Origin of the sequence: Streptomyces sp. NBC_00390 (assembly GCF_036057275.1) — a bacterium.
GTDB lineage: Bacteria > Actinomycetota > Actinomycetes > Streptomycetales > Streptomycetaceae > Streptomyces.
Genome location: NZ_CP107945.1, coordinates 8175537 through 8231426, shown reverse-complemented (window position 1 = coordinate 8231426; position 55890 = coordinate 8175537). Strand labels below are relative to the sequence as shown.

Sequence of the window (55890 nt, the reverse complement as noted above, 5' to 3'; positions counted from 1 at the left end):
TTCCTGGGAGGCAGGGCCAAGCCGTTCGAGCTCACCAGGAACCTGGCCGCCGTACTCGGGCTTGAGCTGCTGGTCGGGGAGACCACCTCCCCGCGCAAGGCATGGCAGAACGTGGCGGCACCCATCGACGCCGGTCGGCCGGTCGGCCTTCAGCTCGACAGCTACCACCTGGACTACTTCAGCACCAAGGTGCACTTCGGCGGGCACGTCGTGGCCATGTACGGCTACGACGAACAGGACGCCTACCTGGTGGACACCGACGCGCAAGGCGGAGCCGTCTCGACCAGCCTCGCCGGCCTGGCCAGAGCCAGAGCCGAGCGCGGCCCCATGACCGCCAAGCACCGCTCCTTCACCATCACAGCACCCAGCAACCTGACGTCACCGCAGGACGGGATCATCCCCGCGATCAAGACCTGCGCCGGCGCCTTCCTGAACCCGCCCATCGCCAACCTGGGCCACCGGGGCATCGAGAAGACCGCCAAGCAAGTGCCGAAGTGGCTGCAGCGCAGCGACAATCCGCGGGAGGACCTGCCACGGGCCGCCGTCCTCATGGAGAGGGCCGGCACCGGCGGCGCCCTGTTCCGCAACCTCTACCGGGACTTCCTCGCCGAGTGTGCCCAGCTGATCGACAGCAGCCACCTGCGCACCGGCCACACCCTGTATGCCGAGGCCGCCACCCTCTGGACACAGGTGGCCGCACTCGTCGCGACAGCAGGGGAATCCGGCGACGCGAAGAACCTCGTGCAGGCCGGCTCCATCCTCCACGAGCTCTCGCGCATCGAACGCAATGCGATGCAGGCACTCAGCATGCTCTAGCACTTGCCCGGCCGACCTTGTGACTGCGCTGTGTCCAGGTCGTTGTTCCGGGCATGGGGCGGGGTGATCTGAGTGCGTTGTGGCAAAGGGAGTCCCTGTTCGATGAGCAGGGGCTTCGTCGTGTGCGGGGCATGATCGCGGAGGGGTAGGGGCAGGCAGCGGACGGCTTGTTGTGGATCGAGGAGGGTGCGATGCCGTCGGTGCTGGGGTTGATGGAACAGCGTGAGGCGCGGGCGAGGCAGGATCTGGAGTCCTGGACGGAGGTCCTGGAGCAGGCTCAGGCGGAGGTGGATGCCGCGCGGGAGCGGGTCGAGCGGGCCCGGGTGGGGCGTGAGGAGCTCGTGTCGGTGCTGGCCGGGGAGGGCGCGGTGAATACGCCGGTTTCCGTGCTGTCCGGTGGTGGGATGGCTGCTGCCGTGGGATCGGGCGGCCCCGGCGCGGGGCATGGCGAGCGGCCGCCGGTGTGGCGGTCGGGCATGGGCGAGGAGGTGCTCAGCGGCCTGTACCGGGAGGTGTTCGCCGCGGTGGTGGCTGCTTCGGGGCCGGTGAACGGGGTGGAGCTGACGCGGGCGGTGGGCCGGGAGGCGGAGATCAAGAACGAGGTGGAGAGGATCCGGCACCGTGCCTACGTGCTGGAGAAGCGGGGCTGGCTGGTGCGGGCGAAGGACGGACGGTTCATGCCCGTGCCCGCAGCAGTCGGGCGGGGCGTTTCTCCGGCCAGCGCGGAGCGTCTGCGGCCAGGCGCCGGGACAGCCTGATCACGGCGGCCCACCACACCATCTGGGCGTGGTGGTCGGGGCGGCGTTCGTGGTCGCGGTTGAGGCGGCGTGAGCGGGCCAGCCAGCTCAGCGTGCGCTCCACGACCCACCTGCGGGCCAGGACGACGAATCCGCGTTGTCCGTCGGAGCGGCGCACGACCTCGGTCCGGACTCCGTGGCGGGCGAACGCCTTCGCCAGCGCCGGACCCTGGTAGGCACTGTCGACCCACACCAGTTTCAGCAGCCGGCCCGGCTGGTCCATGAACGTCTCCAGCAGTGCGGGGGCGGCCTTGGAGTCGTGCACATCGGCCGTGGTCACGGTGACCTCCAGGAGCAGGCCCTCGGTGTCGGTCAGGATGTGACGCTTGCGGCCGTCACGTGACTTGCCGCCGTCGTATCCGCGGCTGTCCTCGCCGACGGTCTCGGAGGCGTCCACCGACTGACTGTCGATGACTCCCGCACTGGGCTCGGCGTTGCGGCCCGAGCGTTCCCTCGCCGAACGTCGCAGGCGTTCGTGCAGTTCACGCACATAGCCGTAGGACCGCCAGCGGCGGAAGAAGTCGTAGACCGCCCGCCAGTACGGGAAGTCGACCGGCATGGCCGTCCACTTCACGCCGTTGTCGACCAGGTAGCGCACCGCGTCGAGTATCTCGCGGTGGCAGTACGCCTCCGGACGCCCGCCCCGCTTCAGCAGCCAGGCCGGAACCGGCATCGCCGAGCGGACCTCGGCCCACTCCGCATCCGTCATGTCACTGGGATAGCAGCCTGCCCGCAGCCCCGGAGCGATCGAACCGAACCGGTGCACGTAGCAGTCACACGCAGGGGTGACCGCGGTGGACGCAGGCACAGTGGTACTGCTCAACTGATCGGGCAACGGGCTTCCTTGGTCGTGCTGGTGTCGTAACCGCGTCACTACCAAGGGGCCCGTTCTTTCATGCCCGCGACCGCACCCGTACCTCTGTCCAGATGATCACCCGCGCCGCACGCCTCGAACGAAATCCGGTTAGCCACAACGCACTGAGCGATGCTGAGTGGGAACCGCTGAGGCCGTTCCTGCCGGTGAGCAACGGGCGTTGTGGCCGGTGGCGTGCACGTTTCTTGAGGTAGTAGCCCCGGGACGGTCCTGGCCGCATCATGGCGGTCTGCGCGGACATGTAGAACAGCCAGCGCAGACGGCGGTGGTAGCGCTTGGACCTGTGGTAGTTGCCTGTTCTGCGGCCGGAATCGCGGGGGACAGGGCCAAAGTGCGACGCCTGCAATGGAACCCCTTGGGGTGGGCGTACCTCGGGCGCCCTCTGCGCGTGGGAGCCGCGGGCTGAACCTCCTGGGCACAGCAACGGACCGCCCCAGCCGGGCACCGTCAGTACCCCCTCCCCCGTGGTCAGCGCGTGTATCCGCCTCCCGCCCGCAGAACCTGCGCGGCCCGGGCACATGAGCCGGTCCACTACGACGGAGGGCGGCCGAGAGCCTCGTCAGCGGCGCGGGGCGGCGCGCTTGGGTGGCGCTATGCGGACCCGCTTCTCAACGGGCGCGCTCTCGAGGTCGTCGAGCTGCGCGACGATCGTGCTGCGCAGGTCGTCGTAGTCGTCGAAGGAGTGGTCGTTGAAGAGGGTGTGGCCCGTCCACATCAGGTTGGCGCACACCCGCGCCAGCACCCGGCCGGTCCGGGCGCCCATGCCGACCAGCGCCACCGACCGGATGCTGCCCGGCGCCTTCTTGTTCTGCTGGTGGATCGCCTGAAACGCGGCGGCGCACGCCAGGGCCACGTTCAGGGTCTCGCTGACGTTCTGCGAGGACGTCTCCATCGTCGGCGTCGAGATCAGGAACCTCGGCTTGACCGCCCCGGACGGAACGCACACCGCGCTGCCCACCGGGAGGGCTCCTGCGAACTGGCTGCGGATCGCCCTCTGAACGCGCAGCTGGATGCCCGCGCCGAGATGCCGCTTGATGGCCGCGTCGACCCCGCCGTCCATCCGGCCACGGGAGTTGGTGGGGCTGACCCAGGCGTCGACGTCCTCGTCGAGGATCGAGCCCTTGCGGATCTCAATCTCGGGGGTGTCGGCGAAGGCCGCTCGCCAGGCCTCCACCACTGCGGTGTTGATGTCGGTCAGCACCACACTGAGCGGCGACTGCGCACGGTCTACGGTCATGTTCACTCCGATCGGGAACGGTCACTCAACTGATCGGGACGCTACCGCGCCCCACTGACAGAGCAGCCGCTCGGACCCGCTCCCCCGCGAAGGGAAGGGGGCTGTCAGTGGGCTGACATACGCTCATGGGAACTTCGCCGATCAGGCCTTCCACCAGCCCAGTTCGACCATTCGGAGTCCTCCACCATGAGCGATGCCCATACCCCCGCCACGCCCGACCCGAACGACCCGCTGGCCCTTGCGGAACTGTTCAACGGCGGCGGTGAACCCTGGCTTCCGCTGCTGAAGCCGGTCATCGAGGCGCAGCCGGACGCGGCCGCGTTCATCGGCCCGGGCCGCAGCCCGGAGGTCGTCCCCGTCCGCGAACTGACCTTCCAGGCGCTCAAGCCCAACGCGCCGCACAAGTGGAAGGTCGTCATTTTCGGCCAGAACCCGTACCCGCGGCCGGAGAGCGCCACCGGCATCGCCATGTTCGACAACACCTTCCACGACTGGAAGGACAGCCAGTTCGGCAGGGTTGTCAGCATCCGCTGCATCATCAAGGCAGCGACGATGTGGAAGTACGGCATTCCCAAGAAGACCCCTATAGCCGACATTCGCGCGCTGCTGAAGAAGCAGGACACCGTCCAGCCGCCGGAGTGGTTCCAGGCGATGCTCACGCAGGGCGTGCTGCTGCTGAACGCGGCGCTGACGGCCAACAGCGACGGAGCTATCGGCACCGACCGGCACACCCGGTTCTGGCGGCCGGTCGCCGAGCGGATCGTCGAGGAGATCCTCAAGGCCAAGCAGAACGCCGACGAGGAGGACCGTGGGGTCGTCTTCGCGTGGTGGGGGGCGCACGCGAGAAGTCTGAAGAAGGTCGTTCTCGAGCTCCAGAAGAAGTACCCCGAGGTCGAGGTCCGGCACATCGACCACGCCAACCCCGCAGCGCAGGGCGACATCTTCTGCGACGGCGATCACTTCGGGATGGTGAACGCGGCCCTCGCGTCGCTGGGCGCCGACGAGATCGACTGGCTGCCGAGCACCGGCTGGAACCATCTCGCGGCGGAGACCGGCGGGGCCGACGGCGACGTCGCCGACCGCATGGGCGCGTTCATCGCGTCCACCATGGAACTGCATCAGCTGTACCTCGACCGGCTCTCCAGCGTCAAGGACGAGGGGCTCGTCCTCCCCGCGATCACGGGTGTGTTCGACACCCCGCTCATGGACTTCCGTGAGGCTGTCAGCCCGGTCGCCGCGCTGTTGTCGGGGCTGGGCCGGCACGTCGACCGGTCGCACGAGTTCGGCAAGCGGCGGGCGGACGAGGCGTCCGACGGCCTGTCCGCCGACGCGATCGCCGCCCTCTTCCTCTACACCTGCGAGTCCGGGTTCTACCGGGAGATCAACGCCATCCTGCGCTCCCCGGACCGGTCCAGGCTCGTCCCGTACCTGCCGTATCTGCGGCTGCTGTTCTCGGCGGTGTCGCAACTCCCCGTCCGGACCAAGCCGTTGTGGCGCGGGGTGTCGCTGGACCTGCGTGCGCAGTACCCGCTCGGACGGACCGTGGCCTGGTGGGGCGTGTCCTCGTGCACGTCCGAGCTCGGCGTGGCCAAGGCGTTCCTCGGCAGCCGCGGCAAGCGGACATTGTTCGAGGTGGTCCCCGCCCGGGCCGTGGGCATCCGCGACTTCTCCGCGTTCACCGGCGAGGAGGAGTTCATCCTCCTGCCGGGCACCCAGCTGAAGGTGACGGATGTCAAGGCCGAACGCGGCGGCCTGTGCACCGTGAAGCTGACGGAACTGGAGGAGCAGACCCTGGTGTCCTGACCAGGCGCCGGCCCCGGCCGCCACCTCCGGGTGAGGTGGCGGCCGGCCCGCACCGGCAGTCCGTGCCGGCCGCTCGGGACCGCGGGTCAGGAGAACTCGTCACCGTAGTCGGGCATCTTGAACGTCTTTGACGATCGGCTGCACGGTGTCCCGGCGACGTCTGTCCTCACCGGCCCCGTTCTCAGCCCAGACAGTCGAAGATCTCGTCCCAGAACGCAGATTCGTTCACATACAGATCCTGGCCGATCATGCGCTCGCGCAGATCGGTGACGGCGGCCGCGCGTACGGCGTCGTCGGCCGATTCGAGGGCGTTGCTCGACTCGGCGATCAGCCCGAGGAGCACGGCCAGCAGGGGGAGGGAATCGGCGGCCGGTCCCTGCCACCCATCCCCGTGGTCCCATCCGTTGGGGTCGTAGTGGGTGATGCCACCGTCCGCGGCGTCGAGCATCAGGTGCTGGTCGCCCCAGATGGCGACGGTGAAGCAGAAGTTCTCGGGCGGGGAGTCATCGTCGGGGTAGCGGCGCCCGTAGATCTCGTCGGCATCGAACGGTTCCAGCCCGTCCTCGTCCCGCAAGTGCCTCGTGTCGATTCCCACGACGTCGAGGTGGACGGCGGGAAAGCCGACCGTGAGCAGGAACTCCCTCGACCGGGCATCGGTCAGCTCGGCCGGCAGACCGGCCTCGTCCGGTCGCCAGAGCGAGCCTTCGCCCAGTCGTTCCTCCAGCCACACCGCGTCCGGTATCAGCGGAGTGTCGTTGCTCTTCACTGCGTGGCCCCCATGAGTTCCGTGTCATTCGGTCATTGCCGGCCCCCAGTCAATCGTCAGTCGGCAGCTCTCGCGTCCCGGAAACCGCAGACGCCGGCCGTGACTTCGTATCGACCACGGCTGTGTTGACTGCGATGTCGACGCGCGAGAGGCGGGCGTCCCCGGCCCGGTCGGGCTGCATCCCCGTGCGGATCTCGAAGAGGCCGGGGCCGCGGCCGTCTATCAGGACCCCGGCGCTCTTCTGCCGCACCTGGACAGCAGCCAGCTCGGGGAGTTCGAACGCCGCACCTGACGCATCGCCTCGACGGAGAGGCGCGGCCCGCAGTCGGGGCCTGGTACCTGCATGCTCATCCTGCTGGGCCGACTGCCCGGATCCCGAGGATGTCCGGGTCGGCCCACGAGCGGCCGACCCGGACATCGGGCTCAGGCGAGGTCGAACCGATCGAGGTTCATCACCTTGTCCCACGCGGCCACGAAGTCATGCACGAGCTTCTCTTGTGCGTCCTCGCACGCGTAGACCTCCGAGACGGCTCGGAGTTGGGAGTGGGAACCGAAGACGAGGTCGACGGCGGTGGCAGTCCACTTGACGTCACCCGTGGCGCGGTCCCGGCCTTCGTACACGTTCTCAGCCGATTCGGATGCCTTCCACTCCGTGCCCTGGTCGAGCAAGTTGACGAAGAAGTCGTTGGTCAATGTCTCGGGCCGACGGGTGAAGACGCCATGGGCGGACTTCCCGACGTTGGCGTTCAGGGCCCGCATGCCGCCGATCAGAACCGTCATCTCGGGAGCGGTCAGCGTCAACAGGTTGGCCCGGTCCAGAAGGAGAGTCTCCGCCGCCACCTTCTCCCCTGCGCGGAGGTAGTTGCGGAAACCGTCTGCGCTCGGTTCGAGCACGGCGAACGACTCCACGTCGGTCTGCTCCTGCGAGGCGTCCGTGCGTCCCGGCACGAACGGGACGGTGATGTCGTGCCCGGCTCTTCTCGCCGCCTGCTCGACGGCCGCGCACCCGCCCAGGACGATCAGGTCGGCGAGCGAAATCTTCTTCCCGCCGGACTGCGCGAGGTTGAAGTCCTTCCGGATCTTCTCGAAGGTCTGCAACACGTCGCCCAGTCCGGACAAGTCGTTGACCTCCCAGCCCTTTTGCGGCGCGAGGCGGATCCGCGCCCCGTTGGCCCCGCCACGCATGTCGGTGCCGCGGAAGGTTGCCGCCGACGCCCAAGCGGTGGAGACCAGCTGGGAGATGGACAGCCCCGAGGCGAGGATCGTGTCCTTGAGGGCAGCAATGTCCTCGTCGGTGACCAGTTCGTGGTCGACCTCGGGGACGGGGTCCTGCCACAGCTGCGGCTCGGGAACCCACGGGCCGAGGTAGCGTGCAGCGGGGCCCATGTCGCGGTGCAACAGCTTGTACCACGCCTTGGCGAACGCTTCCGCGAGCTCGTCAGGATTCTCATGGAAGCGCTTCACGATCGGCCCATAGATCGGATCCACCTTCAGCGCAAGGTCCGTCGTCAGCATCATGGGGGCGTGCCTCTTCGACGGATCGTGAGCATCAGGCACAGTGCCCTGGGCCGAGGGATCCTTGGGGGTCCACTGCTTCGCGCCGGCGGGGCTCGTCGTCAGTTCCCAGTCGTACGAGAACAGGTTGTCCAGGTACCCGTGGTCCCACTTCGTGGGGTCGTTGGTCCATGCGCCTTCCAGCCCGCTGGTGATCGTGTCGGCGCCCTTGCCGCTGCCGGAGGTGTTTCTCCAGCCGATGCCCTGCGCTTCGACGGGGCAGGCCTCGGGCTCCGGGCCGACGTACTGGGGATCGACTGCACCATGGCACTTCCCGAACGTATGGCCGCCGATGATGAGCGCAGCAGTCTCCTCGTCGTTCATCGCCATACGTCGGAATGTCTCGCGAATGTCCCTGGCAGCGGCCAGCGGATCCGGGTTGCCGTTGGGCCCCTCCGGATTCACGTAGATCAGGCCCATCTGCACGGCACCGAAGGGACCGGTGAGTTCCCTGTCGCCGCTGTAGCGCTCATCTCCGAGCCATGTGTCCTCGGGCCCCCAGAAGATCTCCTCGGGTTCCCAGATGTCCTCGCGGCCGAAGCCGAACCCGAACGTCTTGAATCCCATCGATTCCATGGCACAGTTGCCGGCGAAGACCAGAAGGTCGGCCCAGGAGATTTTCCTCCCGTATTTCTGCTTGACCGGCCAGAGCAAGCGGCGTGCCTTGTCGAGGCTCGCGTTGTCCGGCCAACTGTTGAGGGGGGCGAAGCGCTGAGCTCCGCTGCCGCCACCGCCCCGGCCGTCGGCAATTCGGTACGTCCCTGCGGCGTGCCAACTCATCCGGATGAAGAGCGGCCCGTAGTGGCCGTAGTCGGCAGGCCACCAGTCCTGCGACGTCGTCATCACCTCGAAGACGTCCCGCTTCAGCGCGTCGACGTCGAGGGTCGCGAACTCTTCCGCGTAGTTGAAGTCCTCGCCCATCGGATTGGACAGGGACGAGTGCTGGTGGAGAACCTGAAGGTCCAGCTGGTTCGGCCACCAGTCCCGGTTCGTCCTGGGGCGGGTCGGCGCGGGGGCCGGGGAGGGGATTACTGGGTTCTCGCTTTCGCTGCCGGACACGTCCGTCCCTCTTCCTGTCTCGGTGTTTCCTTGTGCTGTCTGACTGCTCTAGACGTTGTTTGCTCTGCTGGTGTCGAGCACTGCGACCCGCGCTCGTCGCGCGCCGTGGAGCCCGTCTGCTGGAAACGCCTGACCAGGCCCCCGGGAGTGAATGCAGGGCCGGCGGCCGGCGAATGTCTGCCCTCACGAGCGACGCCGATGACGGAGCCTGTGTGGGCGTCCGTATGGTCGCGCACCGCGGACCGCACCGCTAAGAGAACACGCAGAGCAATCCCGCGTAACAAGCGCTCAAAATCCAAAGGCGTTTGTGGGCTCAGCAGGATGGCCCCATGATCGATGACGGTCCCGGCTCCTGAGGCACACAAGAAAGGGTGACGCATTTCCGATCATCACGATCACCCGTTTACATGGGAAACGGAAACGAACAATTATATGCGGGTCTGCCCCAGAAGGCCCAGCCGCCCAGGAATGGACAGAGTCCAGATCTGGAGGATCGCCTGATCCGCTTCCCGTCAGAGCCTGGTCCCCACCGGTAATCTGCGGGTGTCCACCGAGCCCGAACAGGTGAGCCGATATGAGTGACCTGCTGGAGCGACTGCGAGGGCGTGGCTGGCGGATGACCTCCCAGCGGCGTGTCGTTGCGGAGGTCCTCGACGGTGACCACGTGCATCTCACGGCCGACGAGGTGCACGCCCGCGCGGCACAGCGGCTGCCCGAGATCTCCCGGGCTACCGTCTACAACGCCCTGGGCGAGCTGGTCTCCCTCGGCGAGGTCATGGAGGTCTCCACCGACGGCCGCGCCAAGCGTTACGACCCCAACGCGCACCGTCCGCACCAGCACATGGTGTGCTCCCGCTGCGGCACCATCCGCGACGTCCACCCGACCGGCAATCCACTGGCCGACCTCCCGGCGGAGGAACGGTTCGGCTTCACCGTGTCCGACGTCGAGGTCACCTACCGCGGACTGTGCCCCTCCTGCACCCCGGGGCTGTCGTCCTTGTGATCTTGGCCGGTGGATCATGGTTCGCGTCATCACGTTGCGGCCCGCACCACGCCAAGCTCCGCTCGGTACGCGGTAGTGCCTGCAGCGCTCCGGCCACCGCGACTCGGCCGAGTTGAGACGACCGGGCTTCGGGAGGCGGTGGCCGGCTCAAGGCGATAGACAGGAGGGCGAGGACCTTACCCGGGCGACCGGCCTGATGCGGCCCAGACCGAGCTCGGGGTGATGTGGCAGCACAGGGAGGCCGAAGAGGCTGCATCCGCGGGTCCGCGAGCCGGACGTCCGCACGCGGGAATGCCCGCCCGCCAGGTAGGACGGCTCGTGCGGCGGCGTCGGGAGAACCATGGCACGTGATCAACCGCAACCTCCGAACATCGGCGACCTGCATCGCTTCCTGGACGACCAGCTCGACCAGATCTCCGCGCAGCTCCATGGGCTGGCCCGGACCAGAGACCGGTTGGAGGCGCTGCTGGACGCGGTCATGGCAGTCAGCCGGGAATTGGAGCTGCCGGTGGTGCTGGACCGGATCGTCACGGCCGCCATGGATCTGGTCCAGGCCCGCTACGGTGCGCTGGGCGTCCTCGATGAGCAGGGCACGGGCCTGGCTCACTTCATCCCCGTGGGGCTGAGCGAGCAGGAACGGGCCGCCCTGGGCAGCGTCGAGTTTCCACACGGACGGGGCCTGCTCGGGGCGCTGATCCACCGCCCTGAACCGCTCCGGGTCCAGGAGATTTCCTCCCATCCGCATTCCGCAGGGTTCCCGCCGGGTCACCCGCCGATGCGCAGCCTTCTCGGGGTGGCGATCAGCGTCCGGGGCGAGGTCTATGGGGACCTGTACCTGGCCGACCGGCGTGACGGGGAGCCATTTGACGCGTACGACGAGGGCATCGTCGTCGCACTCGCCGGGGCCGCCGGAGTGGCCATCGAAAACGCGCGCTTGTTCGAGCATGTCCGCACGCGCAGCGAGCAGTTCCAGCGTCTGCTGCTGCCGACCCTGTCCGACCTGCGACCATACGAGGGCGCCGCCATCTACCGGCCGGCGACCACCCCGGCACAGGTCGGCGGTGACTGGTACGACGCCTTTCTGCTCCCGGACCGGACGTGTGCAGCGGTCATCGGCGACGTCGGCGGCCACGACCTGAGAGCTGCGGCGGCCATGGCCCAGACCCGCAACATGCTGCGCGCCCTGCTTTACGACCGCCGCACCCCGCCCAGCGAGGTCCTCACACAGCTCGACCACACCCTGCACGCCATCACCAACAACCCCGTCACCACCGCCTGCCTGGCCCGCATCGAACCCGCAGGCTCCACCTGGACCCTGCACTGGAGCACCGCAGGCCACCTCCCGCCCCTGCTCATCACCCCCGGCCGGGACCCGGAGTACCTGCATGCCGAGCCCGGGATCCCCCTCGGAGTGGACGTCGACCAACCCCGCCCTGACCACACCCGCCCACTCCCCGCCGGCTCCACCGTGGTCTTCTTCACCGACGGACTGATCGAGCACCCCGACCATCCCATCGACACCAGCCTCGACGCGCTCGCCCGAACCGCGGCCGCCCACGGCGACCTGCCCCTGAACGACCTCTGCCAGGCCCTTGTCGACCACCACCCCAGCGACGGCCACGACGACATGGCCGTCCTCGCCCTGCGCACACCCCTGCCGACGTAGCGCGCGCCGCCCGGCCGGAGGGTGGGTTCGCCGCTCGTTGACGGCACCTACCCCCGGGCCGGATTTCCGCCCCACCCTGCATGAGAGGGAATTTCCTCGCCCTTCATCAGGAAGGAGTCGGCGGCAAGCTGCGCGTGGTCGCCGATCGTGGTGCCGTAGTGGACGAACGCGCCTACGCCGAGCGTCACGCCCCGGCCGATCCCGGCGTGGTCGGACTTGAAGGCGCCGTCTTCCTGCGAGTGGGACTGGATGACGCTCGCGGCGTTGAGTGTGCATCCGTCCCCGATGCTGACAAGGGTCCGCTCGATCAGCGCGCAGCCGTCGTCGAAGACCTGACGGCCGATCCTGGCGCCCAGCAGCCTCCAGACCAGGCCCTTGAACGGGGTGCCGTTGAAGAGCTGCATGTAGCGGTGTGAGGTCAGTTTCCAGAAGCGTTCATGTCGCCAGAAGGAAGGGTCGTAGATCGAGCAGTACAGCGGCTTCAGTGGCCGGAATCCCGTGACGGCCCGTTCGATCAGCGTGAAGTAGACGACGGTGAACGTGAGAGTGAGCAGGCTTGCCAGTGCAAGCGCCGGCACGCCATGCACGTGGTAGAGGTCGACTGCGGCCACGGCGATCAGGGCGAGTACGAAGAAGTGGAACCACCGCGCCAGCATGTGCATGCTCGCGGTGACTGCGTTGTGCCTGTTCTTGGCAGCGAGACGGCGTCGCAGCTCGTCGCCGGTCGCCAGGTGGTCGAACTGCTGGTCACGCAGCACGGTGCGCGGGATCTCGAAGCTGGGTGAGCCCAGCAGGCCAACGCCTTCGCGCACCGGCCCGTCGATGGGGACCAAGACCTTTGTCGCGAGCAGACAGTTGTCGCCCGTCCGTCCGCGTGAGGGATAGGCGATGTTGTTGCCGAGGAAGTTGCGCGGCCCGATCGAGGCCCGGGAAAAGCGGAAGGAGGTGCTGGAGAAGTCGGCGTTGATGATCGACAGACCGTCGGCAACCATGGTTCCGCTGGAGACCGTGCTCAGGTAGGGGGTGTCGTGCTTGACCATCGTGCCGAAGTTCGAACCGGTCTGCTCGACGCGGCACAGGTCGTACCCCAGCCAGCGCAGGTAGTGGACGATCGCGGAGCTGTCCCCGAAGAGCGTGGTGAAGAACCTGATGTTGGTCATCCGCATGATCGCCCGGTGCATGCCGTAGTGGAAGCCGTACAGCGGATAGATCCTGTCGGGCTTGATCGCCAGACTGAGCAGCCGCGGCACCGTGCTCACCGCGAGCAGGCCCAGGAGCGTTCCCCCGAAGAAGGCCACCAGGGAAGCGATCAGCGTCTCGATGTAGAACGCGCGGCTCGTGAAGACGGGCGGGTCTGTGGACGGCAGTAGGTGCAGCTGCGGCATCGCGGTGAGCACGAAGCTGCCGCCGGCCACCGCCAGCGGCAGATACACCAGCAGTATGGCCATCAGCTGCCCCAGGCCGTAGAGGGCTCTGCGCACAGAGCCGCACGCAGCGGGCTCGACGGCCCGGTAGTCGGTTTCCGCCCGCTGCGCCGGTGAGCCGTGCCAGGACTCACCGGCCGGCACGGCCTGCCCAGGGTGCAGGGAGGAGGCGTGGCCCAGTTGGGCGTCGTCGCCCATCGACGTCTCGATGTCGAGGACGGTCTGCTCGCTGACGGTCACACCCGCGCCCAAAGTGACCGGGCCCGTCTCGATCCAGCCGTCGTGCGCCCGGTAGCAGGACAGGAGCACGTCCTTGCGTATGAGCGTGCCGTCGCCGACGGAGAGCAGGTCGGCGCAGACGGGAACGGTACGGGAAAGGATGGTGACGCCTTTTCCGATGCACGCGCCGAGGGCCCTCAGGTACAGCACGTACAGCGGTGAACCGGTGAGCAGGCGGGCCGGGCTGCTGCGGATCAGGGACTTGACGCACCAAAAACGCAGGTAGGCGAGACCCCACAGGGGAATCCGCCGTTGGGTGAAACGGCCGATGAGTATCCACTTCGCGGCGACGGGAAGGGCGCACAGACCGCAGAAGACCGCTGCACCGAACAGGACCGCCCGCAGGTAGAGGCCGGCTGTCCCGGAGCCGGTCAGGATCCATTGGTAGCCGAGGATGGCGGCCACGGCGCCGAGGCAGGAAAAGCCGAGGAAGGCCAGCAGCTGGGCCGCCCCGCACAGCACGTACTGCCATGTGCCGGACGGCGACCCGGACGACACCTCGGACGGTGCGTCGGTCTGCGCCCGGAGGGGCGAGGAAGTCAGCGCATGCGCCTGCGAGGAGGCCCGGGACTGGACCGCGGCAGGGGCCGAGGAGGAAGTGATGTCCGCGAGCGCGGCAGCCAGGCTCCGGATCGTGGAGTGCCGGTAGATGTCCTTCATCGACACCGTGGGCAGGTCGTCCCGCTTACGCACCCGGGCACAGAAATGGGCCATCACCATGGAATCGGCACCCAGATCGGTGAAGAAATCGCCGTCGACCGACACCTGCTCGGTCCGCATCACACCGGCCAGCACCTGGGCCAACATCATCTCGGTGCCGGCCGCTGCCGCCTGCATGCCCGCAGCCGTGGCGTCCTCAGCGCCATTGCCCATCACGACAGCTCCCCCAGGGCGTTCCGGCCGGCACCTGCCCATGCGGCCCACGCGCGGCGGCCCCGCCCTGGAACAGCAGCCGGGGCACGCCACCCGAAAGTCACAAGATCATGAACTCTGGTTCGGCCACGATCGCCGGTAAGCGTGCGAAATCGGTACGGGGCTGCCGGCGCGGACGGCTTGCCGGAGCTGAGCCGTGTCCCCATGGTCACCACACTTCAGGAGAAACGCTCGCTTCAGCCATCCGGCAGATGTCCGGACCACCCCCGCCGACTGGCGGGGTGTCTTCGACCATCGATGCCAGTGCAACGGAGCGGTGGGTCCGTCGTTGCACAGATCCTCGTTCGAGGATGGCGACGTTTCCGGCATGCTCCTGCGGCGCGATGTTCAGCGGCGGCCAGGCATCAGCTGCCGGCGAGCTGTCATGTGACCAGAGCGGACCCCCTGCGCTCCAACGGACCACTGCCGGCTCTGTCATTGAGAGTGATTCGGTCGAGCCGGACGTTCCAGCGGCCACCGCGCGGTGTGAAGGAGACCGCGGACAGGGGTGGCACATCGAGATGCCAGAAGGCTCTTGCCGGCGCGGACAGCGCAAGGACGAGCAAGGCCCGGACCACGGCTGGTTCTGTGATGGCCAAGGCGCGGCCCGTGTCGGGCGGCAAGCTGCTCAGCCAGTTGGCCGTTCGCCGGCAGAGGTGACGTACGGACTCGCCGCCGTGTGGCGCGGAATCCGGGTCGGTGAGCCAGGCGCTGAGCCCGTAGGGATCGGTGGCGGCGACTTCGCCGACCGTGCGGCCGCGCCACTCGCCGTAGTCGAAGTCGCGCAGCGCGGGCTCGAGTGTTGCCTCCATGCCGAGGGCGTCAGCCATCTGAGCGCAGGGGAAGGAAGGAGCCCGGAGGGTCAGCGAGTACGGACGGAGCGCTGCTCCGGCGGAGCATGCCTCACGCAGGCCGCGCTCGCTCAGGCGACCGTCGCCGAAGGCGGCACCCCCGGCCGTCGCACACAGCAATGTCAGGTGGACCTTCATACGACTGTCCTCCTTCCTGGCCCGGCATGACGCCGGATGGTGTGGCTGCCGCCGCTTGGGTCTCGGGACCGACGTGCGCTGCGACCAGGCCCAGCATCGCCGGACCTCGGGCCGGGTCGAGACCGTTCATCTTCCGTCGACGACGTGGCGAAGCAGGAGTCCGTCCCGGCCGCCGGTGCGGCCCCGGACACGCAGCCGGTGATACGTCGCGCGTCACTACTCCAGGGTTGGGGAAGTTGCCGGTAGCCAACATCCGGCAGGTGTCCGGAACGCCCCCGCCGACTGGCTGGCACAGCCTCGCCGCCCGGCCGGATTCGGTCTCGGGCACCCGCTGGACGTCCCTCGGCGTGGTACGAAGCGGACAGTGGTCCGATGACGAGTGAAGCATGCGTGATCCGGGTGACGGTGGACGCCGACGAGGCCCTGATCCGTACGGGCTTTCAGCACAGCCCGACGCGGCGGACGAGGACATCGACGTCGTTGCGGCGGTTCCCGGCGGCCAGGTGGTCCGGACGGCACGGGAGATACGTCCCGAGGTCGTGCTGCTGGGCGTCCGGACAACGGACGTCGACGGACTCGCCGTCCTCCTCATCGCCGGAGGGAGGTGGGCAGCTACGTCCAGGCGCCCTGCTCGTCGAACCCCGCCGCCCGCGACGGTGCGCATGTCCCACGAGGGCGGCGCCATCCGTGTCACGGTCACCAATACCGCAACGACACGGTCCCGTCTTCCTCTGCCCAGCGCGCACTCCGGCCTGGTCGGCCTGCATCAGCGCGCCGCGCTCCTCGGCGGCACTGCCACCTCCGTGCCGACGGCTGACGGCGGACGGCCGACGGCGGGTACGAACTTCGCCTGCCCGACACCGGCTGCGACCGTGCGGCACGGGCTGGGCCAGCCTGTCGGCGGGGGTGGCTCCGGACATCTGCCGGATGGTTGAAGGGAGCAGCTTTCTCAATCCTGGAGTAGTGACCCACGACGTATCACCGGCCGTGCAGTCCGGGACCGCACCGGCGGCCGGGACAGACTCCTACTTCGCCACGTCGTCGACGGGACGGCTGATCGGTCTCGACCTGGCCCGAGGTCTGGCGATCCTGGGCATGTACGCAGCGCACGTCGGCCCCGAGCCGTCGGAGGGCGGGGCGCTGGGCTTCGTGATGGAGCTGGCGCGTGGACGGTCCGCTGCCCTGTTCGCTCTGCTGGCGGGGTTCAGTCTGATTCTCCTCACCGGCTGGCCCCAGCCGCGGACCGGGCGCGCGGGTCGGCAGGCGATGGGCAGGGTGCTGATCCGCTCCGTCGTTCTGGTTGCCGTGGGATACGCCCTGGTCGCTCTTGACACCGATGTCGACGTGATTCTTGCCGCCTACGGGCTGCTCTTCGTCCTCGCGCTGCCGCTGTACCGGCTGCGGGCCGCCACCCTGGCCGTCATCGCCGCGGCGATGACGCTCGTCCTGCCCCAGGTGCTGTATCTGATCCGGATCGCGGTGGAGGACGGGAACTGGGCGGATGCCGTCATCGACTACGATCCGCTGGCCCGGGTCACCGACACGGACGGTGTCATCGAGCTGTTCATCACCGGCCCGTACCCGGTGCTGACCTGGCTGCCTTTCATCATCGCCGGAATGGCGCTGGCCAAGCTCGACCTCGGCCGACCCGGCATGCTCGGCAAGCTCGCCATGTACGGCGTGGCGCTGGCCGTGCTCGGTTACGGAGGCTCGTGGCTGGCCTTGCGCTTCGTCCCGGGCGCACAGGCCGACGTGAATGCGGCCACAGACACCTCGGCGGCGGCATCGGCCTGGTGGTCCGACGGCGTGGGTGAGGACCCGACCCCGGGTGTTCCCGCCTGGCTGCTGGTGGCCGCGCCGCACAGCCAGACGACCTGGTCCATCGCGGGCAACACCGGCGTCGCCCTGGCGGTCCTGGCCGCGTGTCTCGTCGCCACCAACCGGTCGGCGCGCCTGCGGTGGCTCGCCGCGCCCGTCACCGCGGTCGGCTCCATCGCCCTGACCGCGTATGTCGGCCACATCATCGCCATCAAGGCCCTGGGCATCGAGGACCTGCCGGATTCCGCCACCCTGCCGGCGTTCATCTGCTTCGCCGTCGGGGCCATGCTGCTGGCCCTCGTCTGGACCCGGTTCTTCCGGCGCGGACCACTGGAGTACCTGCTACGCGCCAGCACCGCACCCGCCCGCCTGATCAAATGACCGGCGGAGACAACGAAAGCGTGGGTGCCCAGGGCAGTGTGCCTGCCGGGTTCAGCGGCAGAGCTCCATGATGGTGTCGTCGAAGTCGGGGAACTCCCGGGTGGCTTGCTCAATCACGGCAGCGGCTGACCGGCGCCGGTCCGGCGCGAACCGTTCCGCGATGACCGTCAGCTCCTGGTTGGGGCATGGCACTCGGTCGCTCTCGTACGGGGTGGCGGCTTCCCAGGGGCCAAGGCCATCGGCCAAAAGCCACAGGAAGTCGCCCAGGTCGCGCGCGACGACACCGGTCTCGCCCTCGGAGCCGAGGAAGACAACGGGCTGGTCGACCAGTGCCCTGTTCGGACGGATCAGCCAGAACGCCGCATATCCGCCGGAGCCGTCCTGGCCGAATATGCGGAAGTCGTCGCCACTCAGCTCCCCGTTGCCGGTCCATGCCCGGAACCAGTCAGTGGTGTCCTCGGCGGACAGGAGGGCCGGGAAAGGTTCGAAGTCGACACCCTCTACGCCGTTGTAGTCGAACGGAACCGCTATCGCGGCCGCGAGCGCGGCAGGGAACTGTCGATCATCGGTGGACGTCACGCGCACAGGTTAGCGACCGGTCAGGCTTCGGCGGCAAGCGGTCAAGATCTGGCGCCAGGGGACTGCCGACCCCATCACAAGAATTTCGACGGAGCCGGTCGGGCGCTTCACACGATCGAGGACGCACGGCCGGCGGTCGGTCTCCGGGCGTCGGTTATGTTCCTGGTCGGACAGGGGGCAGGGCAGAGGGAGAGGCCATGGCGCAGCACCTCGGGCCGCTGGAGTTGATCGGGGACCGGTGGGTGATCGGGGACCCGACGCGGAAGGAGGGCCTGTCAATCGTGTTCATGCCCGAGGGCCTGGAGCACCGCCGGCGCGGGGAGGCGGCACCTCTGCTCACGGTCGGGTGGTCCCAGTTCGTGGAGCTGAAGGTGCGAGCCGCATACCGGAGGTGGCACGCCACCCCTGCCGGAGGCTTCGTCGGGGCCTTCGCGACCGGTGCTGACATGGGCCGTGACGGCTGCTCCCTGCACGGCATCCTGCGCCATCCGTACGAGCTGTGGTCGGTGCGGTACACGCATCACGAGCGCCGTTATACAGCCGGCCACGTCATTGTGCTGAAGGCGCTGTTCGACCAGATCACCGAGGCCAAGGCACTGAACCGGCTCGGTGATCCCGAGTGGCTGGGCGCGGCGGTTGCCAAGCTGTCGTCGTACACCTCGTGGTACGCGCCCAAGGGCAACCGTCTGGTGAAGGAAACCATCCAGAGTCTCGGCGCCTGAGCGGTCACCCACAGCACACGATCAGTCCGCCGAGAGCCCTGTGAGCCAGCTGGTGCCGCCGAAGAGGCCACCATTGCCCGCCGTTCCCGCTTGTGCCGCCGGTACCGTCGGGCCGCGTGGACGGCTCAGGTGTCGCTCAGGACCGTGCCCGGCCAGCCCAAGAAGGCCGTGGCCACGAAGCCCCGACCGGCATTTTGCGGCTGGTGTCAGGGATAGGAGTCCGGAGGCCGGGAGGCCCGCGCGTTCGCGAAAACTGAAGGCGGTTGAGCGGGAAATCGCGGTTCTCATGCATCGGTTTGCGGGCCTGGACCCACGGGCTCGTGGTGAACACGCAGGTTCGCGTGGGAAAGGCCGGCGGTGCGACGGTTCGCTGTTCGGATCAGGGCAGGGTCAGGATGCGGGGGCCTTCTTCGGTGATGGCGACGGTGTGCTCGATGTGGGCTGCTCGGCTGCCGTCGATGGTGTGCAGGGTCCAGCCGTCGGTGCCGGTGCGGTAGTTGTCGCGTCCGCCGGCCATGAACATGGGCTCGATGGCGAGGGTCAGGCCGTGGCGGAGGGGGAAGCCGCGGCGGGGGCGTCCTCGGTTGGGGACGTGGGGGTCTTCGTGCATGCGGCGGCCGATGCCGTGGCCGCCGAAGTCGGCGGGCATGCCGCAGCGTGCTGATCGTGCGACGGTGCCGATGGCGTGGGAGATGTCGCCGATACGGTTGCCGGGGTTGGCTGCGGCGATGCCGGCGTCGAGAGCGCGCTGGGTGGCGTTGATCAGCTCCAGGTCGGCGGGTCGTGGGGTGCCGACGGTGAAGCTGATGGCAGCGTCGCCGGTCCAGCCATCGAGTTCCGCGCCGCAGTCGATGCTGACCAGGTCGCCGTCACGCAGGCGGTAGTCGGTGGGGATGCCGTGGACGATGGCGTCGTTGACCGATGTGCAGATCACCGCCGGGAAGGGTGTGGGGGCGAAGGAGGGCCGGTAGCCGAGGAAGGGCGAGCGTGCTCCGGCCTTCGCCAGGACGGTGCGGGCTGCTTCGTCCAGCTCCTTCAGCGAGACCCCGATGTCTGCGGCTTCCCGGACGGCGGCGAGGGCGTGGGCCACGACGCGCCCGGCTTCACGCATCGAGTCCAGTGCCGTGTCGGTCTTGATCTCCACCATGTCCTGCGGCTCCCTGTCTCACGCCTCGACATCCAATTCTTATACCGGTATTAGTATCACGGCCATGGTGAGAACTCCTTTGACTCCATGGGAGCGGCAGCGCGGAGAGCGGTTCGGCGCGCTGCTGCGTCAGGCACGCGGCGATCGCAGCATGGTGGAGATCGCCGCAGCGGCGGGGGTGTCGGCAGAGACGCTGCGCAAGATCGAGACCGGTCGGGCGCCGACTCCGGCGTTCTTCACCGTGGCGGCCCTGGCCGCAGCGCTGGAGGTGTCCTTGGACGAATTGGCGACTGCCTGCGCGCAAGACAGTGACTGCGGTGGCCAGGCAATGTCGGCGTGAACCGTCGAGGACGATGCGGAGCGGGGTTGGCGCCGTGAGTAAGGGCCTCCTCGAGTTGTCGGTCGACGCCGAGCCGTTCGAGGGTGGCGGCGAGGTTACGAGGGCTGTGCTGTCGCTGAACTGAGCCGGGCGAGCCTCGGGACGTCAGAAGGTCGGCGGGACAGTTGTTACGGGTACTCGGGCTCGGCGCTCGAGACGCAGAGCGGCGTAGGCAGGCCACCAGCCGCTGATTGGCCGTCGTCGGAACGGCACGCCGGGGAGACTGCAGATCTCATGCCGTACTTGAAGGAGTTGTGATGAAGGTAGCCGTGGTCACCTTCGACGGGTTCAACGAACTCGACAGCTTCATCGCTTCCGCGCTGATCAACCGGTGCCGTAAGGACGGCCTGGAGGCCTTCATCACGACGCCGGCGCCGGTGGTCACGTCGATGAACGGCGTCGAGGTGACCGGGCAGCGCCCGATGGAGTTCGTGACCGAAGCCGACATCGTGCTGATCGGTAGCGGGGTGAAGGCGCGAGAGGTGGTCGCCGACGACCGGCTGATCGCCAGGCTGCTCCTCGACCCTTCGCGACAGCTGATCGGTGCGCAGTGCTCCGGCGCGCTGGTGCTCGCCCGGCTCGGGTTGCTGGATGGCATGCCGGCTTGCACGGACATGAAGAGCCGGCCCTTTGTCGAAGCCTGCGACGTCACCGTGCTGGACGCGCCGTTCCACGCGGAGGGGAACATCGCTACGGCGGGTGGTTGCCTGGCGTCCCAGTATCTCGCCACGTGGGTGATCACCCGAATGCTCGGTGAAAGCGCCGCACGCGACGTCATCGAATACGTCGCCCCGGTCGGCGAAACCCAGGAGACTGTCGAGCGCGCCCTGCGTGCCGTCCACGCGGGCGAGGTTGCACTGCCCTGACTCCCCGCGATCAGCCTATCGGGGCCACCTGCGGTCATGGCGACGACTCCTGAGAGCGCATTGAGGGCGCGGCGGCATGTCTGACGTACGCGCGGGTATGTTGCGGTGCTCTCGCCCGGTCGGGCCGTGCGACTCTCTCGCAGCCTGTCTTCACGGGCATCTCCCGTGGACATCTGGCCGAGTTGATCGAGGAGCTGGCCGGCCCGTGGTTGGCTCTGCGCGAAGTCGCACGGCGGGAGCGACGGGGTCGTGACCGGGCACGTGCGGCTGGTGCCGGACCGAACCATGATCTGGCATTCGTTGACCGGGTAGTCGTGTAACTCGTCGTTCTGCGCTTCCAGTTGCCGCATCTTCTCGGCACACTCGGCCTCGCCGGGAACCGGGCCGGAACCAGGAAGGGGCGCCAGTGTCCGGTCGCTGTCTGGGGTGCCGAGGGTCGGCCTTGCGGTGGTGGCGCCGATGCTGATGTCTGCGCCCTTGAAGCTGTGGCCGACGAGCGGGGGCGAGGAATAGAGGTCGACGTTCTCGCCGCCGTTACCGAGCTCGATGCTCAGACAGCGTTTCCTTTGGTGCTGGTGATGGCTGATGGGTCCTCTGCCAGCGTTCGGTGCCAACCACGGAGGGCAAGCTACCCGCCGGGCGGCGAGGCAGGTAGTCGCAGGGCGCCGGCCGCGAGCACTTCGGGCACAGGCAGCGGTCGAGGGCCGCACCCGGTGCTGGGGTGCGGCCCTCGGCACATGCGCTTACGAGGTCCAGCCGCCGTACGGCACGGTGATGAGTTCCATGGCATGGCCCACCGGGTCCATGAAGTACACGCCGCGGCCGCCGTCGTTGTGGTTGATCGTGCCGGGCTGTTGCTGGCGCGGGTCGGCGTAGTGCTCGATGCCACGCTGCCTGATCTGCGCGTACGCCGCGTCGAACTCCTCTTCAGAGATCAAGAAAGCGTAGTGCTGGGGAGTGATCTTGTCCGCGGGGATCGTGGCGAAGTCCAGCGTGACACCGTTGCTCAGGTCGACCGCGATGAACGGGCCCCACTCGGCGGTGATCTCAAGGCCCAGCAGGTCCGCGAAGAACTCTGCGGACTCCCGGTTGTCCCGGGCGTGGACGATCGTGTGGTTCAACTCAACTGACAAGGAATGCCTCCGAGGGCATCTCCTGACACCTCCATGCCTCACCCAGCCGGTGATCGACACGCGATGTCACCGTAGATCCTAGTCGCTGTTGTCTACGAGGTGAGTCGGCGGTAGTTGACGAGGGCTGCGGCTATGCCGACGAAGGCGAGGAAGTGCTCGGCCTTGCGTCCGTAGCGGCGGTGCAGGCGTCGTCATCCGGCCAGCCAGGAGACCGTCCTCTCGACGGCCCAGTCATCCCGACGTCCTCGCCGCCCAACGCAAGGAACGCGCCCGCATCCGCAGCGAGAAGGGCATCCGCCGGGGCGGACGCCCTCTCACAGCCGCAGCCTGACCGGAGGGCGAACCTGCCTGGTCACAGCACTAAATGTGGATGAGGATCTGCCGAAGGGGGTGTCCGAGCGCGTCCGTGAGTGAAGCCAGTTCCTCATCGGTCAGCCATGCTCGGTTCGGATACATGATTCGATCCTGAACCGCGCGAACCCCATCGGCGAGTCGTAGACCAGCTCATTGAGCGACGTCTCGACGTCGCAGCAGGGAACCGTTGCCATGAGCGTCTGGAAGCCCTCGTCGTAGCGCTCCGAGACTGCCTCACCCCACCAGCCGGATGCGAACTACGCACCGCAATGCGGACAGGAGATCCTCTCCAGGTTGGAGCCGCAGTAGACAACTTCGACGCTGTCGTGCCACTGGGCTTCCAGACCACGGCGGGCGTCGTCGGGAAGCATCCGGGCCAGCGCCGCCGCAGCACGATCCCCCGCATCCGTGCTGGGCCACCGTCAGGTAGTTGTCACTCATCGCCCGCCTCCCCGCGCCTATCGCGGTCCGTCCTTCGTACACGCCCCGGCGAACCTGTCCGGTCACAGCACTAGCCGTGTGAGGTCTCGGCTACGTCGACCACCTCGGAGCCTTCGCGACGCATCCGTTCACTCCCCCAGGCGCCGAGCGGCCCGAGCGCTTGATTGAGCGTGCGCCCGTGCTCGGTCAGGGAGTACTCCACCCGTGGCGGCACCTCGGCATAGACCTCCCGGTGCACGAGTCCGTCTTCCTCCATCTCACGCAGGTGCTGGGTCAGCATCTTCTCGCTCACTCCAGGCAGACCGCGACGGAGCTCGGCGAAGCGGCGTACGCGATGGGCGTCGAGTTCCCAGAGAATCAGTCCCTTCCACTTGCCGCTCACCACGTCGAGCGCAGCGTCGATGCCGCAGATGTAAGGCCCGCATCTCGGCGCCTTGGCCATCACTGATCTCCCTTACGAAAAGGTAAGTACCGCAGAAAACAGTAGGTACTTCCGAGAGTAGTGGCGCTCTCTGAGTATGGAGGGGTGAACGAACAACCGAACCACACCACCAGGCAAGACAGCGCTGTCACCGTGATCGGGCTTGGCCCGATGGGCCAGGCGATGACCCGCACCCTCCTCACAGCCGGCCACCCGGTCACCGTCTGGAACCGCACCGCCAGTCGGGCCGACGGCGTCGTGGCAGAGGGAGCAACGCTCGCGGCGACACCAAGCGAGGCGGTCGAAGCGAGTGACCTCGTGATCCTCAGCCTCACCGACTACCAGGCGATGTACGACGTCCTCGACAGCGCCACCGAATCGCTCGCCGGGCGGACGCTGGTCAACCTGAGCTCCGACACTCCCGACCGCACACGCGAGGCAGCAACCTGGGCAGCGGGCCACGACGCCACCTTCCTCACCGGAGGTGTCATGGCCCCCGCGCCAATGGTCGGCACAGAGGCAGCCTATGTCTACTACAGCGGCCGCGACCAGGTGATGAAGAGGCATTTGGCGACATTGACACTGCTCGGAACACCAAGGCACCTGGGCGAGGACCCGGGCCTCGCCCAGATGATGTATCAAGCCCAACTCGTGGTGTTCCTCACCACCCTGTCCGGACTGATGCACGCCACCGCGATGCTGAGCACCGCAGGAATGAAGGCCCAGCAAGCGCTGCCGGAGTTGCTCTCCTCCGCCGACTCGATTGGCGACATCCTGCGGGCCGGCGAAGAAAACCCCGGCGCCGCGCTGGATGCTGGAAGGCATCCCGGCGACCTCAGTACGGTCACCATGATGGGTGCGACGTCCGACCACATCGTCGAGACCAGCACGTCACTCGGCCTCAACCTCGCGCTCCCACTGGCCGTGCAGGCCCACTATCGGCGCGCGATTGAGGACGGACACGGCAGCGACAACTGGACCCGCATCATCGACAGCATCCGAGAGCCGCGCTGATTACCACGGTGTCCTATGTGGTGAGGCCCAGAAGTCGCTTGCAGCAGCACAGGGCCGCCGCGAGGCCGAGAAAGGCCAGGTAGTTTCGGGGCTGGCGTTCGTAACGGGGGCTGAGCCTGCGGTATCCGGACAGCCATGAGGTTGGGTCGGCCGCGCGGCGAGGTGTCTGCCATGGCAGCATCTGCGGCGGCCCACCGCTCGCTGGACCCGGGAGACATCGATGAGACCTGCGTCATCGAGTTGGTGCAGAACCGCTTCATGGAGCCGGACCCCAGGCCCCGGCCCGCGACCAGACCATGAACCGTCGGTGGGCCATCAATGGCGCGCCGCGGGTCGGCGACCCTCGTGATGGCGAACTGCACCAGTCGACTCGCGAAGGTGCCACGTTCGCGGCCACTCAGTCGAGACAGAACTCGTTGCCCTCGATGTCCTGCATCACGAGGCACGACTCGTTGACTCCATCGGCAAGCAGTAGTCGCACGCGTACCGCGCCGAGCGGGACCAGTCGTGCGCACTCGGCCTCAAGTGCGGCCAGGCGCTCTTCACCCACGAGCCCGATGCCGACCCGCACGTCAAGATGCAGCCGATTCTTGACGACCTTGCCTTCGGGAACGCGCTGGAAGAACAGTCGCGAGCCCACACCTGAGGGATCAATGCATGCGAACGCCGAACCCTGACGCTCAGGCGGCAGCGCGCGATCGAAATCGTCCCAAGTAGCGAACCCCTCCGGTGGCGGCGGTACGTCGTACCCCAACACCTCGCACCAGAAACGAGCGACGCGCTCAGGTTCTGCGCAGTCGAAGGTGACTTGGAACTGCTTGACCGATGCCATCGGTCCACCATAGAGGCGGGGTCTTTCGCTGTCTCCACGGGCCCGCCCCTGGCCAGGCTGTGGCGCATGCGGCCGGCTCTCGGCGATAAGTGGGACCTTGAGTCGCGGGATGACGATCCGGCCACTGGGGAGTACCGGAACGGAAATTGGCGGTAGCTGTTGATCACTCGGCCGACTGGGCGGGACGGGGCAGCGCGGGCACGCCGGCCGTCTCGATGAGCGCGGCACGGCCACCCTGCAACTCGGACACGTACTTGTAGAACGTGTGGCGGGAGACGCCCAGGAGCTTGGCGATCGAGGTGACGGTATTCCCCGGGCGGGTCAGCAGATCCCGGGCGTGACGGATCTGTTCCTCGGTCATGGCCGGCGGGCGGGCGCGGCGGACCCGGGCGACTTCCAGGCCCTCGTTGGTGCCCTGGACGATGAGCACGCGGATGAACTCCGCCGGGGCGGCGAAGACGTGGAACACCAGTCGCCCGCCCGGCGTGGTGGTGTCGAGCATTCGTGCAGGGAGGTGAAGCCGATGCCGAGCTTGCGCAGACCGGAAACGATGGCGGTGAGGTCCTGGATGGAGCGGCCGAGCCGGTCAAGGGAGGGCACGACAGGGGCGTCCCCTTCACGGAGGTAGTCAAGGGCCTTCCGCAGTTCCTCGCGCTCCGCGTTCTTGCCGGACTTCTTGTCGGCGAAGATCCGGATGCAGCCCGCTTCGGTGAGGGCGTGGATCTCGGTCGAGCAACTGGCCCTTGGTCGAGACGCGGGCGTACCCGACGAGCGCGCCCCGCACAGCCGGGACGGGGGCAAGAAGGTCGGCGGCGTCACCTTGCAGGCCAGTGGAGCGCAAAGAGTTCTTCGCGAAGGTGTCTTTGCGAAGAACTCACCTGTTTGGGGCCGGTGAGGCGGCCGTGGCCGCGTATGAGGTCGACACCGACCGAGTTCAGCCAGTCGACCTGGTCCTCGTCCTTCCAGTACGAGGACATCTTGTCGCGGTGTGCGAAGACCGCCTGGACGTCCAGCGGACCGGCCACTGCCGGGTCCAGTCCGGGTATGCGGCTGGCGTCCGCGCGTGCCACCACCGGCCGCAGCAGCGCCTTGCTCGGGTCGCAGGCCCAGAACTAACACTCCCCGCCGAGGAGTTCGCGCTCCACGATCACGGTGCTGAGCCCTGCGGCGCGGGCGCGTTCGGCCACGTTCTCGCCGACCGGCCCCCCGCCGATCACGATCGTCGACCTCGTTCTCGACGCCGTCGGTGGCCCCGACGGCAAGCGCTTCCTGCGCACGCTCAAGCGCGGCGGGTCCCAGTTCCCCGTGTTCTTCGGCGAATTCGACGAAGAAGAGACCGAGAAGCTGGGCGTCACAGTCACGGGCACCCAGGTCCGCTCGAACGGCGCGCAGCTTGCCGAACTGGGACGCCTGCTCGACGCGGGCACGGTCCGCGTCGCGATCGACAGCACGTTTGCGCTCGCGGATGCCCGAGCCGCACACGAACGCGCCGCCCGAGGGCACATCCAGGGCAAGATCGTGCTCACGGTCGCTTAGGAACGAGCCGTTTCACCGACGCCCTTCTCACCCCTGCGCCTTAGCCATGGGGAGCTGCCTTGTGCCGCCGTGTTCGGCTCCCTGGGTGGCACCCCACAGGGGAGGGCTGGAGTCGGTGAATGGGCCGCCCACGGCGCGGTCGGGACGTGAGCCGACTGCCCCGAGACCAGGGCACTCCCAGGCATCTCGCGCAGGCCCGAGGCTGCGCCGACCCACCAAGCAGGTCAGATGGTCGCGGCGAAGGTCACGGCTGCTGATCCCATGCGGTCACCAGGCCGTAGGTGACCAGGCCGAAAACAAGGTGCGGTACCACGTCCGAGGCCCAGTCGCCGGCTGACCAAGTGCGAGGATCGCTGATCCCGAGGCGGGCAATCGACACGTCGCCGACGACCATCACCAATGCTCCGGTAAGAGCCCCTCCCAACCACAGGGGCATCCGAGCGCCTGCCCCATGGACCAGCGCTGCAGCGGCGCCCGCCCCGCACCCCACCGCGACACCCGTCACCGCTGCGAGACCGACGAGTCGGTTGCCCTTGTCGGCCGAGTCCCGGAGCGGAAGTCCCATCCGGGTAGCGATCGTGTCCACCAAAGTTTCCGGCACAGTGCTGGCGGGCCTGCCGCGCAAAGCCATGTCGGCATAGGACACGGCGTTCAACGCGGTCGTCCCCGCAGCCCCCGCTGCGCAGCCGCGCACAATGGTTCGGATCATGGTCCACGCAATCCCCGCAGCTGCCCGCACCCAAACAGCCACAGGCACCGGACCACTCGGATCACGGACGACGTGCGGCCGACTGGACGGGTCGACCGGACAGGTCCTCCAGTGTCCGCCGCCCCACTCGCGCCCCTGAAATCCGTCACGCTCGCCGAAGAAGCGTGAGCACCTCCCCTGGCACTGCCACGGGCCCAGTGCCCGCGCCTCCCCCACTCCTCGAAGGAGACTGACGCGCAACCGCAGCACCAGCGAAACCCGCTGCGAAGCAGGCGGTTGCCAAGGCGGCCTCCCGGGCCACGCCGCGGCCGCGGCCTCGACGCGGACACGCGGTAGGACCCGCTGCCACTGGTGAAAGCCTGAGGTCAGGCATATGAGGGGCCCGATGCCTTTGCGGAGAGACACCCTCGCAGCCGGCCACTATTGCAATAGTGCTTCCATGTGGCGCGCGGCGTCGTCGGACGCCTCATCGGGTTTCCGGCCGTTCTCACGGGCGACCATGTACGCGGCATACCAGTCCCACCAGTCGTGCTCGGGGGCGGATGCCTCGTACGGGCCATGGTGCTCCGCCGTCTCGTGCAGAAGCTCTGCCAACGCGGCTACGTCCACGGAAAAAGGCCTCCTGCCTCGTCACCGTCCAGGCAGTCGCTCCTGCACCTCTTGCAGCTGCCACCCGTTTCCGTCCGGGTCGCTGAACGAGGCGTAGGAGGCGTAGCTGCGGCCGTCCGGATCACGGCCGTCGACCCGTACTTCAGCGCCGGAGTCGTAGATCTTGTGGAAGATTTCGCTTACCTCAACACCGCGGCTGCCGAGGTCGGTGCGGGCTTTGTCGAGGTCGAAGACCACGAGGTAGCCCTCTGCGGATCCAGGCGCCGCGGAGGTGACCCCGCGGCCGAAGATGATCGAGCATTCCGAACCAGGCGGCGTCAGCTGAACGATCCGGAATTCTGGGCCGGCCTCGAAGTCCGCATCGAGCCGCCATCCCAGGCTCTGGTAGAAGCCCAGGGCACGGTCGACGTCAGCGACCGGGATGATGTGGACCTCGATCTTCATATCCACGGTCGGCTCTTTGACGCCGCCCTGCTCTTGAGTGCTCATATCGTTCTCCTGCGCCCGATGCCCAGAAATCCATGAGGACGACGTGGCCGCGCAGCTCTGGGCGGCCGAGCGGCTCGGTATTGACGCCCCGCCGCGCGAGGGCATGTGTCATCGGTCGGGCATGGTCCACCGGAGGGAGCGGAAGGCCGTGCGCAACTCTTCCACGAGGAGTTCCGGCTGCTCCCCAGCAGCGAAGTGCCCGTCCTTGGGCAGCTTGTTGCAGTGTGTCGACCCCGTGCCACCTATATCTCCACGTTAGACCGCTGGGATACACGATGCACCCCGGAAAAACCCCGGGGTGCGTCCCGTGGCTGCACCCCGGGGGTCTGGGGTTCGTAGGAAGCGGTGGCACGGGACCCACCCAGACGTCGAGACTTGGTAAACGCACTGACCTCGAACTTTCGTGACGGGTCGTGAGTTCTTTCGGCGGCCTGATTCGGCCGGCCGGACAGGTAGCCCGCGGGCAGCGAGGCGCATTGTGTCGCAGCCATCCCCGCCAGCGAGATCAAGGATGCGCAACGGCCCGCCGTCGAGGTCGAGATGACGGATCAGGTCAGCCTCGGCGATCGTGCAGCGCAGACGGCCCCAGCGGGCGTCATGCCATTCCTGCCAGGTGGTCATTGCACTGTTGAACTTCTCTGGGGCTTCAACCATCTGGTGCCCCCCGCCTATCGGCGCACCGCCATCGACAACTGGGAGATCCTGCGGGCGGCCGCGGACTTCGAGATGCCGTACAGAGGGGCTTGCCGCAGCGTCAGGCGGTACGCACGGACAACCAGGACCCGATCCTCCAACGGCATGCTCCACGGCTGTCCCCTGCGGACCGCGTCGGCGGCTTCGCGCCGCGGCGTGGCGCGGTCAGCAACTTGCAGAAACAGCGCTGACTCAGCCCGGTGAACGGTGCTGTCCGAGAGCGCTCCGACGCCGTGATCACACCAGCCACACCGAGATCATCCACTGTTGGTGGAGTGGCTCTGGGCGACGTCCCACAGGAATCCGATGGTGCGGCGCAGCTTCGGCGTCAAGAATCGGCGGATGCATGAAGTGAGGCTGTCCGACGGGATCATCACTCTGTCGCCGCTGTGCCTGGACGATGTGGAGGCGCATCTCACGGGGGAGGATGAGCTGCTGGTTCGCTGGCTCAACGGCGGTCCCGGCACGCGCGAGAACGTCGAAGCGTACTTCCGGCACTGCCGGGAACAGTGGGACACCGCCGGGCCGCTCCGCGCTTTCGGCATCCGGGTAGGTGCCGACGAGGCGCTTGCGGGGGCGATCGACCTGCGGTTCGCAGGAGAGGGATTGGCTCCCGGCCAGGTGAATGTCGCCTACGGCCTCCACCCGTCCTGGAGGGGGCGTGGCCTGGCCACCCGCGCGGTCCTCCTGGCGTCGCGGTACGCGGCCGATGAGGGCGGGCAGGAGGCGGTGATCCAGGTGGAGCCGGGGAATCCCGCATCCGCCGCGGTCGCGCGGCGCGTGGACGGTGTCCAATTTCCGGGCCCGACAGGGGCGGGGACCGTCCACTGCTGTCCGCACCCGTCCACCCGCAACTGCCGAAGCGTGCGGCTTCGGTTGCTATCGAGGGCCGTGCAGCTCCTGCTGCCACAGGGCTTCGCAGAGCAGGTCCAGGCCCTGGCGGAGGTGGCGACGGTAGGTGCCGTACGGAAGGCCCAGGCGGCGGGCGGCGGCTTCCTGGGTGGGTGCACCGGAGAAGTACCCCGCGGTCAGGGCCTCGCGGGCTCGCACTCCACGCGGGTCATGGGCGAGTTCATCGACGGCCTGGCGCAACAGGGCACGCAACTCCTCGACGGGATCACCGAGGTCGGCCGCGAGACGCGTGCGCATCAGGGCACAAGCTGCGAAGGCACCCGGATCGCGCCAGTGCGCCAGGGCTTCGCGTACGGCCTGGTCGAACGCGGTACGCGACAGGGCCGACGGGGCGGACGGGACCGGTGCGTCGGTCGCCGATATGAAGCGGAGAAGCCAGGTCTCCACGGGCACCTGGCGCCAGTCGACGCTGAACAGCCCGTAGGTGTGCTCGCCGACTCGTGGTCGTGCCCCGGTGTCCGTGAGGGAGCCCTTGACGCGCTCGGCCCAGGTGTCGGCATCCTGGTAGACGGCGAAGCCGTAGGCGCGGCCGCGGGCACGGGCGGCTTCCGCCTGGGCGCGGGAACTGCTCAGGTCGATGACGCGTGAGGGGACCTGGTACCGCTCGGGGTAGATCGAGAAGCGGCTGATGCCGATGTGTTCGCCGGGGCTCACCGGGGCGGTGGCGTCGGTGTACCGCCACGCGGCGGCGACGACGGGATCCGTGGCCAGGTCCTGGGGGTCGGGTGGGGCCGGCAGGACGAGTCGGGCCGTGAAGGCCACGATCCGGCCCGTGCTCACGAGACGGTAGACGCTGAACGCCTGCGGCCGGCGCTGCGCCCAGTAGCGGACGAGTTCCGCGGAGGCGGGCCCTTCGGTCTCCTCGGCCATGCGCAGCACGACATCGAGGTCCTCCGGGTGGAGCGGACGGTCGTGCACCTCGTCCTCGCGGGACCAGGTCCGCACGCGCGCCAGGGTTTCCACCTCCTTGAAGAGGTAGAAGAGTTCGTCGGTGACGGTCCACACCCGCTCCTCGGGTGCCTCGCGCAGGAGGCGCAGGTACTCGTCCGCCAATCGCTGACGCATCGTCGCATAGGCATGGGGTGCTCGCCAGCGCAGGTCGGCGGCCAGCGTCTCGCGTGCGGCGTCGTGCGGGTGCAGCCCTCGGTGCGTGGACTCCATGAAGGGCAGGTCCCTCAGCCAGGAAAAGAGCAGATGGGCGTCTTCCTCGGGCAGAACCGAGGACAGCAGTTCCTCGGACGTCGAGTGCGCTTGTGCCGCCACCTCCAGGGCGCGGCGGTGGGCAGCCGTGGGGACCTCGCCGATCAGCCCTGCCAACAGGGTTCGCAGGACGTCCGCCGTCGGGGCCCATATCTCCTCCCGGGCGCAGCCCGCCGATCCTGTGGCGGCCGCAAGGGACAGGGCCAGCGGGTTGCCGCCGGCGAAGCGGAGCACCCGGTCACGCAACTCGGGCCGGATCTGCGCCGCGACCAGCAGGCTCCGGGCCTGTTCCGCGGAGAACGGCTCCAGTTCGGTCACGTGCAAGAGCCGGGACCAGGCGGGGTCGGCGGTCCACTGCGGCTGCGGAGGGCGCCGTCCGGCCAGGACGACCAGGGTGTCGTCCGCGGCGCGGGGCAGAAAGTGGTGCCACAACCAGCTCTCCAGCCACTGGCAGTGCTCGAAGGAGTCGACAAGCAGGACCGTGCCCGGAACATCCAGGAAAGGGCCGGCAGCGTGCTCGAAATCGGCCGGGTCCCGGCTGACGAAACGGCCGTCGAGTTCGACGAGCAGCCGGCCCGCCGAACGAGCGTGGTCCGCCAGACGCCGCACCAGAGTCGACTTGCCGATGCCGCCCGGCCCGCACACATAGAACGCGAACGGTGCCTGCGGATCGCCGGCCAAGGCCTCCTCGAAGCGCTCGAGTTCCTCGTCCCGGCCGATGAAGGCCCGCACGCGCGCTCTGCTCAGTCTCTCTCCCACGGACACCATGGCGGCTCCCATCCCCCTTTGCTCCAGCACTGGACAGCTATGCCCGAAGACACCCATCGGGCCCCGCGGTGACAGCCACCGGCACGAGTTACGCAGGGTGGTGGTCCGAGCTCCTTGTGCACCAACCTGCTCCGGCTGGTCGAGGCTGTGCCGCGCACGGGTGTGAAGAGGTGTCGCATCCGGCGCTTCGGGGGCCGATTCCCCCTCCGGGGTCGCTACTCCGGGGAGATCCTAACGGAGGCCCTGTCCATGTCACTTGATGAGCCCGAGGTTCCCGTCGTCGGGATGTCCGGTGGTCAGGAGGGTGGTTTCCTCGACGCGTTGGAAGCGGCCGTCGGGGGCCAGCTGGGCGAAGAGGTAGACCTCGGTGCGGGAGGTCCGGCCGTTGTGCTGGGTGAGGGTGACGGTGTGGCGGTCGGCGTAGCGCAGTCCGTTGCGGAGTTCGTCGTGGACCTCGATGTGGCCGCTGCGGATCAGGGAGCGGAGGCGTGTGATGTGCTGGGTGAAGGCGGCACGGTCGCTCCACACGCCGTCGGTGCGCTGGCGGTAGTCGGGGGTGAAGTGCCGGTCGAGGGCTTCGGCGAGGTCGAGGCCCGGGGTGAACAGCAAGTCGTTGATGGCTCGGGTGATGTCGGTCGTTGTCATCGCTGTATTCGCCTGAAGAAGAGTAGGGGCATGGAGTCGGTCCTGGCTGCTGGAACCGTGGAGGACAGGACGCCAGGCCGATGGGAGAGGCCGGGGGTCAGGGACGGCCGTCAGTCGTGGCCGGTGCCGGCGTCGTGGACGGGAGTGAAGTCCAGGGCCAGGGAGGCGGGGCCTCGCGTGTACAGGCCGGTCTCCTGGTAGCGGAAGCCTGGGCTGTAGCGGACCTGGTCGAGCAGGGGCAGGAGCATTGCGGCTACGGTCTCGATCTCGGCGCGTGCGAAGGCCGCGCCGACGCACTGGTGGAGTCCGGTACCGAAGGCCAGGTGCTGGGCGGCGGCGGTGAAGGAGCGGGCGGTGCCCAGGTCCGGGCGGTGGATGTCGAAGTTGTCCGGGGCGGTGAAGGCATCGGGGTCGCGGTTGGCCGCGCCGATCATGCAGAAGACGGTGGCGCCTGCCGGGACGGTGGTGCCGGCGAACACGGCGTTCTCCTCCGCCTGGCGGGGAATGAGCTGGACCGGCGGGGTGTAGCGCAGGGTCTCGGCGATCGCGGCGGCCAGCAGGGTCGGGGCCTGGCGGACCTGGGCCATCTGCTCGGGGTGGTCGATCAGGTGCTTGAAGAGCAGGGCGAGGGTCTTGTCCGCGGGCTCGGTGGCGGCAGCCAGGACGTTGATGATCAGCGCGGTGACGTCGCGATTGCTCATGGCGATGCCGTCGAACTCGGCGGTGCACAGCTTCGATATCAGGTCCTCGCCGGGGTGGCTGCGCCGCTGTTCGATGACGGGAACGAGGTAGGCCTCCAACTGCTCCGCGCAGTCCAGGCAGTGCCGGCGACGCTCGGTGGTGAGAGTCATGCTGGTGATGAACTCGGCGACCCCGCTGTGCCAGGCAGCCACCTGCTGCCAGTCCTTCTTGTCCAAACCGAGGACATCGAGCGTCACGTGCACGGCGAGGGGCTTGCCGAAGTCGTTGACGAGGTCCACCCGGCCCTGGGAAAGGAAGGGTGCCATGAGTTCGGCGGCGTTGGCGTGGACGGCGCGAATCTGGTCTTGCAGGGCCTGCCCGGTGAAACCCCGGACGACGATCTTTCGCTTGGCGGTGTGCTCGGCCCCGGTCATCTGGGCGAGGACCGGCCCGCGCATCACCGGCTCGGCGCGCACCTGCAGCATCTGAGTAGAGAACGCCTCATGGTCGGTCAGCACCCGCTTCACGTCCTGGTAGCGGGAGAGGAAATAGCTGTCGATCGCCGGTTCGTAGTGCACCGGAGCCTGCTCCCTCAGCCCGGCGAAGTATCGGTAGGGGTCGGCGGCGAAGTCGTCGGACAGGATGCCGAAACGGGGCATGACCACGGGCATGGTGAAGACCTCTCGAAGTGCGCAGTGCCGGGAAGGAACAAGTACCGGGGAGACGGGAGGTGGACCGTCAGCGGCCGCAGCGAAGCCGGGCAGCACGCCGCAAGGGAGAACCGGTCGGCGAGGTCTGCCCACGGTTTCCCGGGGCTGCCGACGGCAAGGAACGACTCACTGGAGTCCAGGACCACCGGGTACCGCGGGCAGACGGAAGTCCGGGCGGCACGTAGGAGTCGAGTGCCGCAGTCGGCAACGCCCGTAGCCTGGTCGGAATGCGTGACCTGCCGTGTGATGCGCCCCCACCCCCACCTGTTGCGTCCGTGAGAGGGCAAGCAAGCAGGCCCACCCGGGGTACAGGATGAGCGAACGGCGGCACTGGTTCCGGTCGTGGGGAGGGCTTCTCACTCGGCCCGACCCGACCAGCAGTCACGAAAAGAACCGTTGCAGCACTGAAGCGCTTATCGAAGGATGAGGGGCCAACTCATCGGTAGCGTCGCTGCCGTGGCTGTCCTGCCCACGGGGAACCCGGATGCCGCCGAGACCGACCCGAACTGCTGCGAGTCGCCCCGCTGCCCGGCAGTGATCACGCTTGACATGGTTTCCGGCCTTGCCCAACGGCCAAGTACAGCTTGGTGGTCAGGCCGCCGCGCGAGCGCCCGAGCCCGCGATCGTCCGGCTGAAGTGACTCCGCAGGGCGGCTCCTTCTGCAGGTCCCCCATTTCCGCGCCCCGGCTGCACGCTGGTGGGCGCGCACGATCGTGGAGTCGACATTGATGTACCAGGTGATCAGGTCCTTCGCGTCCACCCGGGCCTTCAGGTGGGTGAAGATCCGGTGCCGGGTGCCGTCCCGTTGCCAGCGGCGGAACAGGTCGTACACCCGGCCACACGGCCCGCGCTGCTCGGATATGGCCCGCCACGGGATGCCTGTGCAAGTAGCGATCCACCACCGCGGCCACGTCCCGGGCGAGCAGATCAAGGCAGTCTGGCGCCACGGAGATCCCGAGTGCGACACGCTCGACCTGCCGCCGGCGTCGTCAGCTTGGTGCTGTGATGTCGGCCTTGAAGGGGCTGCCGTGGCCGGGCACGATCAGGTCCGCGGCAGCCAGCACGCGGAGCCGGGAGGCACGTAGCACCTCGCGGTCCGGGGCTACAGGGTCGTCCGCCGGGCCGTCCGAGTGCCACCACAGGTCGCCGGCGAACGCCACGATTCCCGTGTCCGTGCCGGCCAGCAGGGTGATGTCCTCGAGGCTGTGTCCCGGGGTGCGGATCAGCCGCAGGGACGGGGTGAGCTCGTAGCCCTCCGCGTCCCGGTTCGTCCACTGGTCGCCCTGGTATTCCACCTTGTGGTCGTGGACCCGGGCCCGGCCGAACAGGCCCACGTTCATGGTGTTGTCCGGGTGGTGGTGGCTGAGCACCACGTCGGTGATGTCGTCGGGGCCGAGCCCCAACTCCGCGAGTGGGCCGAGGATGTGGTCGCGGCTCGCCACCATGCCGGGGTCGAAAATCACATGCCGGTCGCCGTCGGTGACATACGAGACGGTGGCGGCGACTCCGGGCCCGGTGGAGCCGACGTAACCGGTGGTCAGGATCGTGTACACGGCGCTGCGGCCGAGCGGTGCGTCTGTCATGGCCCTCATCCTTCCGGGCAGGCGGGCCGCTCACGAGTGGCACTGCTGCCGCTGATCGCAGGATTGGTGCCAACCGTGCCACACTGCTTCTGTGCCGCCCTTCATGACCGTTGCCGCGTACGTCCCCCCTGGTGTCGGCATGCTCGCCGTCGGCATCGTGGCTGAGGTGTTCGGCCCTCACGGGGAGGGACTGCCCGGCTTCGACTTCGCGCTGTGCAGCGACCGGCCCGGGCCGGTCGCCACCGATCTCGGCGTGCCGATCGTGATCGCGCATGGCCTGGACCGGCTGGCTGCCGCTGATCTGGTGATCGCCTTGCCCTGGGCCGGCTTCCGCACGCCACCCGGTCCCGCTGTACTTGACGCGCTGTCGGCCGCACACGAGAGCGGCTCACTGGTCGCGGCCCACTGTGTCGGCGCGTTCGCGCTCGCCGCCGCCGGGCTGCTCGACGGCCGGCGGGCCACCACGCACTGGCGGTTCGCCGAACTGCTGGCAGGCCGCCACCCGGCCGTCGTTGTGGATCCCGACGCCCTGTACATCGACGAAGGGCGGGTCATCACAGGTGCCGGAGCCGCTGCGGGTTTCGATCTGTGCCTGCATCTGCTGCGGCGGGAGTACGGGGCCGCGATGGCCAACGCCGTCGCACGCGACATGGTGCTGCCCTCCCACCGGGACGGCGGGCAGGCCCAGTACCTGGCCTCCCCCGTCCCCGAGGACTGCCGGGACGAGCGTCTCGCCGAGGTGCTCGCCTGGGCCCGCGAGCACCTCCATGAACCGCTTCCCGTCGCGGAACTGGCCCGTCGCGCCGTGATGAGCAAACGGTCCTTCGCCCGCCGCTTCGCCGCCGCGACCGGCACCACCCCGCACGCCTGGCTCCGGAGCCTGCGACTGAGCAGCGCGGAGGAACTTCTGGAAACCACGGACCTGCCGATCGAGGAGATCGCCCACCGGGTCGGATACGGAAGCGCGGCCGTCCTGCGTGAACAGTTCGTGCGCCGCCGGGGTGTGCCACCCCGTTCCTACCGCCGCTCCTTCACCAATGCGCCGTAGCGAGCCGGGGGAGTCGGTGCCGTTCTCGCCCGCAGGGGTCCGGGACAGCTGAACCCCGGGTTCTACGGGACGAGGTCTGCAATGACGTCCAGCATGGTCTCCCACCACGGTGCGGCCCCGGTCCCGAAGGCCGCGGCCAGTGCGGTACCGACGGCGACGTCCTGGGGCCGCACTGTGGCGTCATCGTGCCATTCGGCGCCGACCGTCCCGTCACCGGTCGAGTCGAGCCGTCCGAGCCGCCGGCCGTCCTTGAGGAACCGGCTGTCGGCGTACGAGGCGGGCACGAGCCGGTACGCGGTGCCGCCGGCCGCCGCGTCCACCCGGTAGGAGCGCCGGGAGATCCGCCCCTTGGCGGGGAGGATGCGCGCGGCCACACCGTCGACGGTGAGCGTGAGCAGTGCGGGGTCCCGGGTCCCGATCGGAATGTGCGGGTCCACCCTCGCCCCGGCAGCACGGACCAGTCGTACGTGCGGGATGCCGGGCCCGGACACATCGAGCGTGCCGCCGTCGGTGTCGAGCTCCACGACCGGGGCGCCGGGGAGGTCCACGTCGTTCATGCCGTCCTGCCGTCCGTACCGTCAGTGATCAATGATCATGCTTCAAGGTCCACGACTGTGCAATGAGACAACCGAATGGCGCCCGGCTGCGGGCGAAGGCGGTCGCCGGCCCGGCGATCCGAGCGCGGCGGGTCCCGATGTTCATCCCGAGCCGCTGAGCCCGTCGCGAACCCGGCGCTCGACAAAATGCTTGCAGCCGGCAGGGCCAATGCCGTTCCCGGCGGGGTTCGACAAGCGGTCAGCCTCGTCGGCCGGCTCACCCTTGCCGGTGCCATCACCCCGGCCGACCCTCTTGTGCCCCGGAGGCATCGCCTACCGTCCGACAGCGGGTGACGGTGGGCGATGCGGGTCGTGGTGTCAGTCGCCTCCGCCGCCCCCGCACGACGAGCCGCCCCCGCAGCCGAACCCGCCACCGTCACCGCTCAGCCACGAGCCGCCACGCCGCCGCCTCCGTGACGGCTTGCCGGCTCCGCCTATCGCCGCGATGAACACCACGATGATGCCGATCCCGACGATCCCCAGGAATTCCAACTTCTCCACCCCGTTCCACTCCGTTTTGATCTGTGTGAGCGGCATCCCCCGCACGGTCGGCGCGCAAAGCCCACTTGAGGAACTCCAGAGCTTCACCTGCACGGTGTCATCGCCACGACGGTCGCGCTCTCGGCAGCGACGACTGGGGCGTTCGTCCCTCGGACCATCCAGGAAGACCTGCGCACGGCGTCGAGTGCCGGGGCGCACCACTTCAGTCGCGGAATTCATCCGACCGACGCTGCAGCCCTCTGGCGGACGCGCGTAGACCTGGGGCACCATCACTCTGCTCCACCTGCGCTCCCGTCCCATCAGGAGTACGGCACCACACGCAGCACCGTCATCAGTCAGCACGGTCAGCACCGGCCAGCAGGAGGGAACACCCGACATGAGGGTCCGATCAGTCCTGAGTGCGCTCGCGCTCGTCCTGGGCGCGCTGTTCGCCCCGGGATTCGGCGTCGTCACCGGCGCCACCGACGCGCACGCCGCCACCAAGATCAGTCATGCCACGGCGACGTCAATGTTCAGAGCGTCCGGAATCACCTGGTCCTCGTCCGGCGGCTGCTCGGACAGGAACAACCCGACCTGTACGTCCTTCACACAGCTGAACCTCGCCACCGCGAAGGGCGCTCAGACCCTGAAGAGCGCAAGCGGCTGCGCACTCAACATCACCGGCGGTACCGAGACCGGGCACGCCGGCGGAACGTACTCGCACTGGAACGGCTACAAGCTCGACTACAGCAAGTACACCTGCGTCGGGAACTACATCAAGAACAACTTCACGTACATCGGCGTGCGGGGCGACGGCGCTCCGCAGTGGAAATCCGCGTCCGGAAACATCTACGCGGACGAAGGAAATCACTGGGACGTGACCTACTACAACTGCGGCGGCTGCTGAGCCGTACGGCGGCGCCACGAGAAACAGGTGCTCCGGGCCTGTCGGCCCGGGCACCCTCACCTGTTCGACTCGGGACCGATCGAGACCACGGCTGCCGAAGCCCCACGGCGTCACCGAGTCGACCCCACCCCCGATCCGAGCCATCACCGACGCCCACTGCCTCCAAAACCCACGCCCCGGCTGGTCCACGCGGCCGTACCGGCCCTTCCGCAAGCCCAACGCGATCGCCTGGGACCCCAGCTGTAGATCGTGATCTGCTCATCCGGGGCTGGGCGGTGGGTGCGCCGCCCGACCGGGAATCGGGTCGCCGTAACTTGACCGTCGCCGTCTGTCAAGTCCCGAAATGCAGCGGCATGACGCAGCTGCTTATCCCGGGCTTAATTGAGGCATGGGGTCACGCAGAGCAGATGGCCCGCCCGCATCGTCATAAACAATCCTGACGGCGCTTGACTGGACACACTGTCCCGCTGCCGAAATGCCCGTGAATCGGCAAGGGCGTCCGGCAGTTCTTCCACCGTCTTTTTCTCTCGAAGGAGAATTCCAATGGCTCGCACCTACCGCACCCGTCGCTTTGTAATGCTGACTGCTTCGACCGCTCTGGCCGCAGGAGGCGCGCTGCTGCCCGCCAACGCGTTCGCGGCCCCGGGGCCGGCGAAGGCAGCCGCTCACGGCGACAAGTGGCGCGACAGCGACCACCGTGGCGACCGCTGGCGTGGCGGTGACCACCGCGACGGCGGGGGCCGGAAGGGGGGCGGCGGGACGGGGAATGTTGTCATCATCATCGGCAACGGCAATACCGTGCCGATCAACAACGGCACCGTCAACACCGACTGAAAGAGCGGACCGGTCCAGCGCCGGTAAGGACATGGCCCGGCCGGGTGGCAGCGTCAGGGGACGCGCCACCCGGCCGGGCTTGTGCGTGTCCCGCGGGAAGCGCTGTATGCGCATTTCTCGCGCTGTGCCTTCGACGTGATCGCGTCCGCCGGGGTGCCCGCACGGCCTCGAGGGGATCGAGGCTTCTCCCTGTTCCCGCGCAGCGCGCGACGGAAGAAGAATGCAGGCAGACCGTCCTCCGGGGCGGCCGATGTACTGGGTTCGGCCAGGGCGTTCGGCACACCCGGTACGCGTGCCGGTTGCGTCTGCCGGATCCGTGCGTCGTCCACCGCGCCTTCGGCGCTGCTGTCCATCCTGGGGCCGGATGCCCGTTCGGCACCCCGGCCGTGCGTCGCTGAGTCCGGGGTCGCGGAAACAACTGGCACGGGAACTTCCGCGCGGCTCGCACGAGAGTGACCGGCCGACGCGCCGAGGACGAATGACGGCGTGAAGGGGCATCGCAGTCCCTGCAACGGATCACCCACGGCCTCGCCGACTCCCCACCGAGGCGGTGCAGGGCATCTCGGCCCTCGCTGCCGGTCAAGCAGCGGGCGAAGATGCCGTACTTGAAGAGGAGGGGCCTGGCAGTCCCTCACTCTCACGTGCCCCGACGAGGATCTCAGTCCCAAGGCTGCCGTCTGCAAACGGCGGGCGGCATCGTGCTGACGGTGGTGTGGCCGCGGGGGTGGCGCAAGCCGTGTTCGCACGGTCGCCCGTTGTCCGGCCCTGCCCGCGGCTTCCGGCCGCGTCCGTCGCGTCAGCGTCCTCGGCAAAGTTGATGACGTGTCAGGGCAGCCCAGGCCCCAAGAGGTCGACCTGAAGTCCGCGACCACGGGCGGGTGTTGGGGGCTCGGCGGACATGCTCCACCTGGGTGCACGCCACACGGAAGCTGACAGCTCGGACATCGACCGACCCAGCTTCCTGCGCGGGCCGCTGGGGCGGTGCTTCCTTATCGGGCTTTTACCTGACGCCTGTGGCATGGTCAAGCCCCGATTTTCCGGGACGTGACCCCAGTGCGCCCCTCAGGCCTACTTGAAGTGTCCTCACGGAAAAGGAAACGCGACAGCACGATGGGACGGAATTCCTCACAGGAATCCTTCTCACCGAACCACCGGTTCATCCCGATGGAAACCGATTCGCCGACCCTAATTCGTAGGAACGTTCAAGAATCCCCTGAATCGAGGAGAAGGACCCATGACCCGTAATATTCACACCAACGACTATGGCCGCCCGAATCGCCGGCGTTTTCGCCTCGCGACGGTTCTCGCATCGGCCGCCGTGATCGGTGGAGGCGTCATCTTTCCGGCTACCGCGATGGCGGCCCCGAAGCCCGCTGCGCCGGTGGTGAGCCTCGCCGACCACCGAGCCGGCGTCCAGACCGGTGAGGGTGGCCGAGGCGGTGACGGCTTCTTCGGCGGCACCGGCGGCCGAGGCGGTGACGGCTTCTTCGGCGGCACCGGCGGCCAGGGTGGAGACGGCTTCTTCGGCGGCACCGGCGGCCGAGGTGGAGACGGCTTCTTCAGCGGTAAGGGTGGCCGTGGTGGAGACGGCTTCTTCGGCGGCACCGGCGGCCAGGGTGGAGACGGCTTCTTCGGCGGCACCGGCGGCCAGGGTGGAGACGGCTTCTTCGGCGGCACCGGCGGCCAGGGTGGAAACGGCTTCTTCTGACCGTCGCCCGGCGACGGCCCGGGCGGTCCACGTCCGGTCCGTCGCCGACCCACCACCCGAACCGGGGGAGGTCTTCACGACCTCCCCCATGCCCCCGCCGAATCGGCCAACGCGTAAAGCCGCCCGGCCGTCACACCCGGCGTCCTGGCACAGAGCACCTACAGGTGAACATCCATGTCGTGGAACGGAGTCCCCATGTCCAGAAATCGTTGGCAGCGTCCAATCATCCTGGCGGCGGCCGCAGCGGCCTTCGCCGTCGGCACCGCATGCGCCGCACCGGCGCAGAGCAATGCGGGCAGAGACAAGCCCGCCAGTGCCGACAACCGTGCCGGCGAGAGTTCGGACGGCTGCCGTGGCGGTGAAGGTGGCCGTGGCGGCCTGCTCGGCGAGCCGGGGGAGCCCGGTGAACCGGGGATCGGTGGCCGTGGCGGCGACGGCGGTCGCGGCGGTGACGCCTTCTTCGGTGGTACCGGCGGCCGGGGTGGTGACGGCGGCCGGGGCGGCCTGCTCGGTGAGCCGGGCAAGCCTGGTGAGCCTGGCAAGTCCGGGATCGGCGGTCGCGGCGGTGACGGCGGCCGGGGCGGCGACGGCTTCTCCGGCGGCACCGGCGGCCAGGGCGGTGACGGCGGCACGGTCGGCTGTCTCCGGTTCAGCGATCTGCCGGACAAGCCGAAGGGAGAATTCTCGGTGGCGGACAAGATGCGCATCGTGATGGTCATGCTGTACGGGGACGTGACGAGCGCCGAGGTCGCCAAGAAGTACAAGGTCTCGGAGGACGAGGTCGACAGCTGGGAGCGGCAGGTCCTCGATGGTGACTGGTTCGCGTTGATGGGGACGGAGCCCCCCTTCCTCCCGTGACTCACCACCGGCACCAAAGATCGAAACGCGGAAGACCTGGCCCCCCGGTCGGCAACAGTCCGTCCGGCGCGCTGGGCCTCGGTGGAGCGACGACGTGTGGATCGTGGACTCCGCCAGTGGAGTGCGGCCGCTCCCGCGAGACCGTCAAACGCTCCGACCTGGCCGGATTGACCCAGTGCGGCTACTCCGCGAGGGCGGCACGCATTCCCCGGCCCGCTCCCGGCCCACGTGGATCGGCAGCCGGCAGGTCTTGGCCAGCGCGAAGCTCGCGATGTCCAGGTCGTGGCGGCGCTGCGGGGAGTACGGCGAGTCGGGGGCGATGAAGTTGTAGACGAACGCGCCGTGCACCCGCTCGGCCGCGTAAAGGTCCAGCAACGCGCCGATCTCGTCGGCCTGTTCCCGCTCGCAGCGCACGAAGCCCTCCTTGACCACCGCCGGTTCCCGCTCCCAGTCCACCGCCGTGAAGCCCATGCCGCCCTGTTCCTTTGGCCCCTGTGAAGGTGCAGCAGCCGAACTCTGTGATGACGACGGGCTTGCCGTGCCGGTGCAGGGCGCGCAGCTTCTCTGCGTATGTGGCCTTGTTTTCCGCGTTCCGGTACAGATTGGCCCCCACGACGTCGAAGCCACGCCAGTTGACCTCCTCCCACTCCCCCGAGCTGTATGTGACCGGTCCCTTGAACAGCGGCCGTACGGTATTCAGAGCCTGGCCCAGAAAGGCGTTCAGCCGCTCCTGGTAGCCGGCCGACTCGGGGCGGCTCAGCGCCTGGCCGCGCTCGATGTAGTCCTTGCCGGGCACCAGGCCGGACATGAAGATGGTCAGCTCGGTGCCGACCGCGATGCCCACGCCGGGGTGACGGGTGCGCAGTCGCTGGGCGGCGCGCGCCACCGATCCGAGGAAGGCGAGGGTCTGCTCCGCGTCACGGTCGAACTGCCGGGGCTCGAACCAGACGAACAGGCCTTGTGCGGCCGCGATCGACGCAGCCTCCGTCAGCCGGTCGAGGTCGTGGCCGAGCAACAGGATCGCGTTGCAGTGCAGCTGCTCCTTGATCGCCGCGATCTCCTGGCGGACATACTCCGTCCGCCAGGACTCCCGGCCTGTATCGAAGTTGACGCCTTTGTAGGCGAGCGGGCCAGCAGTCCGCGGTGACGCCGCCGCGTCGGTGGACGTCGTACGGGCACACGCGCCGGCGGCGGCGCCGGTGGTGGCAAGGGCCGCGGCGCCCGCGAGCAGGGTCCGGCGGGCGATTGATGTCATACCGTCAGCTTCTACGGAGTGCGGCCCGGGCGTCGACCGAAGGGCTTGCGCCCGTCGACCAAAGTAGCTGACGCGCTGGACCTTCGGCGCGAGCGCAGAGCTTCGAGCTTTGTTCTACGGCGAGTTTCGGGCGCGGCTGTCCGGCCGAGCTTCTCTGCCGGCCGCGCGAGGGCGCGGGCTGCCCCGGGCGTCCATCCTCCTTGGGGCAGACGGGAACTCCCGCACCGGTGGAGACGCACTGGTTCATGCCCATCGCGTAGTGGCACGTGGTGGTACCGGCGCTGATCGTAGCGACCGTTACTACCGGCGCCGGAGCCGCCGGAGAGTACCGTGTCCACGACGCCGAGGACGGCGCCCCACCACCTCGCCGACGACGGCACCAATGGCTCCGACGATGCCGCCGAGGCCACCGCCGCTACCGCTACCGAAAGGTATTGAGCACCGAAGGGATGCCGGTTCACTACTTCGGCAGGGCCCGCGCCACGTGCAACCATCGAGAAGAAGGAGCAGTCCGACGATGAGTGGACCGCTGCTGCACCGGATGTTCCCCCAGCTGGTCACCTCGCTGCCGCACCTCTCGCTCGGTGACCGGCCGACGCCCGTGCGCGAGCTGACCGGTTTGGCGGACGGGGTATCGCTGTGGTGCAAGGACGAGAGCGGATTCGGCTCCGGCGGGTGGGGCGGCAACAAGATCCGCAAGCTCGAGTGGATCCTTCCCGACGTACGACGCCGCGGGAGGCACACGATCCTGACGGTGGGTGGTCTCGGTACGAACTGGGGCCTGGCCACCGCCCTTTACGCTCGCGAGCAGGGTCTGTCCACCGCCCTTGCGCTGATCGACCAGCCTCTCGACGATCACGTCCGGGCGCACTTGGAGAGGCTGCGGCGATCCGGCGCCACCCTGTACTTCACCCGGACGAAGGCCCGGACCGTCGCCGCCGCACCGTGGCTCTTCGTCCGCCATACGACGGGACGGCGGCTGCCTTACTTCCTGCCGGCAGGCGGTTCCGCGCCGATCGGCACGGTCGGCTATGTCGAGGTCGCTCTCGAGCTCGCAGCACAGGTCGCGGACGGGGTTCTGCCTGAGCCCTCACACGTCGTCACCGCCGTCGGCTCAGGGGGTACCGCCGCAGGACTGGCTCTTGGTCTCCGGCTGGCCGGGCTGCACACTCGTGTCGTGGGCGTGGTCGTCAACGACACGCTGCGGCTGGATGACCGGGCCGTGGTCGCGCTGGCCGACCGGACGGAGGGTCTCCTGCGCGGGCGGGGCGCTAACCTTCCTCCGACCCGCATCGTGCCGGCCGAGGTGACGATGGTGCGGGACTGGCTGGGACCGGGCTACGGTCACGCCACACCAGAGGGCGACAGTGCCCAGCGCCTTGCCTCGGAGAGCGGGCTGATGGAACTCGATCCGGTGTATACGGCAAAAGCGTTTGCTGCTCTGCTCGCCATGTCGGCTGACGGCCGTCTGGGCACCGGGCCTGTTCTGTTCCTCCACACCCATGGCCCCCGGGACACCCTCTGAGCCTCAAGGCGATCAGCCGTGTGGCAGACGTCACCGCTCCGCGCTGACCGAGGACTGCACGCGCCTCGCCGACGCACTCCGGCCGCCGGCCGCCCGGGGACGCGAGCGGCCGACCGCTCGGCGGCTTGAGGAGAGGGCAGGCGCGTGTGGTGAGAGTGCTGGTCGCAGCCACTCACTGGTGGCTGCGACCAGTTCGGTCGCCCCACAGCGGACAGCGAGCCCGATGCCGACGCGGTGACGGAGTACCTGGCAGCAGTGCGGAACTACCGCGGCTCACCCTGAGCCCACCCAGCACGAACAGCTGGACCAAGCCGCATCACAAGATCGGGCGGACAGACCTCGAGCGGGTCTTCTTGATGGAGTGACCGGTTGACCGGATGTGTCTGTCCGGATTAGTGATCACTGATGTGATGTGGAGCCGGATCGCACCGGTGTCGGTCCTGGTACTCCAGTGGCTGAGCACCGCAGTTGGCCGATGGGTATTCAGGGGGGCGCCGGGGTCACGGCGATGGCGCACTCAGCTGACGGCAGGGAGCTGCCGGGCGAAGCGGCGGACGGCATCAGTGAAGGCGTCTGGGTCGTCGAAGTTCGCGAGATGTCTTGCCCGCGGGATCAACTCGACGCGAGCGTGGGGATGTGCGCGGGCGAAGTCCGCCTCGCCCGCCCGGAAGACGGCGTCCTTCTCGCCGTTGAGGATCAGTACCGGAGCCTCCACAAAACGCATCGCACCCGCATCGAAGCGTCCCAGTACCTCGCCCCAGGCCGCGGGCAGGGTATGGAAGGCGTAGCCGGAATGGATGGTCGCCTCCACCACTTCTGGCGGATAGAGCCGCCGCAGCAACCGGTCGTTCCACTGGGTCAGCCGATCCGCCGGTATACGAGGGACCAGCCTGGCGACCCACCGATATGGCGCTGCCCAGAGGCCGCGGGTGGAGGCGCTGGCTCCCGCGAGGATCAGCCCGCGCAGTTGTTCTGGACAACACCGCGCGAACTCCAGTGAGGCGTATCCGCCGAGCGAGTGCCCGACGACCAGAGCCGGCCCACGGTCGAGCGAGTCCACTGCGGAAGCGATGATCTCTGTCGCACTGCTCAGGCTCCAGGGTTGAGCCGAGCGCTCTCCATGGCCGGGCAGGTCGACGGCGGCCACCGGGAATTCGTCCCGCAGTGCAGCAAGCTGCACGCTCCACTGTCCCGCGCTGAAGCGCGTCCCGTGAACGAAGACTATGGGCACTGCATCCGCTGCTGTCATCAGTTCCTCCGCTGGTACCGTCCAGCCGACTCTATCGGCGCGACCTCCCTGACGATCAAGGAAAATGCCGGTGCTCAAACGGCCAACTGCGGTGCCCAGCCAGACGAGTTCATCGTTGGACCGTCGTCGGTAGTGGCTGCGTCGGGCTGTTGCTTGGTGGCGTCTGCGCCGGGTGGACCAGTGCAGCAGGCGGGCCACACAGATGGCCGGTGGCTGGAAGACGGCAGTGAGCAGGTGGCAGCCGAATGTGCGTGGGCCGGACAGCTCAATACGGCAGACCTCCGCCGTTCCTCGGCCAGGCTGACCCACGCATGCGAGGGGTGGCACCGGGGGACCCCATCGGCTGAGTCGGCCCGAGGAAATTCGCGGGCAGTGCGCCCATCGCCCGTCCTATTGTGTACCGCTGCCGTCCGCGCCGGGACGGCCCGATGGGAAGGGCGGCCGGGTGCCGGACGCGTACAACGTCATGCTGGATGCCGAGTTGAGCAAGTCGTTCGACGTGTGGTCCGGCTATCTGGACGCCCGGACGGGCGAGGACCCGCAGACCCGTGCCCGACTGCGCTCCATGCTGGAGTCGGCCCGCGCGGCCGTCGCCGAGGGCGATTCCGCCACCGCGCGGGCCTTGGTGGCGGACATGTACGACGATGCCCGGGAAGCCGGCCTTCCCTGGGCTCCCTCGCCGCCCCGACCCTGCGAGGCGGACCGTCAAGTGCGCGACTACGCCAAGGACGCACTGCCGCAGGTGCTTCCTCTGGGCATGCGGGACCGTCTCGACCACATCGCTGTCTCCCTGCGTGTCACGGGCCGCCGCCTCCAGGCCGCCCCTGGCCTCGACGCGTCCATCCGCCAGGACGTCCTCTACATCACCGCCCGCGCCGGGATGGCCCTCGACCTCGCCCACCCGACCGCGGCGCGACGCGAACTGGAACGCCTCAATGCGATCGCGCGACGCTGCGGCGTGGAGCCCTGAGCGCCGAGTCGCAGTGGCCCAGCCTGACCGGTGAGCACCATCGTGGTCGACGGGCGGCGACGACTCCGGCCGTTGGCCGACCACAGGGCCAACCGTGCCGCGTGCAACCCCGGCCACGGCTGATCAGCGGTTTCCACAGGCTCAACTTGCTGACGCCTGAGGCCCATCGTAGGCGCGATCGTGAATCATGCGGGCCGGCCACAACTGCTGGGCCGCGAACGCCTACCACAGCACCGAGGTACTACTCGTCGCCTGCACCGATCACACTCGTGACCCGATCCCTGACGACCCACCGGGCAAGGCGCGCCCAGGTCGCCACGGTGATCGTGCGTTTCCATGTGCGGTTCGACCCGGCGCAGTACGGGTGGTGGGTGCCAGGCCCCTGACCCTCGGGACATGTGCCGCAATTGCTACTCAGGTTGTCGGTTCGGGTGACGTTTGGCGGGCCGCGATGCGTCCGGGCCCTCAAGTAGGTCGGCCTGGTACTGGATTGCGTCCCCTCCCCCACCGCGCGGCGGGGCGGCCCTGGTCCGTCCTCGCCGCACACGACGGGCCGGGCCGGCCCTGACACCTCGCCCCGGGCCGGGGCGCCGCCGCCCGCACTCCCCGCAGCGGCCCCCGGGCGGAGCGGTCACCCGTTGAGCGACTGCATGAGCTCGGGCGCATAGCGGTCGCCGGAGGCGACACCGCGCGGTGCAACGGCCTCGATGGCCGCGATGTCCTCGGCGGTGAACGTCACGGACAGGGCCGCGGCGTTCTCCTCCAGGTAGCGGCGGCGCTTGGTGCCGGGGATCGGAACCGCACCCGTGCGCAGCACCCAGGCCAGCGCCAGCTGGGAGGGCGTGACGGACTTCTCCTCGGCCAGCCGAGCGACCTCGTCGACGACGGCGAGGTTGCGGGTGAAGTTCTCACCCTGGAAGCGCGGGTCGGTGCGACGGAAGTCGTCGGCGGCAAAGTCCCCGGGGCTGGTGATGGCGCCGGACAGGAAGCCGCGGCCGAGCGGCGAGTAGGCGACGAGACCGATGCCGAGTTCTGTCAGCGTGGCCTGCACACCGTCACTCTCGATGCCCCGCTCGAAGAGGGAGTACTCGGTCTGCACCGCGGTCAGCGGATGGACGGCGTGAGCACGCCGAATGGTGGCGGCAGCCGCTTCGCTGATCCCGAGGTAGCGGACCTTGCCGGCGGTGACGAGCTCTGCCATGGCCCCGACACTCTCCTCGATGGGCACGGCCGGGTCCACGCGGTGCAGGTAGTACAGGTCGATGTAGTCCGTGCCGAGGTTGCGCAAGGAGCGGTCCGCGGCCAGGTGGATGTACTCCCGCCGCCCGTTGTGGCCGAGCATGGAGCCGTCGTCGGTGAACTCGATGCCCGTCTTGGTGGCGATCACGGCCTTCTCCCGGCGCCCTGCGAGCGCCTTGCCGATCAGCCGCTCGTTGACGAAGGGCCCGTACCCCTCGGCGGTGTCCAGCATCGTGATGCCGAGTTCCAGCGCGCGGTCGATCGTGGCCAGCGACTCGGCTTCGTCGGTCGCGCCGTAGAAGGCGCTCATCCCCATACAACCGAGCCCCTCGGCCCCGACGGTCAGACCCTGGGATCCCAGGGGGCGCAGCTCCATCATGTTGCTCTCCTCAGCAGGTAACTAACTCGTTAGTTCCAGCATGAATGAAGCCGGACCCGGATGTCAATAACTGGATAGTTACCTATAGGCTGCCCCTCATGGCACGGGACTCCAGCGCAACCAAGGCACGCCTCCTCGACGCAGCCTTCACCGAGTTCGCCGAGTACGGCATCGCCGGAGCCCGGGTGGACCGCATCGCCGAGGCCGCCGGGGCGAACAAGCGCCTCATCTATGTCTACTTCGGCAACAAGGAACAGCTCTTCGACCTGGTGCTGCAGCGCGCCATGGAGCTGGGTGCGGAGTCGGTGCCCTTCGACGCCGCGGATCTCCCCGGCTACGCCGGAGCGATCTTCGATCATCTGACGGAGCGACCCGCGCTGATGCGGCTCGTCGCCTGGAAGCAGCTCGAGCGCCCGGGTTCCACGGCCGACGGCGCGGTGGCATACGGGCGCAAGATCGCGGCAATTGCCGATGCTCAGCTCGGGGGGCGCATCGACCCGGGCTTGAACCCCTCCGACGTACTCACCCTCGTGCTCGCCCTGGCCCAGGCCTGGTTCGCGGCCCCCGGCGGGCCCGCTACCGACGCGGACGGCTCGGCCTGGAAGGAAGAGCGCAGACACCGGCACCGCGCCACCGTGGTGGAGGCCGTGTCACGCATCATCGCGCCGGACCCGGGGAGGATGTCCGCCTCCTGAGACACCCCGGCACCGCGGCGGCCCTGCAAGCCGTAACCGCCACCACGCGGAGCTGGTCGTCGAGGCGGTCCCACCGGCGCCTGCGCCGAATAGTGAAAACGGACCGGCCGACGGCCTCCTCGGCCGAGTAGCGGCCGGTGCGCGTACGGCCCGTCACCGCCGGGATCAGCTCGTCACTGCCCGGCGCACGGACGCTACCGGCGGGCGTTCACGCAGGGCCCCGTAGGCCAGGAAGTACGCCGGCACCCGGTTCAGCCAGCGCGAGGTGGTGACCAGCTCGGCCAGGCGCTTGGCGCGCTTGGGGTCGCCAAAGGGAGGCCGGCCCAGCAGCAGTGGCTCGATGACGTGGGTGTGGGCGAAGTGCTGGAGGCCCTGGGTGGCGGCTGTGGTCGGCAGGCGGCGGCGCTGGACGCGGCGCACAGCCGCCGGCAGGCCGGCCGCGCCGTCCCCCAGCGGGCCGACGAGGTGGCGGGCGGCAGCCACGGCGTCCTGGACGGCGAGGTTGATGCCGATACCGAAGACCGGCGACATGGCGTGCGCCGCGTCGCCGATGCACAGCAGCCCCGGCCTGTGCCAGCGCCGGAGCCGGTCGAGCCGTACGTCGAGCAGCTTCACCTCGTCCCACGACGCGAGGGTGTGCATCCGGTCCGCGATCCACGGGACGGCGGCCCCGTACACGTCCCTGAACCGGTCGAGGCCGGCCGCGCGGAGCTGGGCGTCGCCGCCCTTGGGGATCAGCGCGGCGCACTGCCAGTAGTCCCCGCGGTCGATCATGGCGCTGAGGAACCGGTCGCCGACGCCTCCCACGAGTCCGTGCGGGTCGCCGTCGCGCCTCGGCAGCCGGAACCACCAGGCGTCCATCGGGCAGCGGAACCTCCGCAGCCCCAGGCCGGGCAGCGAGCGGGCCAGCGATCCTCGGCCGTCGCAGGCCACCGTGAGGGTGGCCCGCAGCTCGCCGGTGCGGCCGTCGGACGTGCGGTAGGACACCCCGGTGACGCGTCCCCGTTCCATGAGGAAGGAGGTCGCCTGGGTGCTCATGCGCAGGGAGAAGGCCGGTTCCCGCCGGGCCTCGTCGGCGAGGAGGTCGAGCAGGTCCCACTGCGGCACCAGCGCGATGTAGTTGTACCGGCCCCGCAGTGCGCCGATGTCACCGACAGTCACCAGTGAGCGATCGGGGCCGAGAGGCAGCTGGATCGCCGTGACCCGGCGCTGCGGCAGCCGGGCGAACCGCTCGCCGAGGCCGAGATCCTCCAGAAGCGCGAGGGTGCTCGGATGCACGGTGTCGCCGCGGAAGTCGCGCAGGAAGTCGCCGTGCTTCTCAAGGACTGTCACCTCCACCCCGGCCCGGGCCAGGAGCAGGGCGAGGACCATTCCGGCGGGGCCGCCGCCCACGACACAGCACGTGGTCCGCTCCCCCGCCTCCATGGCGTTCTTCGCGTCCATCGCGCTCCTCCCTTCACTGGCGCCACGAATCGGTCACATTTGGGCATATACCCTCAAGTAACAGCAAACTGCAGCACATGGTCGCTACGTGCCTCGGGAGGCATGATGAGCCAGCAGCCGGTCCTTCTCCCCTACGCCGACGCAGGCTTCGTGGCCGATCCCTTCCCGCTCTACAGGCAGCTGCGCGAGGACGGCCCGGTCCGGCGCGCCGTCATCGCGGGCGGCCTGGACGCCTGGCTGGTCACACGCTACGAGGACGGGCTCGCCGCCCTGTCCGACCCGAGGCTGAGCAGCGACGTCCGAGACGCCTCGGACCCCCGGCTCATGCAGCAACTGCCCCAGTTCGAGCGCGAGTCGATGATGAGCAACATGCTGCGCTCCGACCCGCCCGACCACACCCGGCTGCGCCGCCTGGTCTCGAAGGCGTTCACGGCGCGCAGGGTCGCCGAGCTGCGGCCCCGTATCCAGGGGATCACCGACCGGCTGCTCGACGCGGTCGTGCCGACGGGCCGCGCCGAACTCGTCGCGGACTTCGCACTGCCCCTCCCGGTCACCGTGATCAGCGAGCTGCTCGGCGTGCCGGTGGACGACCGGTACGACTTCCAGCGGTGGACCGACGACATGCTCATGCGCGGGGAGAAGATGCCGGACCCGGCCGTTGTGAACGAGGCATGGCAGCGGATGCGTGCGTACGTGACGAAGCTCCTGGAGGCCAAGCGCGCCCGGCCCGGAGACGATCTCCTCAGCGCGCTGATCAGCGCCCGCGACGAGAAGCAGCGGCTGAACGAGGACGAGCTGATCGCCATGACCTTCCTGCTGCTCGTGGCCGGGTACATCACGACGGTCAACCTGATCGGCGGCAGTATCGCCGCGCTTCTCGCCCACCCCGACCAGCTGGAGCTGCTGCGGGACGATCCCGAGCTGCTCCCGGGCGCGGTCGAGGAGTTCCTCCGCTACGACGGCCCGGTCAGCCCGGGCATCGCCCGGTTCGCGCGCGAGGACGTCAAGATCGCGGGTGTGACCGTCCCGCGTGGCGCGACCGTGCTGATCGCGTCCGCCATCGCCGACCGCGATCCGGCACGCTTCCCCGACCCCGACCGGCTGGACTTCACCCGGCGAGACAACGGCCACCTGGCGTTCGGGCACGGCATCCACTACTGCCTGGGCGCGCCGCTCGCCCGGCTGGAAGGCCAGATCGCCATCGGGACGGTGCTGCGCCGCCTTCCCGACCTGGCCCTGGCCGTGCCGCCGAACGAGCTGAGGTGGCGGCCCGGCGGGCTGCGTGGCCCGCTGCAGCTCCCCGTCACGTTCACCCCCGGCGCCCCGGCAGGCTGACCACCGCCCGCAAAGGCACCAGGACGGTGGCCGGTGTGGCCGGTGACGCTGTGTACGGCCTCGGGAACAACGGAACAGCCGTTGGCGCTAAGGAGCGTTCTCGACCTCGGCGTTTAGCACAGTGATCCACTTCGTTGCTGGGGTTCGGTGAAAGATCGTCCGAGCGGTGTGGCGCGGGGCTACCGTCCGCCGCGTGCCGGTGGAATTTCTGACTGATGAGCAGGCCGAGGCGTACGGGCGGTTCGCGGAGGAGCCGACGCGGCCGGAACTGGAGCGGTTCTTCTACCTCGACGCGTGGACCGGGAGCTGATCCGGAAGCGGAGAGGTGATCACAGCCGACTGGGATTCGCGCTCCAGATGTGCACGGTTCGCTGTCTGGAGTCGTTCCTGGAAGATCCGCTGGATGTGCCGTGGCCGGTGGTCGAGTGCCTGGCCGAGCATCTGGGCGTGAAGGACGCCTCGTGCGTGGGGTATGCACCCGTGGGTCGTGAAGACGTCACTCGCGCCGCGCTCGGGCCGTCGCGGGCGCCACTTGCACCGGGAGCGGCGGTGCTCCGAGGCGGCGCCCGGCGGATGCCGAGCCGCGTCCCGGCCGCGATCCCCCCGACCTCGCGACCAGGCCGTGGGATCGACGGCGGGGACGGGCGGGACCGCCCCGAGCCGAACCTCCGCATGCCGGTGCGACGCCGGTCCGGCCGGGCGGGGGCGGCTGGGGTGCCGCGGAGGTCACGGCAACGGTTCACCTCCGCGACATGAGGGCCGCCGGGCGCGGAAGACCGGCCGACGGCGCCACCCGCAGGCTTCTTGCCGGAGCGGCGCGGTGATCCGTCGCCTCCCCGTTCCGCGGCGGGGACGGAGGCCCGGCATGTGAGGCACAACTTCTGGATACCCCCCGGGGCATAAACCGGATCCTGTTACGGTTGAGCTCAGGTATACCCCCCTGGGTATTAATGAAGGCAACTGAGCAGGAGTTCCCCGCATGGTTCCCGAGATCGACCAGCAGAGGTTCGCCGAGGCGCACGCGGCTGGCGCCCTCGTCGTCGACGTCCGCAACAGCGGCGAGTACCGCGCAAGCCACGTCCCCGGCGCCCGGTCGGCACCGCTGCCCAACCTCTCGCTGGCCCTTGCCGAACTGCCCAAGGACCGGCCGGTCCACGTGATCTGCCAGAGCGGCGGCCGCAGCGCACAGGCGACCTCCCTGCTCCGCGACCTGGGCTACGACGCCTACAGCGTCAGCGGCGGCACCGCCGCCTGGATCGACGCCGGCCGCCCCGCGGCCACCGGCGACGAGCCCGGCGTCCCCACCGCCTCCACCGCCCCCGCCACCCCCGAGGAAACGCGATGATCACCGTTCTGCCCGTCGAGACCCCCGGCCTGGGCGACCGCACCTATCTCGCCCACGACGGTTTCGTGGCCCTGGTGGTCGACCCCCAGCGCGACTACGACCGCGTCACCGCGCTGGCCGACGCCGCCGGAGTGCGGATCACCCACGTGTTCGAGACGCACATCCACAACGACTACGTCACCGGCGGCCTGGCCCTGGCCCGCGAGGTGGGCGCGCAGTACCTGGTGAACGCCGACGATGAGGTCTCCTACGAGCGAACCCCGGTGCGCGACGGTCAGATGATCGAGGTCGGCGACACCCTGCGGGTGCGGGCGATCCACACCCCGGGCCACACCCACACCCACCTGTCCTACGCGCTGGAGGCCGGCGGAAAGCAGGTCGCGGTGTTCACCGGCGGCTCCCTGCTGTACGGCACCACCGGACGGCCCGACCTGCTGGGACCGGACCACACCGACACCCTGGTGCGGGCCCAGTGGCGCTCGGCGCACCGGCTGGCGAAGGAACTGCCGGACGAGACCGCCGTCTACCCCACCCACGGGTTCGGCTCGTTCTGCTCCGCGACCCAGGCCGCCGGCCTGTCCAGCACCATCGGCGAGGAGAAGCGGACCAACACCGCGCTGACCGCCGGCGAGGAGGCCTACGTCGAGCAGCTCCTGGCGGGCCTGGACGCCTACCCGGCCTACTACGCCCACATGGGCGCGGCCAACTCCGGCGGGCCCGGCAAGCCGGACCTGTCCGCGCCGTCCGTGGCGGACCCGGCCGAGCTGCGGCGCAGGATCGAGGCCGGCGAGTGGGTGGTGGACCTGCGCGACCGCACCGCCTTCGCCGCCGGGCACCTGGCGGGAAGCCTCAACTTCGGCCTGGACGGCCAGTTCGTCACCTACCTGGGCTGGCTGATTGCGTGGGGCACCCCGGTCACCCTGCTCGGCGAGACCGCCGCGGACGTGGCCGAGGCCCAGCGCGAGCTGGTCCGCATCGGCATCGACCGCCCGGCCGCCATGGCCACCGGCCGCCCCGAGGACTGGGCCGGCGGCGAGCCCCTGGCCGCCTACGAGCGCGCCACTTTCGGCGACCTCAAGGCCGCCCTGGCCGGCGACGACGACCTCGCCGTCCTGGACGTGCGCCGCAACCAGGAGCGCGACGAGGCACACATCCCGGGCTCGGTACACATTCCCGTCCACGAGGTGCCGGGCCGCCTCGAGGAGATCCCCGCGGGCCGTGTCTGGGTGCACTGCGCCGGCGGCTACCGCGCCGGGGTCGTCGCCGCACTGCTCCATGCCCGCGGCCGTGACGTCGTCGCCGTCGACGACAGCTTCGACAACGCCCTCGACCTGGGGCTGTGCGCCCTCCCCTCCGACATCCCCGGAACCCGCGACAACCGACAGGAGATCAGCGCGTGACCACCTCCACCACCCCCCGCAGCCTGACCACCGATGAACTGCGCGCCAAACTCGACTCGGCCAACCCGCCGCGATTGCTCGACGTCCGTTCCCCCGCCGAGTTCGAGGGAGCGCACATCCCCGGCTCCTACAACGTCCCGCTGGACACCCTGCGCGAGCACCGCGAGGAGCTGACGAAACACCTGGACACCGACGTGGTGCTGGTGTGCCGCTCCGGCCAGCGAGCCGGCCAGGCCGAACGCGCCCTCGCCGAGGCCGGGCTCCCCGGCCTGGCGGTCCTGTCGGGCGGCATGACCGCCTGGGAGAAGTCCGGTGCCCCGACCACCTACGGTCAGGAGCGCTGGGACATGGAGCGCCAGGTCCGCTTGGTCGCCGGCTTCCTGGTGCTGGTCGGCGCCCTCGGCAGCTTCGTCGTCCCCGGCCTGCAGGCGCTGTCCGCGTTCGTCGGCGGAGGACTGGCCTTCGCCGCCATCAGCAACACCTGCGCCATGGGCGTGATGCTGTCGAAGATGCCGTGGAACCGCACACCGTCCTTCGACCCGCGCAAGGCCGTCGCCCAGCTCGCCGACGGCAGGTGATCACCATGACGCTGACGCTCGTCCTGGTCCTCGCGCTGCTGGTCGGCGTCTCCCTCGGCCTGCTCGGGGGAGGCGGGTCGATCCTGACCGTGCCGCTGCTGGTCTACGTCGCGGGCATGGACGCCAAGGAGGCCATCGCCACCTCCCTGTTCGTCGTCGGCGTCACTTCCGCCGTGGGCATGATCAATCATGCCCGCGGCGGACGGGTCCGCTGGCGCACCGGCGTCCTGTTCGGAGCGGCCGGC

General features: G+C 68.9%; 49 protein-coding genes and 10 pseudogenes (2 of these 59 running past the window's edge). 27 read left to right on the top strand and 32 right to left on the bottom strand.

Annotation, left to right across the window (positions count from 1 at the left end; all coding sequences use genetic code 11):
* Both OHS70_RS36790 and OHS70_RS36785 read left to right on the top strand, forming a co-directional pair.
* On the top strand, positions 1-816 hold the 3' portion of the coding sequence (locus OHS70_RS36790) for a BtrH N-terminal domain-containing protein (RefSeq protein WP_328404903.1). The gene continues 168 nt to the left of window position 1, outside the view; 816 of the gene's 984 nt are visible here — the last part of the coding sequence; its start codon lies beyond the left edge, outside the window; the stop codon is at positions 814-816.
* A 191-nt stretch (positions 817-1007) separates the two neighbouring features.
* Positions 1008-1574, top strand: a complete 567-nt coding sequence (locus OHS70_RS36785) for a hypothetical protein (RefSeq protein WP_328392304.1) — start codon at positions 1008-1010, stop codon at positions 1572-1574.
* Here OHS70_RS36785 and OHS70_RS36780 read toward each other — a convergent pair.
* From OHS70_RS36780 to OHS70_RS36770, 3 genes and pseudogenes are all read right to left on the bottom strand, one after another.
* Positions 1492-2322 carry an IS5 family transposase gene (locus OHS70_RS36780; protein ID WP_328392310.1) on the bottom strand — a complete coding sequence of 277 codons (831 nt, stop codon included), beginning with the start codon at positions 2320-2322 and terminating at the stop codon, positions 1492-1494. The two genes, OHS70_RS36785 and OHS70_RS36780, sit on opposite strands and share 83 nt — an antisense overlap.
* A 343-nt stretch (positions 2323-2665) precedes the next feature.
* Positions 2666-2827: pseudogene (locus OHS70_RS36775) on the bottom strand (transposase); the annotation flags it as partial.
* 219 nt (positions 2828-3046) lie between these two features.
* Positions 3047-3724 carry a macro domain-containing protein gene (locus tag OHS70_RS36770; RefSeq protein ID WP_328404901.1) on the bottom strand — a complete coding sequence of 226 codons (678 nt, stop codon included), beginning with the start codon at positions 3722-3724 and terminating at the stop codon, positions 3047-3049.
* Between the two features lie 186 nt (positions 3725-3910).
* Between OHS70_RS36770 and OHS70_RS36765 the strand changes: the two genes are divergently transcribed.
* Entirely contained in the window at positions 3911-5527 is a 1617-nt protein-coding gene (locus OHS70_RS36765; protein ID WP_328404899.1) for an ADP-ribosyltransferase domain-containing protein, read from the top strand.
* A gap of 181 nt (positions 5528-5708) precedes the next feature.
* On the opposite strand, the gene OHS70_RS36760 is transcribed toward OHS70_RS36765, so the two are convergent.
* Both OHS70_RS36760 and katG read right to left on the bottom strand, forming a co-directional pair.
* Positions 5709-6293, bottom strand: a complete 585-nt coding sequence (locus OHS70_RS36760; RefSeq protein ID WP_328404897.1) for a hypothetical protein — start codon at positions 6291-6293, stop codon at positions 5709-5711.
* Between the two features lie 423 nt (positions 6294-6716).
* Complete coding sequence (gene katG, locus OHS70_RS36755; RefSeq protein WP_328404895.1) at positions 6717-8906, bottom strand: catalase/peroxidase HPI; 2190 nt, start codon at positions 8904-8906, stop codon at positions 6717-6719.
* Positions 8907-9480: 574 nt separating this feature from the next.
* Between katG and OHS70_RS36750 the strand changes: the two genes are divergently transcribed.
* Together OHS70_RS36750 and OHS70_RS36745 are read left to right on the top strand one after the other, a co-directional pair.
* Positions 9481-9909: a Fur family transcriptional regulator gene (locus OHS70_RS36750; RefSeq protein ID WP_328404893.1), complete on the top strand. Its 429-nt coding sequence runs from the start codon at positions 9481-9483 to the stop codon at positions 9907-9909.
* Positions 9910-10249: 340 nt separating this feature from the next.
* Entirely contained in the window at positions 10250-11575 is a 1326-nt protein-coding gene (locus OHS70_RS36745; protein ID WP_328404891.1) for a PP2C family protein-serine/threonine phosphatase, read from the top strand.
* A 47-nt stretch (positions 11576-11622) separates the two neighbouring features.
* Here OHS70_RS36745 and OHS70_RS36740 read toward each other — a convergent pair whose 3' ends face one another.
* Both OHS70_RS36740 and OHS70_RS36735 read right to left on the bottom strand, forming a co-directional pair.
* Complete coding sequence (locus OHS70_RS36740; protein WP_328404889.1) at positions 11623-14151, bottom strand: Pls/PosA family non-ribosomal peptide synthetase; 2529 nt, start codon at positions 14149-14151, stop codon at positions 11623-11625.
* A 422-nt stretch (positions 14152-14573) separates the two neighbouring features.
* A complete protein-coding gene (locus OHS70_RS36735) occupies positions 14574-15179 on the bottom strand; it encodes a histidine phosphatase family protein (RefSeq protein ID WP_328404887.1) in 606 nt (201 codons plus the stop codon).
* A gap of 390 nt (positions 15180-15569) precedes the next feature.
* Here OHS70_RS36735 and OHS70_RS36730 point away from each other — a divergent pair.
* Positions 15570-15766: pseudogene (locus tag OHS70_RS36730) on the top strand (DNA-binding response regulator); the annotation flags it as partial.
* A 376-nt stretch (positions 15767-16142) separates the two neighbouring features.
* Entirely contained in the window at positions 16143-17378 is a 1236-nt protein-coding gene (locus tag OHS70_RS36720; protein WP_328404885.1) for a DUF418 domain-containing protein, read from the top strand.
* Positions 17379-17429: 51 nt separating this feature from the next.
* Here the strand turns inward: OHS70_RS36720 and OHS70_RS36715 are convergent, their stop codons facing one another.
* On the bottom strand, positions 17430-17957 hold the full coding sequence (locus OHS70_RS36715; RefSeq protein ID WP_328404883.1) for an SMI1/KNR4 family protein: 528 nt from the start codon (positions 17955-17957) through the stop codon (positions 17430-17432).
* Between the two features lie 197 nt (positions 17958-18154).
* Between OHS70_RS36715 and OHS70_RS36710 the strand changes: the two genes are divergently transcribed.
* The gene (locus OHS70_RS36710) at positions 18155-18679 is read left to right on the top strand and encodes a hypothetical protein (protein ID WP_328404881.1); all 525 of its coding nucleotides are present in this window, start codon (positions 18155-18157) and stop codon (positions 18677-18679) included.
* A gap of 379 nt (positions 18680-19058) precedes the next feature.
* On the opposite strand, the gene map is transcribed toward OHS70_RS36710, so the two are convergent.
* Positions 19059-19826 (bottom strand): type I methionyl aminopeptidase, encoded by a 768-nt coding sequence (map, locus tag OHS70_RS36705; protein ID WP_328404876.1) that lies wholly within the window; start codon positions 19824-19826, stop codon positions 19059-19061.
* A gap of 64 nt (positions 19827-19890) precedes the next feature.
* Between map and OHS70_RS36700 the strand changes: the two genes are divergently transcribed.
* Both OHS70_RS36700 and OHS70_RS36695 read left to right on the top strand, forming a co-directional pair.
* On the top strand, positions 19891-20166 hold the full coding sequence (locus OHS70_RS36700) for a helix-turn-helix domain-containing protein (RefSeq protein ID WP_328404874.1): 276 nt from the start codon (positions 19891-19893) through the stop codon (positions 20164-20166).
* 296 nt (positions 20167-20462) lie between these two features.
* Positions 20463-21071 (top strand): DJ-1/PfpI family protein, encoded by a 609-nt coding sequence (locus OHS70_RS36695; RefSeq protein WP_328406161.1) that lies wholly within the window; start codon positions 20463-20465, stop codon positions 21069-21071.
* A gap of 743 nt (positions 21072-21814) precedes the next feature.
* Here the strand turns inward: OHS70_RS36695 and OHS70_RS36690 are convergent.
* Both OHS70_RS36690 and OHS70_RS36680 read right to left on the bottom strand, forming a co-directional pair.
* A complete protein-coding gene (locus OHS70_RS36690; RefSeq protein ID WP_328404872.1) occupies positions 21815-22204 on the bottom strand; it encodes a VOC family protein in 390 nt (129 codons plus the stop codon).
* 865 nt (positions 22205-23069) lie between these two features.
* Positions 23070-23441 carry a winged helix-turn-helix transcriptional regulator gene (locus tag OHS70_RS36680; RefSeq protein ID WP_328404870.1) on the bottom strand — a complete coding sequence of 124 codons (372 nt, stop codon included), beginning with the start codon at positions 23439-23441 and terminating at the stop codon, positions 23070-23072.
* Positions 23442-23525: 84 nt separating this feature from the next.
* On the opposite strand from OHS70_RS36680, the gene OHS70_RS36675 reads away from it, so the two are divergent.
* Positions 23526-24434 (top strand): NAD(P)-dependent oxidoreductase, encoded by a 909-nt coding sequence (locus tag OHS70_RS36675; protein ID WP_328404869.1) that lies wholly within the window; start codon positions 23526-23528, stop codon positions 24432-24434.
* Between the two features lie 13 nt (positions 24435-24447).
* On the opposite strand, the pseudogene OHS70_RS36670 reads toward OHS70_RS36675, so the two are convergent.
* The 5 genes and pseudogenes from OHS70_RS36670 to OHS70_RS36650 form a co-directional block, all read right to left on the bottom strand.
* Positions 24448-24747: pseudogene (locus OHS70_RS36670) on the bottom strand (hypothetical protein); the annotation flags it as partial.
* 84 nt (positions 24748-24831) lie between these two features.
* Positions 24832-25266 carry a VOC family protein gene (locus OHS70_RS36665; protein ID WP_328404867.1) on the bottom strand — a complete coding sequence of 145 codons (435 nt, stop codon included), beginning with the start codon at positions 25264-25266 and terminating at the stop codon, positions 24832-24834.
* A 163-nt stretch (positions 25267-25429) separates the two neighbouring features.
* The gene (locus tag OHS70_RS36660) at positions 25430-25768 is read right to left on the bottom strand and encodes a helix-turn-helix domain-containing protein (RefSeq protein ID WP_328404865.1); all 339 of its coding nucleotides are present in this window, start codon (positions 25766-25768) and stop codon (positions 25430-25432) included.
* A 59-nt stretch (positions 25769-25827) separates the two neighbouring features.
* Positions 25828-26085 (bottom strand): annotated as a pseudogene (locus tag OHS70_RS36655) (recombinase family protein); the annotation flags it as partial.
* 53 nt (positions 26086-26138) lie between these two features.
* A pseudogene (locus tag OHS70_RS36650) lies at positions 26139-26528 on the bottom strand (FAD-dependent oxidoreductase); the annotation flags it as partial.
* Here OHS70_RS36650 and OHS70_RS36645 point away from each other — a divergent pair.
* Positions 26488-26802: pseudogene (locus OHS70_RS36645) on the top strand (zinc-binding dehydrogenase); the annotation flags it as partial. The pseudogenes OHS70_RS36650 and OHS70_RS36645 sit on opposite strands and share 41 nt — an antisense overlap.
* Positions 26803-27046: 244 nt before the next feature.
* On the opposite strand, the gene OHS70_RS36640 reads toward OHS70_RS36645, so the two are convergent.
* The 4 genes and pseudogenes from OHS70_RS36640 to OHS70_RS36625 all read right to left on the bottom strand — a co-directional run.
* Complete coding sequence (locus OHS70_RS36640) at positions 27047-27511, bottom strand: hypothetical protein (RefSeq protein WP_328404863.1); 465 nt, start codon at positions 27509-27511, stop codon at positions 27047-27049.
* A 420-nt stretch (positions 27512-27931) separates the two neighbouring features.
* Positions 27932-28120, bottom strand: a complete 189-nt coding sequence (locus OHS70_RS36635) for a bleomycin resistance protein (RefSeq protein ID WP_328404861.1) — start codon at positions 28118-28120, stop codon at positions 27932-27934.
* A gap of 21 nt (positions 28121-28141) precedes the next feature.
* On the bottom strand, positions 28142-28609 hold the full coding sequence (locus tag OHS70_RS36630; protein WP_328404859.1) for a VOC family protein: 468 nt from the start codon (positions 28607-28609) through the stop codon (positions 28142-28144).
* A gap of 689 nt (positions 28610-29298) precedes the next feature.
* Positions 29299-29552 (bottom strand): annotated as a pseudogene (locus OHS70_RS36625) (IS5/IS1182 family transposase); the annotation flags it as partial.
* A 56-nt stretch (positions 29553-29608) separates the two neighbouring features.
* Here OHS70_RS36625 and OHS70_RS36620 point away from each other — a divergent pair.
* Positions 29609-30073 (top strand): annotated as a pseudogene (locus tag OHS70_RS36620) (GNAT family N-acetyltransferase); the annotation flags it as partial.
* 108 nt (positions 30074-30181) lie between these two features.
* Here OHS70_RS36620 and OHS70_RS36615 read toward each other — a convergent pair.
* The 5 genes from OHS70_RS36615 to OHS70_RS36595 all read right to left on the bottom strand — a co-directional run bounded on the left by OHS70_RS36615 (position 30182) and on the right by OHS70_RS36595 (position 35801).
* Positions 30182-32146, bottom strand: a complete 1965-nt coding sequence (locus OHS70_RS36615; RefSeq protein ID WP_328404857.1) for an AAA family ATPase — start codon at positions 32144-32146, stop codon at positions 30182-30184.
* 288 nt (positions 32147-32434) lie between these two features.
* The gene (locus tag OHS70_RS36610; RefSeq protein ID WP_328404855.1) at positions 32435-32827 is read right to left on the bottom strand and encodes a nuclear transport factor 2 family protein; all 393 of its coding nucleotides are present in this window, start codon (positions 32825-32827) and stop codon (positions 32435-32437) included.
* A 110-nt stretch (positions 32828-32937) separates the two neighbouring features.
* On the bottom strand, positions 32938-34179 hold the full coding sequence (locus tag OHS70_RS36605; protein ID WP_328404853.1) for a cytochrome P450, cyclodipeptide synthase-associated: 1242 nt from the start codon (positions 34177-34179) through the stop codon (positions 32938-32940).
* 577 nt (positions 34180-34756) lie between these two features.
* On the bottom strand, positions 34757-35050 hold the full coding sequence (locus OHS70_RS36600) for a hypothetical protein (RefSeq protein WP_328404851.1): 294 nt from the start codon (positions 35048-35050) through the stop codon (positions 34757-34759).
* Positions 35051-35207: 157 nt separating this feature from the next.
* Positions 35208-35801, bottom strand: a complete 594-nt coding sequence (locus OHS70_RS36595; RefSeq protein ID WP_328404849.1) for an MBL fold metallo-hydrolase — start codon at positions 35799-35801, stop codon at positions 35208-35210.
* A 103-nt stretch (positions 35802-35904) separates the two neighbouring features.
* Between OHS70_RS36595 and OHS70_RS36590 the strand changes: the two genes are divergently transcribed.
* The gene (locus OHS70_RS36590) at positions 35905-36849 is read left to right on the top strand and encodes a GlxA family transcriptional regulator (RefSeq protein WP_328406159.1); all 945 of its coding nucleotides are present in this window, start codon (positions 35905-35907) and stop codon (positions 36847-36849) included.
* A 62-nt stretch (positions 36850-36911) separates the two neighbouring features.
* Here the strand turns inward: OHS70_RS36590 and OHS70_RS36585 are convergent, their stop codons facing one another.
* Both OHS70_RS36585 and OHS70_RS36580 read right to left on the bottom strand, forming a co-directional pair.
* A complete protein-coding gene (locus OHS70_RS36585; RefSeq protein WP_328404847.1) occupies positions 36912-37406 on the bottom strand; it encodes a hypothetical protein in 495 nt (164 codons plus the stop codon).
* Positions 37407-37763: 357 nt separating this feature from the next.
* The gene (locus OHS70_RS36580) at positions 37764-37982 is read right to left on the bottom strand and encodes a hypothetical protein (protein WP_328404845.1); all 219 of its coding nucleotides are present in this window, start codon (positions 37980-37982) and stop codon (positions 37764-37766) included.
* 340 nt (positions 37983-38322) lie between these two features.
* Here OHS70_RS36580 and OHS70_RS36575 point away from each other — a divergent pair, with 340 nt between their 5' ends.
* Positions 38323-38832, top strand: coding sequence for a hypothetical protein (locus OHS70_RS36575; protein ID WP_328404843.1), 510 nt, complete (start codon positions 38323-38325; stop codon positions 38830-38832).
* A gap of 543 nt (positions 38833-39375) precedes the next feature.
* Positions 39376-39666 (top strand): hypothetical protein, encoded by a 291-nt coding sequence (locus OHS70_RS36570; RefSeq protein ID WP_328404841.1) that lies wholly within the window; start codon positions 39376-39378, stop codon positions 39664-39666.
* Positions 39667-40822: 1156 nt separating this feature from the next.
* Here the strand turns inward: OHS70_RS36570 and OHS70_RS36565 are convergent.
* The gene (locus tag OHS70_RS36565; RefSeq protein WP_328404839.1) at positions 40823-41452 is read right to left on the bottom strand and encodes a hypothetical protein; all 630 of its coding nucleotides are present in this window, start codon (positions 41450-41452) and stop codon (positions 40823-40825) included.
* 117 nt (positions 41453-41569) lie between these two features.
* Between OHS70_RS36565 and OHS70_RS36560 the strand changes: the two genes are divergently transcribed.
* Together OHS70_RS36560 and OHS70_RS36555 are read left to right on the top strand one after the other, a co-directional pair.
* On the top strand, positions 41570-42232 hold the full coding sequence (locus OHS70_RS36560) for a DUF1153 domain-containing protein (RefSeq protein ID WP_328404837.1): 663 nt from the start codon (positions 41570-41572) through the stop codon (positions 42230-42232).
* 82 nt (positions 42233-42314) lie between these two features.
* Positions 42315-42435: pseudogene (locus tag OHS70_RS36555) on the top strand (IS982 family transposase); the annotation flags it as partial.
* Here OHS70_RS36555 and OHS70_RS36550 read toward each other — a convergent pair.
* Complete coding sequence (locus OHS70_RS36550) at positions 42414-43487, bottom strand: hypothetical protein (RefSeq protein WP_328404835.1); 1074 nt, start codon at positions 43485-43487, stop codon at positions 42414-42416. The pseudogene OHS70_RS36555 and the gene OHS70_RS36550 sit on opposite strands and share 22 nt — an antisense overlap.
* Before the next feature lie 517 nt (positions 43488-44004).
* Between OHS70_RS36550 and OHS70_RS36545 the strand changes: the two genes are divergently transcribed.
* Positions 44005-45012 (top strand): 1-aminocyclopropane-1-carboxylate deaminase/D-cysteine desulfhydrase, encoded by a 1008-nt coding sequence (locus tag OHS70_RS36545; RefSeq protein WP_328404833.1) that lies wholly within the window; start codon positions 44005-44007, stop codon positions 45010-45012.
* A gap of 517 nt (positions 45013-45529) precedes the next feature.
* On the opposite strand, the gene OHS70_RS36540 is transcribed toward OHS70_RS36545, so the two are convergent.
* Complete coding sequence (locus OHS70_RS36540; protein WP_328406157.1) at positions 45530-46261, bottom strand: alpha/beta fold hydrolase; 732 nt, start codon at positions 46259-46261, stop codon at positions 45530-45532.
* A 445-nt stretch (positions 46262-46706) separates the two neighbouring features.
* On the opposite strand from OHS70_RS36540, the gene OHS70_RS36535 reads away from it, so the two are divergent.
* Positions 46707-47231, top strand: a complete 525-nt coding sequence (locus tag OHS70_RS36535) for a hypothetical protein (protein ID WP_328404831.1) — start codon at positions 46707-46709, stop codon at positions 47229-47231.
* 631 nt (positions 47232-47862) lie between these two features.
* Here the strand turns inward: OHS70_RS36535 and OHS70_RS36530 are convergent.
* Entirely contained in the window at positions 47863-48846 is a 984-nt protein-coding gene (locus tag OHS70_RS36530; RefSeq protein ID WP_328406155.1) for an aldo/keto reductase, read from the bottom strand.
* A gap of 101 nt (positions 48847-48947) precedes the next feature.
* Between OHS70_RS36530 and OHS70_RS36525 the strand changes: the two genes are divergently transcribed.
* Positions 48948-49544, top strand: coding sequence for a TetR family transcriptional regulator (locus tag OHS70_RS36525; RefSeq protein WP_328404829.1), 597 nt, complete (start codon positions 48948-48950; stop codon positions 49542-49544).
* Between the two features lie 165 nt (positions 49545-49709).
* Here the strand turns inward: OHS70_RS36525 and OHS70_RS36520 are convergent, their stop codons facing one another.
* Positions 49710-50987 (bottom strand): FAD-dependent oxidoreductase, encoded by a 1278-nt coding sequence (locus OHS70_RS36520; protein ID WP_328404827.1) that lies wholly within the window; start codon positions 50985-50987, stop codon positions 49710-49712.
* Between the two features lie 105 nt (positions 50988-51092).
* On the opposite strand from OHS70_RS36520, the gene OHS70_RS36515 reads away from it, so the two are divergent.
* From OHS70_RS36515 to OHS70_RS36490, 6 genes and pseudogenes are all read left to right on the top strand, one after another.
* Positions 51093-52322, top strand: a complete 1230-nt coding sequence (locus OHS70_RS36515; RefSeq protein WP_328404825.1) for a cytochrome P450 family protein — start codon at positions 51093-51095, stop codon at positions 52320-52322.
* Positions 52323-52515: 193 nt separating this feature from the next.
* A pseudogene (locus tag OHS70_RS36510) lies at positions 52516-52790 on the top strand (DUF4158 domain-containing protein); the annotation flags it as partial.
* A 511-nt stretch (positions 52791-53301) separates the two neighbouring features.
* Positions 53302-53667 carry a rhodanese-like domain-containing protein gene (locus OHS70_RS36505; RefSeq protein ID WP_328404823.1) on the top strand — a complete coding sequence of 122 codons (366 nt, stop codon included), beginning with the start codon at positions 53302-53304 and terminating at the stop codon, positions 53665-53667.
* Positions 53664-55067: an MBL fold metallo-hydrolase gene (locus OHS70_RS36500; RefSeq protein WP_328404821.1), complete on the top strand. Its 1404-nt coding sequence runs from the start codon at positions 53664-53666 to the stop codon at positions 55065-55067. Before OHS70_RS36505 ends, OHS70_RS36500 begins: the two co-directional genes overlap by 4 nt.
* Positions 55064-55645: a rhodanese-like domain-containing protein gene (locus tag OHS70_RS36495; protein WP_328404819.1), complete on the top strand. Its 582-nt coding sequence runs from the start codon at positions 55064-55066 to the stop codon at positions 55643-55645. The genes OHS70_RS36500 and OHS70_RS36495 overlap by 4 nt, the downstream gene beginning before the upstream one ends.
* Before the next feature lie 5 nt (positions 55646-55650).
* Positions 55651-55890: the start of a sulfite exporter TauE/SafE family protein gene (locus tag OHS70_RS36490; RefSeq protein ID WP_328404817.1), read on the top strand. Its footprint extends 621 nt past the window's final position; the window shows 240 of its 861 coding nt (coding positions 1-240); its start codon is at positions 55651-55653; its stop codon lies beyond the right edge, outside the window.

Excerpts from the sequence above, each read along its gene's own strand:
- OHS70_RS36785 (WP_328392304.1), top strand. The coding sequence starts at position 1,008 with ATGCCGTCGGTGCTGGGGTTGATGGAACAGCGTGAGGCGCGGGCGAGG.
- OHS70_RS36780 (WP_328392310.1), bottom strand. The coding sequence starts at position 2,322 with ATGACGGATGCGGAGTGGGCCGAGGTCCGCTCGGCGATGCCGGTTCCG.
- OHS70_RS36770 (WP_328404901.1), bottom strand. The coding sequence starts at position 3,724 with ATGACCGTAGACCGTGCGCAGTCGCCGCTCAGTGTGGTGCTGACCGAC.
- OHS70_RS36765 (WP_328404899.1), top strand. The coding sequence starts at position 3,911 with ATGAGCGATGCCCATACCCCCGCCACGCCCGACCCGAACGACCCGCTG.
- OHS70_RS36750 (WP_328404893.1), top strand. The coding sequence starts at position 9,481 with ATGAGTGACCTGCTGGAGCGACTGCGAGGGCGTGGCTGGCGGATGACC.
- OHS70_RS36745 (WP_328404891.1), top strand. The coding sequence starts at position 10,250 with ATGGCACGTGATCAACCGCAACCTCCGAACATCGGCGACCTGCATCGC.
- OHS70_RS36740 (WP_328404889.1), bottom strand. The coding sequence starts at position 14,151 with ATGGGCAATGGCGCTGAGGACGCCACGGCTGCGGGCATGCAGGCGGCA.
- OHS70_RS36735 (WP_328404887.1), bottom strand. The coding sequence starts at position 15,179 with ATGAAGGTCCACCTGACATTGCTGTGTGCGACGGCCGGGGGTGCCGCC.
- OHS70_RS36710 (WP_328404881.1), top strand. The coding sequence starts at position 18,155 with ATGGCGCAGCACCTCGGGCCGCTGGAGTTGATCGGGGACCGGTGGGTG.
- map (WP_328404876.1), bottom strand. The coding sequence starts at position 19,826 with ATGGTGGAGATCAAGACCGACACGGCACTGGACTCGATGCGTGAAGCC.
- OHS70_RS36700 (WP_328404874.1), top strand. The coding sequence starts at position 19,891 with ATGGTGAGAACTCCTTTGACTCCATGGGAGCGGCAGCGCGGAGAGCGG.
- OHS70_RS36695 (WP_328406161.1), top strand. The coding sequence starts at position 20,463 with ATGAAGGTAGCCGTGGTCACCTTCGACGGGTTCAACGAACTCGACAGC.
- OHS70_RS36680 (WP_328404870.1), bottom strand. The coding sequence starts at position 23,441 with ATGGCCAAGGCGCCGAGATGCGGGCCTTACATCTGCGGCATCGACGCT.
- OHS70_RS36665 (WP_328404867.1), bottom strand. The coding sequence starts at position 25,266 with ATGGCATCGGTCAAGCAGTTCCAAGTCACCTTCGACTGCGCAGAACCT.
- OHS70_RS36660 (WP_328404865.1), bottom strand. The coding sequence starts at position 25,768 with ATGCTCGACACCACCACGCCGGGCGGGCGACTGGTGTTCCACGTCTTC.
- OHS70_RS36640 (WP_328404863.1), bottom strand. The coding sequence starts at position 27,511 with ATGATCCGAACCATTGTGCGCGGCTGCGCAGCGGGGGCTGCGGGGACG.
- OHS70_RS36630 (WP_328404859.1), bottom strand. The coding sequence starts at position 28,609 with ATGAGCACTCAAGAGCAGGGCGGCGTCAAAGAGCCGACCGTGGATATG.
- OHS70_RS36610 (WP_328404855.1), bottom strand. The coding sequence starts at position 32,827 with ATGACAACGACCGACATCACCCGAGCCATCAACGACTTGCTGTTCACC.
- OHS70_RS36605 (WP_328404853.1), bottom strand. The coding sequence starts at position 34,179 with ATGCCCGTGGTCATGCCCCGTTTCGGCATCCTGTCCGACGACTTCGCC.
- OHS70_RS36595 (WP_328404849.1), bottom strand. The coding sequence starts at position 35,801 with ATGACAGACGCACCGCTCGGCCGCAGCGCCGTGTACACGATCCTGACC.
- OHS70_RS36590 (WP_328406159.1), top strand. The coding sequence starts at position 35,905 with ATGACCGTTGCCGCGTACGTCCCCCCTGGTGTCGGCATGCTCGCCGTC.
- OHS70_RS36585 (WP_328404847.1), bottom strand. The coding sequence starts at position 37,406 with ATGAACGACGTGGACCTCCCCGGCGCCCCGGTCGTGGAGCTCGACACC.
- OHS70_RS36580 (WP_328404845.1), bottom strand. The coding sequence starts at position 37,982 with ATGCCGCTCACACAGATCAAAACGGAGTGGAACGGGGTGGAGAAGTTG.
- OHS70_RS36575 (WP_328404843.1), top strand. The coding sequence starts at position 38,323 with ATGAGGGTCCGATCAGTCCTGAGTGCGCTCGCGCTCGTCCTGGGCGCG.
- OHS70_RS36570 (WP_328404841.1), top strand. The coding sequence starts at position 39,376 with ATGGCTCGCACCTACCGCACCCGTCGCTTTGTAATGCTGACTGCTTCG.
- OHS70_RS36560 (WP_328404837.1), top strand. The coding sequence starts at position 41,570 with ATGTCCAGAAATCGTTGGCAGCGTCCAATCATCCTGGCGGCGGCCGCA.
- OHS70_RS36550 (WP_328404835.1), bottom strand. The coding sequence starts at position 43,487 with ATGACATCAATCGCCCGCCGGACCCTGCTCGCGGGCGCCGCGGCCCTT.
- OHS70_RS36545 (WP_328404833.1), top strand. The coding sequence starts at position 44,005 with ATGAGTGGACCGCTGCTGCACCGGATGTTCCCCCAGCTGGTCACCTCG.
- OHS70_RS36540 (WP_328406157.1), bottom strand. The coding sequence starts at position 46,261 with ATGACAGCAGCGGATGCAGTGCCCATAGTCTTCGTTCACGGGACGCGC.
- OHS70_RS36530 (WP_328406155.1), bottom strand. The coding sequence starts at position 48,846 with ATGGAGCTGCGCCCCCTGGGATCCCAGGGTCTGACCGTCGGGGCCGAG.
- OHS70_RS36525 (WP_328404829.1), top strand. The coding sequence starts at position 48,948 with ATGGCACGGGACTCCAGCGCAACCAAGGCACGCCTCCTCGACGCAGCC.
- OHS70_RS36520 (WP_328404827.1), bottom strand. The coding sequence starts at position 50,987 with ATGGACGCGAAGAACGCCATGGAGGCGGGGGAGCGGACCACGTGCTGT.
- OHS70_RS36515 (WP_328404825.1), top strand. The coding sequence starts at position 51,093 with ATGAGCCAGCAGCCGGTCCTTCTCCCCTACGCCGACGCAGGCTTCGTG.
- OHS70_RS36505 (WP_328404823.1), top strand. The coding sequence starts at position 53,302 with ATGGTTCCCGAGATCGACCAGCAGAGGTTCGCCGAGGCGCACGCGGCT.
- OHS70_RS36500 (WP_328404821.1), top strand. The coding sequence starts at position 53,664 with ATGATCACCGTTCTGCCCGTCGAGACCCCCGGCCTGGGCGACCGCACC.